Here is a 56995-nt window from a genome sequence, read left to right on the forward strand (position 1 = left end):
CGCTGACGTCTCCGTAGAACGTGGGTGTCAGCTTCGTCAGTGCTCCGGCGCTGTCCTTGGGCGAGACGTACTCATACGACACCTTGGGCTTGGAGATGTTGACGGTTTCGGAGTGCCAGGCGGTCCACGCGCCGTTGACGCCACCGGCGGTGGCGCGGGCTCGCCAGCGGATCTTCGATCCGTCGGTGAGTTTGGCTGGGGCGATGGTGAGGCTGGCGGTGCCGCCGCTGGCGACGGCCGACGGGGTGGTGCCGGTCCAGATGAGCCCGGTGCCCTGGGCCGGGTCGTGCTCCACCTCGATCGTCATGGTGGAGGAGCGGCCGTCGGGGTCGCTGACGTCTCCGTAGAACGTGGGTGTCAGCTTCGTCAGTGCTCCGGCGCTGTCCTTGGGCGAGACGTACTCATACGACACCTTGGGCTTGGAGATGTTGACGGTTTCGGAGTGCCAGGCGGTCCACGCGCCGTTCACACCACCGGCGGTGGCGCGGGCTCGCCAGCGGATCTTCCATCCGTCCGACAGCTTGCCCGAGGCGATCGCCAGACTCGCGGTGCTCCCGTTACTCACGCTCGGGGAGGCGCCAGACCAGATCAGCCCACTGCCCTGTCCCGTCGCCGCCGGATCGTGCTCCACCACGACCGTCATCGTCGACGACCGGCCCGAAGGGTCGCTGACGTCGCCGTAGAACGTGGGTGTCAGCTTCGAAAGAGCTCCGGCGCCGTCCTTCGGCGACACGTACTCGTACAACACCTTCGGCGAGTTCGGCGCAGGCGGGAGCTCGAGCGTCGTGAACGACCAGGTGTGCGTGGCCAGGACGTTGTCGGCCTCGTCCTTGGCTCCGCTCACCTCCACGGTGTACTTGACGAGTTCGGCCAGCGCCTGCGCGGGGGCGAAGGACAGCACCGTGGTGGACTCGGCCGTCGTGGTTCCGGCTACGGCGTTGCCCGCAGGATCCTTGACCACGATCTGCCCGCCGGACACGGGCTCGCTGAAGGTGGCCCTTATCGGGGCGTTCAGCGGGACGTCGACCGCGTTGGCGGCCGGGGCCGACCCGGTGACGGTCGGCGGCGTGACGTCCGGTTCGGCGGTCGTGAACGCCCAGGAGTGCGGCTCCATGACGTTCCCGGCCGGGTCCCTGCCACCGGTGACGGCGACGGTGTAGACGGTCTCGGCGGCCAGCGGACCGGCGAACGTCAGCGTCCACACCTTGCCCGCGGGATCGGCGGCGAGGTCGCCCACGACCTGCTGTCCGCCCGGGTCCGTGACCGTGATCTGAACGTCGGCGGCCGCTTCGGAGAGGGTCGCCTTGACCTTGGACCGCACGGGGACACCGGTCGCGTCTTTGGCGGGGCTGTTCTCGGCCACCGTCGGCGCCGTGCGGTCGACGACCGTGGCGAACGACCACACGTGCTGTGTCAGCTTGTTCCCGGACAGGTCCACGGCCTCGCTCACCGTGGCGGTGTAGGAGGCGTTCCACGCCAGCGGAGCGGCCGGGGTGAAGGTCCACACCTTGCCGTCGTCACCGCTCGTGACGCTTCCCGCTACGGCCACGCCCGCGCCGTCCTTGACGCCGATCCGCGCGTCGGCCAGGGACTCGCCGAACGTGACCCGCACCGCCGAGTCGAGCGCGACATCGGTGGCGTCGGCGGCGGGGCTGGTCTGAGTCACCTCGGGGGCGGTGCCGTCGGTCCGGAAGGACCAGGGATGGGTCGCCATCTCGTTGCCGGCCGCGTCCCGGGCGGCGCTCAGTTCCACGTCGTACTTCACCCCTGCCGCGAGCGGCGACGCCGGGGTGAACGTCCAGATCCTGGAGGCCGCGTCGGCGGCGAGGGTGCCCGGTACGGCGGCGCCGTTCTGATCCTTGACCAGGACCTGCGCGTCGTAGGCGGCCTCGTCGAAGGTGGCCGAGATCGTCGTGGAGACGGCCACGTCGGCCGCGTCCTTGCCGGGCGTGGTCGCGGTCACCTTGGGCGCGGTCTCGTCGGTGGAGAAGCCGAACGAATGGGGCTGCATGACGTTGCCCGCGGCATCCTTCGCGCCGCTCACCACGGCGGTGAATCGCGCCATGGGCCACCCCTGGGCGGGCCGGAAGACGAGGACGGTGCCCGCGACCTCCATGGACGCACTGCCCTCGATCGTCCGCCCGCGTGAATCCTTGACCTCGACCTGCGCGCTGGACACCGGCTCACTGAACGACACCCTCAGCTCGGTGCCGGTGTCGACGCCGCTCGCGTTGGCGGCCGGGAGCGTGCCGATGACGGTGGGCGGCGTGGTGTCGGGATCTGTGGGCGGAGGCGGGTCCACCGGCGCGGGGGTGGCCTCGATCGACTCCATCCACTCTTCTGTGGTCATGTCGTCCGGGATCTGGAGGGCCACCTTGGAGTCCTCCATGAAGAAGTCTCCGGCGGTCTCCCTGGCCTTGACCACGTCGTTCAGGGAGAGGAGCGGTGCCTGCTGCTGCTGGGAACTCCTGAAGTCATGCTGGGCGATATCCCTGAGCACGGGATTGTCCGTGTAGGGGATCATGAATCCCCGATAGCTCTTCGGCTTGGGGATGTACTCGACCATGAGCGCCGGCGGGTGCCGGTAGCCCGGGTAGGGGTCGCCGCTGTACTCGCTGGCGTAGTACTGGCGCCAGTTGATGGCCGCGGTCTCGCTGACGGCCCGGAGCACGAGGCCGTGGTTGGGGACCTTCTGTTCGATCCAGGCGCGGGCCATGGTGGTGACGCGGTGCCAGAGCTGGTCGTCCTTGGCACACCAGGTGCCGCTGGCGTCGTAGTTGTAGCCTGCGCGGTTCGCCCCTTCCGTGCTTGTGGCCGAGGGCTGGTTGCCCCAGCTCAGGTTGTCCGGCCCGCCGTCCAGAGACCAAGGGGAGGTGACGCGGGCGGCCAGAATGCCGGATCCGAGGGGGTCGCCGCACAGCTGGCCGTTGGGGCCGCCGGACTTGTAGTTCCACACGATCAGGTCGGCCTGGACGACGGTGGCGCCCTTCAGCTCCTCGGCCTCCGTGTTGAACTTCAGGTACACGCGGGCGATGTCCTGGCTCGTGGAGGTGGTGCCCGCGCGCAGCCACCCGGCGGCCGAGTTGTTGGTGTACGGGTCGTTCCTGCTGACCCAGGCGTCGTCGGGCTCTCCGCCGCCGAACCATTCCGAGGCGGCGGCGATCGTCACCGGGTAGGTCACCGCGGGGTCGGCCAGGAACTTCTCGTCCGGCGTGAACACCAGTTCCGAGGACTCCACGCGGGCGGCGACCGGGGACCTTTTGCCCTCGTCGGGAGAGGCTTCGACCTTGGCGTCCATCGCGGTCAGCACGATCGGCGCGGCCTGGGGGCTGCCCTTGGCGTCCTTCAGCTGGGCCAGTCCTTCGGCCGTCGTGCCGAACTTCGTGCCTTTGGGCAGCGTGAGCGGCAGCCGTACCGTGACCGGGGCGGTCGGCCTGTGGCGGAAGACCACCTGGGAGACGAAGCCGTTGGCCTGGGCCACCACCACCAGGTCCGCCCCCGGCGCGACGGCGTCGGGGTAGGTGATCGTGTCGCGGGAGATCTTCGGCTCGGGCAGTGCCCGGGTCACGCGCAGGCCGCTCTCGCCGCCCTTTCCCGTCGCGGACACCAGTTGCCTGGTCCCGCGCGCGCCGAAGGTCAGCGGGGTCTTGACCCGCGCGGCCTGCAGCTTGCCGTCGCGGGTCACGATGCTCGTGTCGATCGGCTCCCACGCCTGGGTGGCGGCGTTTCTCAGCTGGACCGGCTGAGTGAACAGCTCGGCCTGCAGTCGCCGGCCGTCAGTGGTCGCCCATACCTTCATCGTCTCGGTGGACCGGGAGGGGATTTCGACTCGTTGCCCCGTCTTTTTGGCCTTCTCGAAAGCCGAGGCCAGTGCCGGGTCGGCCGGCGATTTCGCCGCGGCGGGGGCGGGAGTGGGAGGCTGCGCGACAGCGGGTGCGCTTAAAAGCGACAAAGACAGCGTTGAAGCTGCGATCAGAGCAGCGCTACGGCGCGTCCGGGCGGATAAACCAGACGCCTTAGGTGACGTATTCACTTCATCCCTTCAAAGGCCGAGATGGCAAACAGGGAGATCGTCACATAATGCCGCGCCAGTAGTAAAGAAGCTTTTTGATAACGGAATTCGCCGGTTATTCGCCCGCGCAGATAAATGCCTTACTCAAGTTTAGGTAAGCCGCCTATATTTCTGCTACATGGACCAGCGCCGGGACAGCAGATCCGCCGCCGGAGGTGGTCCGGCGAGTGACGGGTGGCCGGGACGGAGTCCGTCGAGGGCGATCATGATCATGCGGTGGCGGGCGGCGCGGGCCTCGCCGAGTTCTTCTGTACGGCCCCGCCGGACCAGATGTTCGACGAGCGAGGCCTGCCCGAGCTGCTCGATCAGGAGGTCGACGTCGACGCTCGTCACGTCCGCCCGCAGAACCCCCGCCTCGTGCGCCCGCGCGACCAGCGCGTGCCACAGGCGTTCCGAACGCGTGAACGCCTCGGCCATCTCCTCGGACACGGGAACGGTGCCGGCCAGTGAGCCGAGCGAGCCCCCGCCGAACTCCAGCGCCGCGGACACGTAGTGCACGAGCCCGTCCCACGGATCGTCCATCCGCAGCCCCTCCTCCGCGGCCTCGATCCACTGCTCCAGGGCGAGGACGCACAGGCGCTGGAAGAACTCCTCCTTGGTGCGGTAGCGGCGGTAGACAGTGGCCATCCCGACCCCCGCCCGCGCGGCGATGGCCGCGACCGAGGCGCGTGAGCCCTCGGCTTTGAGCACCTGCTTGGCGGCGACGAGGAGCGCCTGGTCGTTGCGTTCGGCCTCCGCGTGCCGAGGTGCCTTGCGAGCCATGCTCACACCCTACCGTTTGCGGATAGCACCTCTCCGTTATAGCTTAACGGACAGGTGCTATCCGTTTTGAGGGAGTCTTCATGCTGACGATCATCATGCGCGAGTTCGGCGGCCCGGACGTGCTGCGGGTGGAGGAGAAGGACGACCCGGTGCCCGGCCCCGGCGAGGTCGTGGTGGGGGTCTCGTTCGCGAGCGTGACCTTCGTCGAGACGCAGGTCCGCTCCGGATCGGGCCCGTTCGGCAGGCCGCCGCTGCCCCGCACACCGGGCAACGGCGTCGGCGGGCGTGTCACCGCGATCGGCGACGGCGTCGACCCCGCGCTGCTCGGCGCCGTCGTGGTCACCACCACCGGCGGCACGGGCGGCTACGCCGAGTCGGCACTCGCCCGCGCCGCGGACGTCGTTGTGGTACCTGCCGGGGTCGACCTGCGCGACGCGGTGGCGCTGCTGGCCGACGGCCGTACCGCGCTGCTGCTGACCCGGGACGTGCCGCCGCGGGCGGGCGAGACCGTGCTGGTGGAGGCCGCCGCGGGCGGTGTGGGCAGCCTGCTCGTGCAGCTGGCCGTCGCCGCCGGGGCCCGCGTGATCGGCGCCGCGGGCGGCGCGCGCAAGGGCGAGCTCGTCGCCGAGCTCGGTGCGGAGTTCGTGGACTACACCCGCCCCGGCTGGGCCGGCGAACTGGGCCAGGTCGACACCGTCTTCGACGGCGTCGGCGGGACGATCGGGGCGGCGGCCGCGGGCCTCCTGCGCACCGGAGGACGCATCAGCGTGTACGGCATGGCCGCCGGCACCCCCACCGACCTGCCCGACGACGTGGTCGAGGCCCGCGCCATCCACGTCCACGGCCTGACCGGCGCGCCGAGCCCCGCCGAGAACCGGGCCCTCATCCGCCGCGCGCTCGACCTGGCCGCCGATGGGCGATGGCGGCCCGTGGTCGGGCAGGCGTACCCGCTCACCGAGGCCGGGGCCGCGCACGCCGCGATCGAGTCGCGAGCCACCCTCGGCAAGACGCTCCTGAAGGTCGGCGCGTGACGGTCCGCACTACCCCGGCGCGGGCCGGGACGCGCGAGTGGATCGCGCTGGCCGTGCTCGGCGTCCCCGCGGTCCTGGTCATGATGAACATGTCCGTGCTCTACCTGGCGCTGCCGACGCTCGCGGCCGATCTGGCTCCCGACGCGGCCGCGCAGCTGTGGATCATGGACATCTACGGATTCATGGTCGCGGGCTTCCTCATCGCCATGGGCACCCTCGGCGACCGGTACGGCCACCGCCGCCTCCTGCTCGCCGGCGCCGCCGTGTTCACCGCCGGTTCGATCATGGCGGCGTGGGCCGGTGACACCGGCGTGCTGATCGCCGCTCGCGCGATCCAGGGTGTGGGGGCCGCCGCGCTCGCGCCGAGTTCGCTGGCGGTGATACGCCGGTTGTTCGCCGACCCCGGGCAGCGGCGGTTCGCCATCACTGTGTGGATGCTCGCCTTCATGGCCGGCGGCGCCCTCGGTCCGCTGGTCGGCGGGACGCTCCTGCACTTCTTCTCCTGGGGATCGGTCTTTCTGGTCGCGGTTCCCGCCATGGTGGTGCTGGTCGCGGCGGCGCCGTACCTGCTGCCCGAGCATCGCGCGCCGGACGCCCGGCGGATCGACGCGGCCGGCGTGGTGCTGTCGTTCCTCATCCCGCTGTCCGTCGTGTACGGCGTCAAGCGGTTCGCGGCCGACGGCCTCACCGCCGCCGCGGCGGGAAGCCTCGCGGCCGGGGTGGTGCTGGGCGTCGTGTTCGTCCGCAGGCAGCGTCGGACGGCCACGCCGCTGTTCGATCTCTCGCTGTTTCGGGCGCCGGCGTTCGCCGTGTCCGTCGGGGGCATGGTTCTGGTCGGGATCGTGCTGTTCGGGACCAGCCTTCAGACCTCGCAGTACCTCCAGATGGTGCTGGGCTACTCGCCGTTGACGGCGGGCCTGTGGCAGCTCCCGACCGCCGTGTCGGGCACGGTCGTGGCGCTGTGGGTGTCCGGTCTCGCCGCCCGCGTGCGTCCCGCCCTGCTGATGAGCGCGGGCGCGGTCCTCGCCCTGGCGGGTCCGGTACTGCTCACGCAGGTGGACCGGGAGCCGTGGTTCCTCGTCGGCGGATCCGTGCTGCTGTTCGCCGGCCTCACGCCGTTCATGGCCTTGGGCACCGGCCTGGTGCTCGGCGCGGCGCCGCCCGAACGCGCCGGGGCCGCCTCGGCGATCTCCGAGACCGGTGCGGAACTGGGCGGGGCGCTCGGCATCGCCCTGCTCGGCAGCCTCGCCGCGGCCGTCTACGGCCGGCGGCTCGGCGACACCCTGCCTCCCGGGCTGCCACCCGGCGTGCCGGCCCGCGGCGACACCCTGGCCGAGACCCTGCACCACGCGGCCACACTCCCCCAGCCGCTCGCGGGCGCACTCGCGGAGAGCGCCAGGGACGCCTTCACCCACGGCATCCACGTGCACGCGCTCGCCCTCGCCCCGCTGCTCGTCCTCCTGGCGGCCGTGACACCGCTGGCCGGCCGCGCCTCGGCGGGGGTCAGGACAGTGCGGCGGTGACCCGCTGACGGAGCGCGGTCTCCTGGTCCCGGTCGGTACGCAGCGTCACGGTCAGGCCGGACCCGGCGGCGTCGGAGAAGACGGCCAGCAGGGTCGCGAACTGCCCGGGAGCCTCGGCGCCGAGCAGGTCCTCGGCGTGCTCCACGACCAGGCCGACCGCCCCCGCGTCACGCAGGCAGTCGGACAGCGCGTCCCAGTTGTGGCCGAAGTAGCCGGGAAGGCGCAGCACCCGCGCCACCTCCTCGAAGAAGGCGGCGCGGGTACGGCAGAGCCGCCCATCCAGCACGGCCGGCGCCGGATCGGCGCACACGGTCAGCCAGCGCGGCAGCGGAGGTGCGGTCATGGAAGTCCCTAGAGCCGGTAGAAGTCGGTGTAGTGGTTCGGCGAGAACCACGTCACGCCGGTGCCGCGGTTGACGACGATCCGGTACGCGTCACGCGCCGCGCCCCGCGTCCGGGAGTACACGTCGTACTCATGGTAGGTGGCGCCGCCGGGGAGCTGGCCTTCGCGGTTGTAGAAGCGTCCGCCGGCGAAGTTGTACCGGCCGTCCGGCCAGGAGTACCAGGTCCTGGTGGTGGGGTAGCCCTTGGACGCCCAGATCGACTTCGCCGCGCGCGCGTCGGCGCACCGCGACATGGTGCAGGAGTTGTAGACCGTGGCGTGGGCGGGCGCGATGCCGGCCACGCCGATGAGGGAGGCGAGGGTGGCGAGGATGACGGTGAGCCTCACCGGCCAGAAGGGTCCGGGGCGGGGCTGAGTGGGCACGAAGCCTCCTTGCGGGGGATGCGACGGACACTCCCATCGTCACCACTCGAATGAGTCCATAAGGGCTAAAGACCATCAACGGTTGGTGAACATTCGCGCCGCCGGTCAGCGGCGGCCGGCGTACAGGCTGGTGAGGGTCACGGCGGCGAGCACGGCGACGATGACCCCGAGCGAGACGAGCGTGGGGATCTCCGGCACCCCCGGCCAGATGCCGTGGGCCCAGTGCAGGATGAGTTTGATCCCGATGAAGGCCAGGATGAGGCTGAGCCCGTGGTTGAGGTGGCACAGCTTCGTGAGGGCGCCCCGCAGCACGAAGTAGAGGGCGCGCAGGCCCAGCAGGGCGAAGGCGTTGGTGGCGAAGACGAGGAACGGGTCCTCGGTCACGCCGTACACCGCCGGGACCGAGTCGACGGCGAAGACGATGTCGACCGCGAAGATCGCGACGACGGCCAGCGCCAGCGGGGTGAGGGCCCGCGTGCCGTCCTCGCGGACGATCAGCTTCGAGCCCCGGTAGTCGCGCCCGACCGGTACGAAGCGGCGCACCAGCCGGACGGCGAGCAGGGAGCAGACGTCGATCTCCCGCTCGCGTCCGGTCAGCGCGTCCTTCATGACCTTCGCGGCGGTGACCAGGAGGATCGCGCCGAACAGCAGGAACGCCCAGGTGCCGCTGCGCAGTGCCGCGGCGCCGAGCATGATGAACACCACACGCAGCAGCAGCGCGCCGATGATGCCGTAGAGCAGGACCCGCCTGGCCAGCTCCGCCGGGACCGCGAACGCCGTCAGCACCAGCATGAACACGAACAGGTTGTCGACCGACAGCGACTTCTCCACGACGTAACCGGTGAGGAACTCTACCGCCACGGTGGTGCCGAACGCGGACCACAGACCGGCGCAGAAGGCCAGGGGCAGCGCCAGGTAGAAGGCCGACCAGGCGAGGGCCTCGCGCATGCGCACCTCGTGCGGCCGCCTGGTCAGGACGAGGTCGATCGACAGCAGGAGCGCCAGGGCGGCGACGGTGGCCGACCACAGAGGCAGCGAGGCGATCGATGCGGACACGCGGCCTCCTCGAACGTGCTCGGCGTTCGAGGTCTCCTTCACCCGGCGGTGCGGGCGGCTGCCCGGGGACGATGCCAAGGTCCGTCTTGACCGGGTCGGCGCTTGAGAAGTACTCCCCTCGGGACTGCCAGGCTATCAAGCCGTTGACCTGGCGATACTCCCAGGCTGATAGTGGAAGGTGCACGGAGGGGGTGATCCGTATGTCGATCACCACGCTGCTGGAGGTTCTGTTCGGCATCCTGCTGGTGTTGTCGACGATCATCACCATCGGCGTGCTCTGGACACCGCCGCCACGCAAGCACAAACACCGCTGACTTATCGGGGGCGACCTCACATTTGATCGCGCTGTCCTGTCGGACAAGGAAGGACGCGATCAAAGGAGCCGACGACACGATGACCCCCGAGCCCGAGCCGATCATGGCCGAGCGGCGCCAGCTGATCAATCTCGCCTACCGGCTCCTCGGTTCCCTGGCCGACGCCGAGGACGTCGTCCAGGAGGCCTACGCCCGCTGGTACGCCATGTCCGGCCAGGAGCAGGACGCCATCACCGTCCCCGGCGCGTGGCTCACCAAGGTCGTCAGCCGCCTGTGCCTCAACGTGCTCTCCTCGGCGCGGGCCCGGCGCGAGACCTACGTGGGCGAATGGATCCCGGAGCCGCTGCCCGAGGCTTCGGAGCAGGTCAGCGGCATCGCCGCCGACCCGGCCGACCGCGTCACCCTCGACGAGTCGGTCAACATGGCCTTCTTGGTCGTGCTCGACGCGATGACCCCGGCCGAGCGGGTCGCGTTCATCCTGCACGACGTCTTCCGCTACCCCTTCGCCGAGGTGGCCGAGATCGTCGGCCGTACCCCGGCGGCCTGCCGTCAGCTGGCCTCCTCGGCCCGCCGCCGCATCCGCGCCGCGCGGGCTCCCGCGGCCCCGGCGACTCCGGCAACCCACCAGGCCCGCATCGTCAGGGACTTCAAGCGGGCTTGGGAGGACAAGAACATCGACGCCCTGGTCGGCCTTCTCGATCCCGGCGCCACGGCGACCGGCGACGGCGGCGGCGTGGTCTCGACCGTGCGGCGCCCGCTCGAGGGCGCCGAGCAGATCGTGCGCTGGCTGGTCCAGCTCGAAAGCAGGTCCCGCGACCTGACGATCGTGGAGCGCACGGTCAACGGCCGGCCCGGCCTGATCGCCCAGCGGAACGGGGTCACCGTGTCGGTGGTCGCGTTCGAGGTGGCCGACGACCGGATCACCCACATCTGGGCGGTACGTAACCCCGACAAACTCCGCCCCTGGCTTGAGGAAGGTCTCACCGAGATGACCCATGCGACGCAGTTGCCCCCGCACATGCGGCGGAACGGATTCGACCCGGTCAAGGAACTGTCCCAGGCGCGCGACGAGCAGGGGGTGATCCGGGTCGACATGCCGTTCGGCGGGCCCGCCGCCTATCTGGTGTGCCGTCACGAGGACGTCCGGCAGGTGCTGTCGGATCCGGCCCGGTTCAGCAGCGCGCTGACGCCGTTTCCGGGTGCGGATCAGGTGGCCGCCGAGGAACGTGTCAAGATGCGGGCCGGGCAGCTGATCGGGTTCGACCCGCCGGAGCACACGCGGTTGCGCCGGATGCTCACCCCGGAGTTCACGGTACGGCGGATGCGCAGGCTGGAGCCGCGGATCACCGAGATCGTCCAGACCGCGCTGGACGACGTGGAGCGGGCCGGCAAACCCGCCGATCTGGTGGCGCACTTCGCGTTGCCGGTGCCTTCGCTGGTGATCTGCGAGCTGCTGGGCGTGCCGTACGCCGACCGGGACTCCTTCCAGGAGCGTTCCGCACGCCTGCTGGATCTGTCGCTGCCGATGGATCAGCGTGTCGCCGCGCAGCGGGAGGACCGCGCCTACATGGGCGAGCTGGTGAAGCGCGCGCAGGCCGAACCGGGCGAGGACATGCTCGGCATGCTGGTACGCGAGCACGGCGACGAGCTCAGCACCGACGAGCTGGTCGGCATCGCGGGACTGCTGCTGCTGGCCGGGCACGAGACGACCGCGAACATGCTCGGCCTGGGCACCCTGGCCCTGCTGCGCGACCCTGACCAGCTCGCGCTGCTGCGCGAGGACCCGGCACGGGCCGAACCCGCCGTCGAGGAACTGCTGCGCTGGCTGTCCATCCTGCAGGCACTGCCCCCGCGCACCACCACGACGGACGTGGAGGTCGCCGGCCAGACCATCCCGGCGGGCTCGCTCGTGATCTGCTCGCTTCCCGCCGCCAACCGCGACCCGGCCTTCATCGACGATCCCGACACCCTCGACCTCACCCGGGGTGCCGCCGGCCACGTCGCCTTCGGTCACGGCGTGCACCACTGCCTCGGAGCACCGCTGGCGCGGATGGAGATGCGCATCGCCTTCCCGGCCCTGCTGCGGCGCTTTCCCGGCCTGGCGCTGGCGGAGCCGTACGAGGAAGGGGATTTCCGTGCCTTCAGCATCGTCTACGGCCTGAACTCGCTCCGCGTGACCTGGTGAGCCGGTCAGCCCGGACGCAGGGAGTAGGCGGTCACCGCCTCGGGCAGTTCGGCGACGCGTGACAGCGCGCCCGTGCTGATGTTCCAGCCCAGCAGCCGGTCACCGCTCTCGACGATCACGGTTTCGTGGCCGATCCAGCCGCGCACGGGACAGCCGTCCTTCCCGCAGGAGGGAAGCAGCAGTGTCCTGACCACCCGTCCGGACGCGATGTCGGCGACCACGACCACGTCGGCTCCCTGCGCCAGGCCGGGCCGCGCGGGCGCGGACCTGGCGACGAGGTCGTCACGCTGCCACCCGTGACTGCCCAGAACGCCCACCGGCATGCTGCCCTCGTTGGTGAGGTTCCGGACGTCCAGCCGCACCTCCCCGGATCCGCGCTCCTGAAGGACGGTCCAGCCGCCCTCCTCGGGCGAGACGATCCTGAGGTCGCGGTAGCCCGCCACACCCGTGAATCCCTTGTACGGCTGCCGCCGGACCTCCCCGGTGGTCGGGTCGAGCAGGTAGTTGGCCTTTTCCTGCTCGACGAGGAGCTGCTCGCCGCGCCAGAGCACGACCTCGTTGAACCCCGGCACCGGGTAGCGGTGGGCCCGGCCGATCACGAGGTCGACGACCACCACCGCGTCCTTCAGCGGGAAGGCCGCCCGCGTGCCCTCGGGGGCGAGCGCGTTGGGGTTCAGCCGCGTCGCGCCGCTGCCGGAAAGCGCGATCCGGCCACCGGCCTTCATCAGGTAGATACGCCCGTCGCCGAACTCGGCCAGCGCCAGGACGGGCCCGGGAGCCGCGTCCACGACGGGGATGCCGGCCCACCTCTCCGGCAGCCCGGCCGCCGCCGCGGGCAGCCCCGCCTGCTCGCGGACCGCGGGCGCCCGGTCCATCGGGACCGACGACGAGGCCGAGGGCGTGGCGGTCACGGCGGGGGTCTCCGTGGTGCCGCGCTCGACCCGCTGCGGAAACGCGGTGACCCCCACCGCGACGAGCGCGGCCACCGCGAGCACGGCGATCACCGTCCACCGCCGGCGGCCGCGGCCGTCGGTGCGCCGCCGCCAGAGTTCGCCCGCGTGCGACGACCCCTCCGGCAGGGTCTCGGCGAGGTCCTGGAAGAGCTCCCGCAGTCTCTGGTCCGTCATATCAGCACCTCTTCCAGCTCGGGAGCGACCTCGCGCAGCCGTTTCAGGGCCGCGTGCGTCTGGCTCTTCACCGTCCCGGACGAGACTCCGAGGACCGCGGCGACCTCCCCGACGGGCAGGTCCTCGTAGAAGCGCAGCACCAGCACCGCCCGCTGCTTCACCGGCAGCCTGGCCAGGGCGCGGGCGAACACCACCTTCAGATCCGACGCTCCCGAGGGATCGGGGTCGGCGTGGTCGGGCGGGTCCCCGTAGGCGAACTCCCGCCGCCTGCGCCACCTGGAGGCCACATCCCTGTACAAGGTGGTACGCACATAGCTGACCGGGTCGGTGTGCACCTTCGGCCAGCGGCGCGCCAGCTTGATCAGGGCATCCTGGAGCACGTCCTCGGCCAGATGCCGGTCACCGCTGATGAGGATGGCCGCACGCAGCAGCCGCGGGTACCAGGCGGCGACGAAGGCCTCGAACGCCTCGGAATCCGTCATATAGAAAAGACGGCTGAGAGGGGGTGAACGGTTGGGTCTTCCATGAAATCCGCTGTTTTCCAGGAGTTTGACAGCGGTGCAGGTCAGCCGTTGAGCGCGCTGGAGAGGGTCACCACCGCGCTGACGATGAGAGCCAGCAGCACCACCTTGCGGAAGCGATCCGGGTCAATGCGACTAAAGATCGCATTTCCGATGAAATACCCCAACTGCACAACCGGCAGACCTACCAGGCCGATCCAGATCGACTGCTGGTTCACCTGCCCGGCCACGGCGAATCCGACCAGGCTGAGCACGCTGGTTCCCGCGAACACCACCGCGAGGGTGGCGCGGAACTTGGCGGGGTCGTAGCCCATGCCCTGGAAGGCGGCGACCATTGGCGGGCCGTTGGTGCCGGTCGAGGTGGACAGGGCGCCGGAGATCAGGCCGACTCCCACCAGGACGGGGATGTTCCCCTTCACCTTCACCCGCCGCCACACCATCAGGGTGCAGCCCAGGACGCCGATCCCGATCAGCACGGTGAGCACCTGCTCAGAGGTGATTCCGTACACCCAGAGGCCGAGCGGCATGCCGAGCACGATCCCGGCCATGGCGATCATGGCCACCCGCCACTCGGCGTGCTCACGCTGGCGCACGGCGACCGTGACGGTCATGGCCAAGGCGGAGGCCGTCGTGGCGACCACGGCGGTATGGGGGTCGACCGTGAGGGCCAGCAACGGGGTGGCGACGAGCGCGTAACCGAAACCGGTCACCGCGTGCACCGTAGAAGCGATAAGGATGATCACGGCGGCGGCAATCAGCGTCGACACCTGTCACACTTTGCCACAGATCTACGTTAATGAACCAGTGGTGGAGGAAAACTGGCCGCTGTTGCGATAAATGGAGACCGCCCGGGATCGGCGCTAAGCTTTGGCAAATAGCTGGTAAGGCGTGTCCTCACACTTCGTCAATTGGTGGCAATAGGAGCGAATGACGTGGGCGGTCAGGAGTCTGCGAACTACATCGTCAGCCCGGCACTCGACGGCGGCCCGGCCGTCATCTTCGTCCCCGGCCTGGGTGGCCGGACGAAGTTCGTGGACCAGTGGAACGGACCGGGGCGGTCACCCGTCATCCGCCGGGCCAACTGGAGCGAGCCGATGAGCGTGCCCTCCGTCGACGAGCGGGGCGCGGCACTCGCCTCCCTCATCACGGCGTCCGGCGCCACGGACGTGGTGCTGGTGGGCCACAGCATGGGCGGGCTGGTCTGCCTGGAGGCGGCCAAGCACCTGGAACGGCAGCTTCGCGGCACCGTCATCATGTGCCAGTACCCGCCGCACCGCACGCCCCTCTCGCCGCTGGCCGAACTGCCCGACCGGGCGCTGGCCGAGGAGATCGAGGCGCCGCGGCACATCATGGACACGGCGGCGCTGCCGGAGTACGCCCGCCTGTGGCGATCCGAGTACCACCTGCTCAACCGTTATCTGGAGGCGGATCCGCGCCCGATGCTCCACACGCCGATCATCGCGGTCGGCGCCACCGGCGACGCGAGCTCCTGGGACACCGGGTGTCTCAGCGACTGGAACCAGTACACGACCGACGAGGTGTCGGTCCAGATGGTCGAGGGCGGCCACCAGATGGTCGAGCGGCTGGATCCCGAGACGATTCGCGCCTGGGTCGGAAAGGTTCGCTGACCTCACTCGGTCAGCCGCCGCAGCTCGGTGACCAGTTCCGCCACCGTCGGGTGGTCGAAGATCGCCGCGATGCCGACGTCCACGCTGAACGCCCGGCGGATCTCCTCCACCAGCTCCACCGCGGTGAAGGAGTCGCCGCCCAGCTCGAAGAAGTCGTCGTCGGGGCCGACCGAGTCCACGCCGAACGCGGCGCACCACATCTCCGTCAGCCGGACCTCCAGCGGCTCCTCCTCCGACGGCGCCCGGCCCTGGTCACGCCCGGGTGAGCTCCGCCGCTCGACGTCCCGGTCCCGCGGCCCGGCCACGGCGTTCCGCAGGACCGCGTCCTGTCCCGACACGGTGATCGCCACCTGCCGGTGGCCGGGTCCGCGCAGGATGCGCAGCAGCATGCCGACCCCGGTCGCGGGCGTGATCCCGTCGTCGGCGCCGCGCTGCTCACGCGAGGCCACCATGGACTCGTCGACGCGGCGCATGGTGAAACCCCTGACCTCGACCGCGACCTCACCGGCCGCCGTCAGCACGTCGATGTCGGCCACGATCGTGTCGGAACCGCTCGGGCGGCGGCGGATGTGGCTGTACGCACGGGCCGGGATCGGCCGGTGCACCACGATCGACTGGTAGGCGAACGGCGCGTGCGGCGGCTCATGGTCGGGATCGCGGGCCAGCGACACGGCCGCGTCCAGGAGGGTGGGGTGCAGCGCGTGCTCGTCGAGCTCATGGCCGAACGCCTCGGGGAAGGTGAGAACGGCCAGCTTCGTGCCGACGTCCGCCCCGGAGGTCCAGATCTCCTCCCCCGGCCAGTGCGGGCCGATGGTGAACAGCCGGTTCTCGGCGTCGTTGACGGGGACCCGCCGATCGGGCAGCGCCGCGCGCAGGCCGTCCAGGTCCACCTCACCGGCGCCGGCGTCCACCAGCCCGATCTCCCCCGTCGTGTGGACGCGGTAGTCGTCGGAGGACAGCGGCGCGGTCCGGACGGTGAACCGCCAGGAGTCCTCGTGCGCCTCGAACCCGACCTCCAGGGAGACGGGCTCCGGGGTGGTGATCGGCTGCCGGAAGACCATGTGGCGCAGTTGCGCGGCCCGCCCGGCCGGCTGGCCGATCGCCTCGCGGAAGGCGCGCAGCACGAAGTCCACCTGGGCGGTGCCGGGCAGCACCGGGACGCCGTCCATGCGGTGTTCGTCCAGGATCGGATAGTCCTCGGCCGACAGCGGGGCCGACCACCGCACCTCCGTCGCCGGCGCCGCACGCGCGATCTGGCGGGCGGCCATGCCGACGTCGGACCACGACGGCCAGTTGATGGTCGTCGAGACGACCCCGGCCAAGGGCTGGCGGCGTACCGCCGCGTCGAGGAAGGCGTTCGCCGCGGCGTAGTCGGCGCTGCCCACCAGACCCCGGAGCGCCGCTCGGCTGGAGAAGGCCACGAAGAAGTCCAGGCCGGCCCGGCCCCGCAGCACCTCGACCAGAGCGAGCGTTCCGTGGACCTTGGGCGCGAGTGTCGCCGCCATCTGCGCCCGCGTCCGGAACTGGATCATGCCGTCCCCCGCCACGCCCGCGAGGTGGAACACCCCGTTGACGGTCCCGAAGGAGTCGAGCACGCGCCGCAGCGCGGCCGCGTCGCTCACGTCGCAGGCCTCGACGCGGCACTCGGCGCCCAGTGCCCGGATCCCGGCGAGCGCGGCCTCGTGCCCGCCCGTCGCCGTGCGGCCGAGCAGCAGCAACCGCGGCCGGCCACCGGTCTCGGCCAGGCCGCGCGCCACGGCCAGGCCGAGGCCGCCGAGCCCGCCGGTGATGACGTAGGCGCCCCCGGGCCGCAGGTCGACCGGGCCTGGGCCGTCGGGGACGAGGTCGCGCTCGCCGGGGATCCAGCGCCGGTCCCCGCGCAGGGCGACGATCTCCGATCGCCGCGGGCCGCGCAGCTCCGCCAGCAGCCGAGTGACGCTCACGCCGTCCTGGACGTCGACGAGCTTGCAGGTGGCGCGCGGGTTCTCGAGCATGTAGCTCCGCAGGAGCCCGAGCAGCATGGCCCGCACCGGATGCACGTTCTCGCCGCCCGTCACGTCGGCGGAGTGCCCGGCGAGGACCACGACGTCGCGGGCGCGCTTGTCGGGGGCCCGCCGCGCCGCCTCCTGCAGAAGCTCGACGAGGCGGTGGAATCCGGTGTCGAGCTGGGCGTCGATACCGCTCAGATCGGGTTCGGCCAGGGGGCCGAGGTGTGTCGCGTCGATGATGATCTCCGGATACCGATGCTCATCCCGCAGCTCGTCCAGCAGCCGGGCCACGTCTTCTGGCGCGGTGCCGTACGGCACCCGCGGCACGTCGCCGAGCACGGCGAGCAGGTCGCCGGCTCGTCGCGCGTCGGCGGGCAGGAACACCAGCGAGGGACCGGGCAGATCAGCGTCGGCAGGCCCGGCCGGTGCGGCCTCCACCCACGTGGGCAGCCGGAACACGGCCTGCCGTTCCGTCTCCTCGACGACGGGGACGTCGTTCGCGGACGCCCGCCGCTCGATCCAGAACCGCTCACGCTGGTACGGATAGCCCGGCAGCGGCACGCGCGCACGCGGCCCCGTCGACCAGTTCACCTGCGCGCCCAGGGTCCACATCCGGGCCAGGGCGTGCAGGAACGAGCCGCGTTCCGTGGCGCCCTTCGACGGCCCGCTCGGGAGCGTCGGGATCGCCAGGTGCCGCTTGGCGCGTACCTGGGGATGCGCTCGGGCCAGGGTGGTGAGCGTCCGACCCGGGCCCACCTCCACCAGCACCCGGTCACCGTCCGCCAGCACGGCCTCCAGCGCCTGCCCGAACAGGGCGGGCCCGGTGGGCTGCCGGATCCAGAAGTCCACGTTCCGCGCCTCGGCCGGGCCGCCGGTGGAGGCGGAGTAGATCTTCCAGCGGGGTCTGCGCGGCGCGATGCCGTCGAAGGCCAGGCGCAAACGTTCGGCGGAGCCGCTCGCACGGGCGCTGACCAGCCGCACCGCTTCCGCGAGTGTGAACACCTCGGCCAGCGCGGCGGCCGCGAACTCCCCGACGCCCTGGCCGAGCAGCGCGTCGGGCTCGACGCCCAGCGCCAGCCACAGCCGCCCCAGCGCGTACTCGACGCTGAACGGCGACGTGTCCCGCTGCCCCTGGGCCGCGAAAAGGGCGGAGCACTCGTCGAACGCCGCGCGGAACACCGGCTCGGTGCGATGGAGCTCGGCCGCCATGCGTTCGTGCCGCGCCTCTTCTCCCGGGAACAGGAACACGGTGCCGCGCTCCGCCCGCTCCTCCGGCGTCACGATCCGCCGCGCGGGGTCGAGGACGGCGGCGGCCGCGTCGGACACGCTCTCCACCACCACGGCTCCCCGGACCGGGTACGGCGTGCGCCCCTTCTGCAGGGTGAACGCGACCTCGGAGAGCGGGTCCGCGCAGTCCTTGAAGAACCGGGCGAGCTGCTGCGGATACGCCTCGGCCGCGGCCGGGGTCCGTCCCGACCAGACGATCAGCTGCACCGGCTCCGGAGCCGGTTCGGTCGCGCGGGCCGGCGCCTCTTCGAGGATCGCGTGCGCGTTCGTGCCGCCGATGCCGAAGGAGCTGACCCCGGCCAGGCGCCGTTGGCCGTCCGATCGCGGCCACGGCCGCAGCTTGTCGTTGACGACGAACGGCGAGTTCTCGAGGCCGAGCAGCGGGTTCACGTTCTCGACGTTGATGCTCGCCGGGATCTGCTCGTGGCTCAGCGACAGCGCCGTCTTGATCAGCGAGGCGACGCCAGACGCGTGACCCAGGTGGCCCACGTTGCCCTTGATCGATCCGATCGGGCACGCGGGTCCCGACGGGGACCGGCCGCGGAACGCCGTCTTCAGCGCCGAGATCTCGATGGCGTCGCCCAGGCGGGTCGCGGTGGCGTGCGCCTCCAGGTAACCGATGTCCTCGGGGCCCACGTCGGCGGCCTCCATGGCCGTGAGTACGACCTCCGCCTGCCGTTCTGCGCTGGGCGCGGTGAAGCCGACCTTGTTCGCGCCGTCGTTGTTGACCGCCACGGCGCGGATCACCGCGGAGATCCGGTCCCCGTCGGCCAGGGCGTCGGCGAGCCGCTTGAGCACCACGACGCCGACGCCGCTGGCGAAGATCGTGCCGGTGGCCGCCGCGTCGAAGGGGCGGCAGTGGCCGTCGCGGCTCAGCGGGCCGTCCTGGGCCCACCAGTACCCGTGACCGACCGGGAACTCGACGTCCGCGCCACCGGCCAGCGCGACGTCGCACTCCTGGAGGCGCAGCGCGTTCACGGCCAGATGCACGGCCACGAGCGAGCTCGAACACGCGGTCTGCACGGTCATGCTCGGCCCGTGCAGGTTCAGCTTGTACGAGACCAGCGTCGAGGCGCTGTCGGGGTTGTTCCACATGCCGGCCGCCATGCCGGTGGCGCTCCGCAGAACTTCCAGGCTCCCGAGCACCCGGCCGATGGCATAGCGGTTCGCGGCGACCGAGGAGAACACGCCCGTTCTGCCCAGCTTCGCGGGGTCGTAGCCCGCGTTCTCGACGGCGGTGTGCGCCGTCTCCAGATACAGCCGTAGCTGAGGGTCGCAGGTCTCGGCCTCCCGCCGGGTCAGGCCGAAGAACCCGGCGTCGAACAGGTCGACGCCCGCCGGTTCCGCCACCGCCCTGACGTAGGCCGCGTCCTCCAGCGCCTCGCTCGGCACGCCGTTCGAGCGGAGCTCGGCTTCGGCGGGGAAGCGCACGGCCTCTTCGCCGGCGACGAGGTTCTCCCAGAGCTGCCGGGTGTCGAGCGCCGCCGGGAACCGGCCGGCCATTCCGATGATCGCGATCGGCTCAACGAGATTGCCCATGACCATCCGCCCTCCGAAGATAGCCGGCGAAGCTGTTCAGGCTCGGATACTGGAAGACCAGCAGGGGAGAGATCTCCGTCCCGAGCCGGACCGAGACCTCCGACACGAAACGCATGAGCGACATCGACGTGAACCCGGCCTCGAAGAAGCCGCCGTCAGGGTCGATCTCGCCACCGTCGAGAGCCGACCGCGCGCTCTCGCGCAGAACCTCCATCAGCGTCACCGCCGGGCCGTCGTCGCCTTGGTCGTCGTCCGGCCACGCGTCCCGCACCTCGATGCTGGACGGCATGACCGCGGGGTCCAGGTGGTCGCGCAGCACCGCGCGAACCTCGTCCTCCGTCGTGGTGCCGCCCACGACGGTCAGGCGCACGGACCCGACTCCCCCGCTGTCCTCGACGAACGTCGCCACCGACTCGACGACGCCGGCGACCTTGGCGGCCGCGCCCTCGATCTCGTCCAGCTCCACCCGGGCGCCGTTGACCTGGACCTGCCGGTCCGCCCGCCGGACGAAGCACATCGAGCCGTCCGGCAGCAGCCTGACGATGTCACCGGTGTCGTACCAGCCTCGCCCGTCCTGGCCGGGAGACAGCAAGGGCGTTCCGTCGGTGTAGCCGAGCGCGCAGGCGGCGGCTTCCACGTGCAGCCGCCCTTCGCCGCCGGCCGCGTCGGCGGGGACGATCCTGGTGACGGCATGGCCGAGGGGGCGTCCGATGGGAACCGGGTCCTCGCTCACGGCCCCCTCGCCGGGCGGCACCTGGTGCATGCACAGCACCTGCGGGGTCTCCGACGCGCCGTAGCAGTTGGCGATGGTGGCGTAAGGGGCGAACCTGGCCGTCGCCCGCAGCGTCGCGGCCGTGAGCCGTGCCCCCGCCGAGCAGACCAGCCGCAGGCTGTCGACGGGCGGCGACGAGCCCGCCATGAGCCGCAGGAGCACCGGTGACCCTTGGAGCACGGTGATGGCGTGCTCCGCCAGCCAGGCCGCCATCAGCCGGGGGTCGGCGGCCGTGCGAGGGCCGGGAATGAACAGCGTCGCTCCGGTGGCCCAGGGCGCGACCAGCTCCCGCAGGCTCGGGTCGTGGCCCGGCCTGCTGAGGAAGGCGACCCGATCGGATCCGTCCATGGGCAGTTCCTTGAAGAACGCCGTACTGGCCGCCTCGAAGGCGGTTCGCCCGACGAGGATCCCTTTGGGGCCGCCCGTCGTGCCGGAGGTGAAGAGGATGTGACTGGTCTCCTCCGGCTCCTCGTCCGCGGTGGTGTCCAGAAGGTCCAGGGCGCCCGACGGTGCGAAGGCCGCCGCGGCGCGGGTGGCCGTCAGCGCGCCGCGTACCCGCTCGGGACCCCAGTCCCCCAGGATCGCCGGTACGGCTCCCGCGCCCCAGACCCCCGCGAGCCGCGCGACGAACTCCGGGCTCCGCTCCGCCGGCACGCCCACCACGCGGCGCTTCAGAGGATGACTCCCGACCTGGTTGCCGACGTCCGCGCCGAGTGCGGCGACGTCGCCGAAGGTGAAGGCACGGCCCTCGTGGACCAGGGCGACGGCGCCCGGGTCGCGAGGCCGTCCGAGAAGCCCCCGTTCGTGGCCTCGGCTCACGCTGATCTCCCTCGTTGTCACGTCACAACAGCTCGTCCCACACCGCGGGAAAGTACGTGGGGTGAGCGCTGCGTAACTTGCGCCAGTGCGTCGTGCGTTCCTCCGCCTGCGCGGCGCCGATCCGCCGGTCCCGGCCGTCGGCCGCCGCCCACGCCAGGTGCACCAGCGGGAGCACGGCCGAACCGCGCCTGGCCTTGCCCAGCTCAGCTCCCGCGCCGGTGACGACCCTCGACAGCCCGGCCGCGTAGGCGTGCTTGATGGGTTCGTAGATCGCCGCGTTGAAGTACACGAACGGGTCGGGCGCCCCGTCGTCGAGGCGCCCGAAGTCGGTCACGTACAGCCGGTCATGCCAGCGGCACATGACCCCGGCGCCGACGACCCGGCCTCCCACCCGGCACAGCAGTGCCGTCGCCGCGGCGTCGCCCAGCGCGGAGGCGTAGGCCGACAGGCGCCGCGTGACCACGTCCACGCTGTACGCGATCCCGTGCTTGGCCCGCACGTTCACGATCATCGGCGCCACGGCCGCGATGGCCTCCCGAAGGGGCACGGTCTCGGTCGAACACTCCTTGGCGAAGACCCCCGCCTCCCTGCGCGCGCTGGTGCGGGTGTTGCGCGGCAGCGTCGCCAGGTAGTCGTCGAAGCTCGCTCCGGGCAGCTCCAGCTCGGTCTGCGCGACGCTCGCCAATCGGTGGTGATCTCCGTCGCCGATCACCGGGGCGAGGTCTCTCCACGCGGCGGCGTCGAGAAACAGGAAGAACGTGTACGGGAGCCCCCGCTCTACCGCGACGGCGCGGGCTGCGTCCCGGAGCGCGCGCAGGACGGCGGTCCTGGTCGAGCGCGGCAGGGCGCGGTCCACGATGAGCCGCGTGCTGAACCCCGCGCAGGAGCCGGCCAGCAGTCCCAGCCGGCCGCCGCGCGAGCCCGCGGCGAGGAGGTCGCGGAAGTGGAGTTCGGGCCAGCTCAGGTAGTCGCCGCGGCTGGGGAGCGAGTCGTAGAGGGGCAGGGCGCCGAGGATGCGAGGGTCCCCGGGCCGCCGGGCGATCAGGTAGGTGACGGGTGCGTCACCGGACTGCTCCAGGGCCCGCAGCCAGGCGTGGCTCTGGAACATGTCCCGCGGGTCGGCGACGTCACTCCACACGCGATCGGAAAGGTCGCCTAACGAGGCGACGCGCTGGACCGTCACATTATCAAGCGCGTCGGGTGGTTTATCCGGAATTTCCTGATTTATCATCGGTTATCTGGTCTGTGATGGAGCCATTCCAGCAAGCCGGGCTCCGCGAGTTCGGCCACCCGGCGGTCGTAGTGCGCCCGGTCCCCGGCGGTGAGGAACTGCTCCCATTCACCCGACTTACCGCTGCGGAAAAAGCGTTCGCGATCACGGATGTAGCCCAGTTGCTCGTCGGGCGCGAGTTCGGTCGCGCGATCGCGCATCTGCCGGAACGTGGCCGCCTCGACCAGTTCGGGCCACCTGCTCTCGGGGACGTCGATGCCGAGCCGTTCCGCGAGCCGCCGCATCTGCCCGGCGAGGTCGGCGGACAGGTCGGCGTAGTGCAGCAGGATGACGTTCGCTTCCTCGCGGCGAACCCAGGCGCGGCTCTGCGTCCAGATCAGCGCACGCAGCGAGTCGAGGTTGGCGAACGGCGAGTCGTCGTTGTCCACCCAGCGTAAGGTGTACGACCGCTCGTCCAGCAGGTCGCGCTCGTCATAGGCGTCCACCGGGGCCTCCGACCCGCCGGGACCGGGGTGGGCGGCCTGGTTGATCAGGCGGCGGATCACGTCGCGCTTGAGGTTCTTGCCGTGGCTGCGCAGGGATATGGCGACATCGCGGGGGTCGCGTCCCACGGTGATGTAGGTGACCTGCGGATCGGTCGGGATTCCGTCGAGCGGGATGTGGGTCTTGATGAAACGGCGGTGCCGCTGCGCGGCCAGGCGATCCCAGACGTCCTGCTTCGGACGCACGAGCATGTCGATCCACGGGGAGAGGCTGGACAGGGGCGCGGGCAGCCGGGGCGTCTGGAAGATCAGGAGTGCGCAGATCATCTGCGTCCAGGTGGTGCCGCACTTCGCCGGCGAATTGATGACAATGTCGCCGGGCCGGAATTCGAACCCCTCCCACCGGGAGCTGTCCTCCATCGGCGTGAGGTAACGAGCCAGATGCGTCGTCATCGACGTGATTTTAATCATCGATTGGCAATTAAGGAAGGGATGAAATTGCCCGAACTCTTTCCGTATAGGAAAAGCGTTTGACCTTATTTCTGATCTGATGGGAAGGGAATTAGTAAACGCTGGTATAACTCCATCTGGAAATACCAGGTCAGAGGCCGGGTCATGCGGGTTGGTGAGGGTGCGCGCGCACGTGCGCGCGCTCGCCCTGCAGGCCGAACAGGATGAGCAGCTCGACCGCTCCCCCGTCGGCGCTGCCCAGCCAGTGCGGCAGGGACGTGTCGAACTCGGCCGCCTCACCGGCCGGCAGCGTCAGGTCGCGCTCCCCGAGCACCAGCCGCAACCGGCCGCTGAGCACGTACAGCCATTCGAAGCCGTCGTGGGTCTGCGGGGTCGGTGCGAGCGGCTCCGGCACCGCCGGGATGATCATCTTGAACGCGTGCACCCCTCCCGGCCGCCTGGACAACGGGATGAAGATCATCCCGAAGCGTTTCACCGGCTTCAGGTGGATGCGGGGGTCGCCCGTGCGCGGGGCGCCGACCAGGTCGTCCAGCGGCACGTCGTAGGTACGCGCCAGCGGCAGCAACAACTCCAGCGTCGCCCGGCGCTGCCCGCTTTCCAGCCGGGACAGGGTGCTCTCCGACACCCCGGTCGTCACCGCGAGGTCGGCGAGGGTGAGGCCGCGTTCCCGCCGCAGCGTACGCAACCGGGACCCCACACCGTCGAGCACGTCATCCGTTTCTCGGTCCACGGGGGCCATCTTGCCAGAACCGCAAGTTTCCTTGCCGAACCATGGCAAGCCCGGTGACCCTGGGCGCGTCACGACGGAAGGAACCTCGATGAGCACCACCGATGCGGCCACGTTCTGGGATGGCGTCTACACCGCCCGCCCGGCCGCCACCGACCCCCGGCCGAACCACCGTCTCGCCGAGACGGTCGCGGACCTGCCGCCCGGCGCCGCGCTGGACCTCGGCTGCGGCGCCGGCGGCGACGCGCTGTGGCTGGCCCGCCGCGGCTGGCACGTCACCGCCGCCGACATCTCGGCCGTGGCGGTCGAACGGCTCGCCCGCCTGGCCCGTTCACGCGGCCTGGGCGACCGGATCGCCGCCGAGTGGCATGACCTGCGTGAATCCTTCCCGCGGGGCGGGTACGACCTGATCTGCGCCCACTACCTGCACACCCCGTTCGACCTGGACGGGGCGCACGTGCTGCGGGAGGCCGCGCACGCGCTGCGCGTGGACGGGCGTCTGCTGGTCGTCGACCACGGCTCAAGCGCGCCGTGGTCCTGGAATCAGGATCCCGGCGCCCGGTTTCCCGCCCCGCTGGAGGTCGCCGCGGGGATCGATCTGGACCCGGCGACGTGGACGGTCGAACGGGCCGACGCGCCCCGCCGGGTCGCGACCGGTCCCGGCGGGCGTAGCGCCGAGGTGACCGACCACGTCCTGCTCATCCGCCGCACGGCACCGTAAGGAGATCACGATGACCCGTAGAGACACGCCGCCGCCCCGCACCGGGGGCGGCGAGACCGAGGTTCTGCGCGGCTTCCTCGACTACCTCAGGACCTCGATCGCCGCGAAGGTCGACGGCGCCCCGGAACCCCAGGTCAGAACGGCGGGAGTGCCGTCGGGCACCAACCTGCTCGGCCTGCTCAACCACCTCACCTTCGTCGAACGCGCGACGTTCCTGGGAGACAAGGTCACCAACTGGCCGTCGACCTTCCGGGCCGCGCCGGCCGACAGCGTCGCCGACGTCGTCACCCGCTACCGGGAGACGGTCGAGCGCGCGAACGAGGTTCTCGACCGGAACAGCGACCCGGGCAGCGTCCGCTGGGCGCTCGTCCACATGATCGAGGAGACCGGCCGCCACGCCGGCCACGCGGACATCCTCCGCGAACTGATCGACGGCGCGACCGGCCGCTGACCCCACCCCTTCATCCAGGACAGGAACACATGATCTCCGCACCACGGCCACGCCGTCTTCTGCGCACGGCGGCCTCCGTCACGCTCGCCGTACTGCTCACCTTCGGAGCGGGCGCCTGCGCCACCCCGGCGGCGGGACCCGCTCCCGCTCCCACGTCGGTTCCCGCCCACACCGTCGCCACGCGGAACGACCCCCGGTTCACGAGCACCTTCCGGCACGAGTTCGCCGACGTGGACGGCGTCCGGATGCACTACGTGGCCGGCGGCAGCGGCCCGCCGGTCGTCCTGCTGCACGGCTGGCCGCAGACCTGGTACGGCTGGTGGCCGATCATGCCCGAGCTCGCCAAGCACCACACCGTCTACGCCGTGGACCTGCCCGGGCTGGGTGACAGCACCGGCTCCCCGACCGGCTATGACAAGGCCACCCTCGCGCGCTACGTCCACACCCTGATGGCCGAGCGCCTGGGTGTGCGGTACGCCCGTGTGATCGGGCACGACCTCGGGGCCGCCGTGGCGTTCCAGTACGCCGCGCAGTTCCCGTCCGACACCGCCCGCCTCGGCTACCTCGACCTGCCGCTGCCCGGCCCCGGCGTCGACGCGCGCACCTACCGCTCGCTGAGCTGGCACATCGCCTTCCACTCCCAGCCGAAGGTCCCCGAGACGGTGGTGGGCGACGACGTCCGCGACTACCTGGCCCTGTTCTACCCCCAGGTCTCCTTCGGCGGAACCGCGTTCGGCGGCACCTCGACGCGATCCCCGTTCACCGACGCCGAGATCGACGAGTACGCCAGGACCTACAGTCGCCCCGCCGCCCTGTCCGGCGGCTTCGACCTCTACCGCAGCCTCGACAAGGACGTCAGCGACGCCAAGGCGGCGAAGCCGGTCCGCGTCCCGGCCCTGGTCATGAGCGCCCAGGGCCAGATCAAGGCGATCAGGGCCACGGTGGCCCCGCGCATGACCAACATCGTGCGGGCGGTGGACGTGCCGAAGGCCGGGCACTGGCTCGTCGAGGAGAACCCTCGGTTCGTCACCGAGGAACTGCTGCGCTTCCTCGCCTGACCACCGGTTACCGCCAGCCTTCCCGCCCGCGCTCCAGCCCGTCGAGGATCAGGCCGAGGCCGACGTCGAACTCCTCCTGGTAGGCGTAGCCGCCCTTGAGGCCGCGCTCGGCGAGCATCTCGGCGAGGTGCGGGAACTCCTCGTGCGGCAACTGCTCCATGATCGAACCCGCCACGTCCTCCAGCCCCTCCGGCGAGGTGAACGGCAGGCTGAGCTCCTGGAGGGTGAATCCGTAGATGTAGCTGTCCAGCACCGAGATCGCGTGCGAGGAGCCGGCGATCGAGAAGCCGCCCGAGCGCAGGCAGCCGATGACCGCGTCGTGGTGGCGCAGAGTGGCGTCGCCGGGGTTGGTGCGGGAGTCCATCAGGCGGATCGCCCACGGGTGGCGGGTGAGGGCCTCGCGCATCGAGGCCGACCTGCGGCGCATCGCCGCCTGCCAGCCGATGCCCGCGGGCGGCAGTTCGATCTCGCCGAAGACCAGGTCGATCATGCCGTCGAGGATCAGGTCCTTGTTGCGGAAGTGGTGGTAGAGCGACATGGCCTCGATGCCGAGGCGGTCGCCGAGCCTGCGCATGCTCGGCACGCCGGTGCCCGCCTCGTCGGCCAGCGCGACCGCCGTACGGATCACCACTTCTTTGGTGAGCGTGTTGCGCCGGGGCGCAGGCGTGCCGGCTGTCTCGGTGTCCACGACGTTCTCCTGCCTGTTCTGCTGGGACGGCTTGACAACCTTACACTGCAAGGTTCTACCCTTACACCGTAAGTGCAGGCGTGGTGGAGCAGAGGAGCGGGCCGTGGAACCGATCGGTTCGGGCAAGAAGGTGTGCGTCGTCGGCGCGTCGGGCAAGCTGGGGCGCTACATGGTGCGGCACGCGCTGGACCGGGGCTACGAGGTCGTGGGCGTCTGCCGGGAGCGGAGCGTGACCAAGCTCGCCGACTTCGAGGGACGCATCACCGTGATCCCCGGAGCCACCAACGCCCCCGCGGTCATCGCGCGGGCGGTGCGGGGCTGCGACGCCGTCCTCACGGTGCTGGTGCCCTGGGGCAGAAAACGCTATGCCTCCGGTACGGCCCAGGCCGTACTCGACCACGCGGGCAAGGACGCCCGCCTGGTCTTCTCCTGCGGCTGGCACATCACCCGCGACGGAAAGGACGTCTACCCCCGCGGCTTCAAGCTGTACGCCGCCGTGTTCGGCCGGCTCGCGAAGCTCGCCGGGGTGGTCGACGTCGACGACCAGGTGGAGGCGTGCCGGAGGATCTTCGCCAGCGACACCCGCTGGACGGTCGTGCGCGGCAGCGATCTGGAGGAGGGCGACAGCCAGGGCCTGCCGGTGTGGAGCCGGCACGTGGGCGATCCGATCCTCGCGAGCAACCTGACCCGTCGCGTGGACTACGCCCGTTTCATGGTCGAGGCGGTGGAGGACGACGACCTCGTCCACGAGGCCCCGGCCATCGTGGGCCGGCTGACCCCCTCGGCCCTCGCGCACGCCGGCGATCCGGCATGAGCGCCGTCATCCCTTGGGGAGGGCCGCCCAGACGGTGCGTTCGGTGCGGACCGTGAGGTCGTCGCGGCGCAGGATGCTGTGCGGGCCGCCGGTGTCGAGCAGCCGGTCGAGCGCGGCGAGATCGTCGGGCGCGAGTACGCCGGCGACGCTTCCACGGAGGCGGCGCAGGCTGCCGAGGGCGTAGCGGCCGACCGCCTCATCGCCGGAGCCGTCGATGTTCACGGTGAGTGTGCGTTCGCCCTCGATGACGAATCCGGCTGCGGTCAGCTTCGGCCCCCAGTCGGCGCCGCGGTGCGGCACGTGCTCGGCGTGGAAGCGGGCGCCGGCCGCGTGGCAGCGTTCTTCCAGGCCGGGGCGGTCTTCCGGGGCGTACTCGGGCAGGAATCGGGGGAAGCCGGCCAGCTCGACGACGGCGAACAGCCCGCCGGGCGCGAGGATGTCACGGACCTCGCGCAGCACGCGGCCGGGGTCGGCCATGTGATGCAGGGAGGCGGAGGCCCACACGAGATCGGGCGTGCCCAGATCCGGCCAGCCGGTGTCGAGGTCGGCCTGGATGGTCGTCACCTCTCGCGTACCCGCCTTCTCGCGCAGGCGGTGCAGGTGTTCGGGCGAGGAGTCGACGGCGAGGACGTGCGCCTCCGGGAAGCGGGTGAGGAGGGCGAAGGTTCCGGCGCCCGTTCCGCTGCCGAGGTCCACGATCCGGCGCGGGGGCGTGTCGATCGGCAGCCATGCGGTGATGGCGGCGAGGTGGTCGGCGAGGACTTCGGCGTCGAGGTCGAGGATCTCCGCCTGGTCGTGGTGAGAGGCGTCATGTGGGTGCATATCCCCACGTTAGAGCGGGCATGCGGATACGGCACGACGTCTTGCCGGATCCGCAAGACGATGGGCGTGCGGCCTGCCGGAGGCGCAAGGCCGCCGGATAAAGCGTTGGCGGCGCCGTCAGCGGGCCGACTAGCGTTGCGTCGTTCACACGCCTGGTGGGCGTGCCGTAAATCACCTGATGGGAGACGCCGGATGACCTCTCAGTTCGCCGCGCTCTGCTTCGACGCGAACGATCCACTCCGTCTCGCCCGCTTCTGGGGCGAGCTCCTGGGCCGGGAGGTGGCCGAGGACCCCCGCGACGGCGTGGTGCTGCTGCCGGGCGCCGGCACCGAGTTCCCCATCCGGTTCCTTCCGAGCCCGGCCGACAAGCTGGGCCCGAACCAGATGCACTTCGACCTGACGAGCGAGTCCCCCGAGGGCCAGGAGCGGACCGTGGCGCGGGCGCTCGAACTGGGCGCCGAGCACATCGACGTCGGGCAGCTGCCGGAAGAGGGGCACGTGGTGCTGGCCGACCCCGAGGGCAACGAGTTCTGCGTCATCGAGGCGGGCAACAAGTTCCTGGCCGACACCGGGTTCATCGGCGCGCTGTCCTCCGACGGCACGCAGGCGGTCGGGTACTTCTGGAGCCAGGCGCTGGCCTGGCCGCTGGTCTGGGACCAGGACGAGGAGACCGCGATCCAGTCGCCGCACGGCGGCTCGAAGATCACGTGGGGCGGACCGCCCGTGGCGCCCAAGCTCGGGAAGAACAGGCTGTACTACGACCTGACCGCCTCCGGCCAGGAGGAGATCGACCGTCTCGTCTCCCTCGGCGCGACCGTGACCGGTCAGGGCGAGGGCGGCCGGGTGGAGATGACCGACCCCGACGGCAACGAATTTCTGGTCCTGAACTCCCGATAACGGCCGGCGGGAATCTCTCAGGTCGCTCAACCGTTCGAAGATTGCTGGTGATCCTCGCTTGGCAGGGCCGCCCGCGCACTGATCCAAGCGCACAGAGGAAGACGACATGACCACGACCACCGGCTGGCGGCGCAACGTCGCCCTTTTCCTGACCGGGCAGACGGTTTCGCTGTTCGGCTCGATGATCGTGCAGTACGTGGTCATGTGGTGGGTGACCCTGCAGACCCAGTCCGGGCTGGCGGTCGCCCTCTACGCGGTGGCCGCGTTCCTGCCGCAGGGCGTGGTGTCGATCTTCGGCGGGGTGCTCGCCGACCGGATGAACCGCCGCGTGCTCGTGATGATCGCCGACGGCGGCATCGCCGCGGCGACGCTGGTGCTGGCGATACTCATGGCCAACGGCGTGACCGACCTGTGGATCGTCCTGCTGGCCGTCGCGGTGCGCTCGGTGGGGGCCGGAGTGCAGACCCCCGCGGTGCAGGCGATGATCCCGCAGATCGTGCCCAGTGAGCACCTGATGCGCGTCAACGGGATCTTCCAGACGATCCACTCGGCGATGGCGCTGCTCGCTCCGGCGGCCGCCGGAGCGATCTTCGCCGCGTTCGGCGTCGTCCCGGTCTTCTTCCTGGACGTGGTCACCGCGGTCATCGGCATCGGGCTGCTCGCGCTGGTCGCCGTCCCGACGCTGGAGCGCGTGGCCGAGTCGACCGCCTCCTACCGGCAGGACCTGGTCGAGGGCATGCGCTACATCAAGAGCCAGCCGGTCGTGCGCTGGCTGCTCGTCGTGTACGCGACGATCTTCCTGCTCACGGTGGCGCCCACGTTCATGACGCCGCTGATGGTGGCGCGCACCTTCGGCCGCGACGAGTGGATGCTGGCCGTCCTGGAGGTCGCCTTCAGCGTGGGCATGCTGCTCGGCGGCGTCCTGATCTCCACGGTGCTGGCCAAGCGCAGCCCGGTGGGGCTGATCCTCACGGCCGTCTACGGTTTCGGGCTCGCGACCGTCGCGCTCGGGCTGAGCACCAACCTCTGGGTCTTCTACGGGTTCATGTTCCTGATCGGGCTGCTGGTGCCGCCGTTCTCGACCCCGTTCATGACCTTGATCCAGGAGACCGTCGAACCCGGCATGCAGGGGCGCGTGTTCAGCTACGTCACGATCGTGATGGCCCTGGCCACGCCCATCGGCACCGTCGTGTTCGGGCCGCTGGCCGACGTGGTCAGCGTGCAGGTCCTGCTGATCGCCGCGGGCGTGGCGGCCGTCATCGCGATCGCCTTCGCCGCCCGGCTGCCGTCCGGCCGGGCCACCATGGCCGCCGCACGCAAGCTGGCCGAACCGGTCCCGGAGTCCGTAACCTGATCGTTCATGGAGCCCGGACGCCTTCTGGAGCGGTTGATCGCCCTTGACTCCGTCAATCCGGACCTGGTGCCCGGCGGGGCGGGCGAGAGCGCCGTCGCCGGGTTCTGCGGGGAGTGGCTGGCCGCCCGCGGCTTCGAGGTCCACCGGCTGGAAGAGCGTCCGGGCCGCCCCTCGCTGGTCGCCGTCGCCCGGGGCTCCGGCGGCGGCCGCTCGCTCATGCTCAACGGCCACCTCGACACCGTGGGTACGGCCGGCTACGACGGCGACCCCCTCGGCCCGCGTACCCACGACGGCAAGATGTTCGGCCGCGGCGCGTTCGACATGAAGAGCGGCATCGCGGCCATGATGATCGCCGCCACCCGCGCCCGCGACGCCGGGCCGCGTGGCGACGTCATACTCGCCTGCGTCGCCGACGAGGAGCACGCCAGCTTCGGCACCGAGGAGGTGCTGAGGTCCTTCACCGCCGACGCGGCGATCGTCACCGAGCCGAGCCACCTGGAAGTCACCCTGGCCCACAAGGGCTTCGCCTGGTTCGACGTGGTGATCGAGGGCCGCGCGGCGCACGGCTCCCGGCCCGACCTCGGCATCGACGCCATCGCCAAGGCCGGCCACTTCCTGGTCGCGCTGGAGGACCTGGGAGCGCGGCTCGCGCGGAGCCCGGCCCATCCGCTGCTCGGCGCCGGAACCGTCCACGCCTCCGTCATCCGCGGCGGCCGCGAGCCCTCCACCTACCCGGGCGAATGCCGCGTCACGGTGGAGCGCCGCACCGTCCCCGGCGAGGACCCGCGGGCGGAACTGACCGCCCTGCTGGACGACCTCGCCGCCACCGTCCCCGGCTTCCGCTACCGCCTGGAGCCCGGCCTGCGCCGCGAGCCGTTCGAGGCGGACCCGGAGGCGGAGGTGGTCCGCGCCGTGACCCGCCACGCGCGGGCCGTCCTGGGCCACCCGCCCACGGTCCGCGCCGAACCCTTCTGGACCGACGCCTCCCTCCTGGACCGCGCCGGCATCCCCTGCCTGCTGTTCGGCGTCGACGGCGGGGGCGCGCACGCGGACGTCGAGTGGGTGGACCTCGCCTCCCTGAACCACCTCACCGACGTCCTCACCCGCGTCATCACCGACTTCTGCGCCTGAGGGCGCCCGCGCGCCGTTCGCCCGGCCTCGCGCGAGTACGGCCATGCAGTCGTTCCTGCCCAGCCACCGGATCGCCGCGGCGGCCAGATGACAGGTCTACGGCGTGATGACCTGCCACCTGGTGAAGTGCTTGCCGCCGGGGTGGTACGCGGTCGACTTGGCGCCGCTGTACACCCAATCACCCAGGACCGTGTTGCAGTTGAATCCGGAGCTGCACCACGTACCCGAGACACGGAACCGGCCGTAGACGCCGACGTCGCAGGCGGCACTGACCATGGTGTTGGTGGTCACGACGTCCTTGCACAGGGATGCGCCGGCGCTGCTGGCGCCGGCGCCGGATCCGAGACCGGCAGTGGTGAGGGCGGTGGCGAGGGCCACGACGGCGACGGCCTTGGGCAGAGTACGGCGGACTTGCATGAGCGTCTCCTTCGACCTGTCAGGACCTGCGACGGGAACCGTTGCGGCCATCCCGTCCATGGCCCGAGGTTGCCGGGCCACGCTCACCGTTGCCTCACCGCGCGCTCACCGGCCACCGGCGCACGCCCGCGGCATCGATCCATCCCTCGGCTACTGGCCGGGCATCGGGGCGTCCAGGTAGGTCAGCACGACGTCACGGACCACGTCGGTGTGGCCAAGCCCGTTGAAGTGGGTCGTGCCGGGGAAGACCGCCAGCTGTGAAGCGGGCACACCGGCGAAGTCGCCGTTGACGTCGCCGCCGCGCAGCCGGAGGAACTCCACGGCGTGATCGAGCTTGACCGCGTCGCAGTCGCCCACGGTGATCAGGGTGGGCGCGGCGATGGCGCGGATGTCGTCATCCGGCCAGCCGGCGAAGCCGGGGTCGAAGGAGCCGAGCTTGTCGAGCAGGCTCTGCAGCCGCTCCGGGTGCGGTGACTTGGCGAGGTAGTCCTGCTCCATGGGGGTGCCGGCGATCATGTCGACGGTCATCTCGCCCACGGCGTCGGTGTTCTCCGAACGGTCACCGCGAGGGTGGAAGGACACCGACGAGACGACCGCCTTGCGGACCAGCTCGGGACTGCGGATCGCCAGATGCAGCGCGACGGCGCCACCGACGCTGAAGCCGAACATGTCCGCCCGCGCCACGTTCAGGTGCTTCAGCAGGCCGGCCACGTCGGAGGCCAGGCCGGCCACGGTCAGCGGCCGGTCGACGTCGTTGGTGCGTCCATGCCCCTGGAAGTCGGCGGCGATGACCTGGCGGGTCGCGGCCAGGCCCGGAATCAGCGCGCCGAACTGCAGGTCGATGTTGAACAGACCGCCGTGCAGCAGGAGCAGCGGCGTCCCGCCGGAGCCGTGGATCTCGTAGTACATCTGCATGCCGTTCACCGGCGCGTACCCGGTCATGATGTCCTCTCTTCGGGGAAAAGTGACTACCCACCGTACGGCAGCACGCGAGAAAACCAGATGACCCGGGCCCTGCGCCCCCCTAACCTCCCCGCATGGGACATGATGAACGCGGTGTGACACCTCAGAGCGAGGACTTCTCTGCCTGGTACAACGAACTGGTGGCCAAGGCCCAGCTCGTCGACCGGGGGCCGGCGAAGGGCACCATGGTCATCCGACCGTACGGCTACCGCCTGTGGGAACTCCTCCAAGGAGAGCTCGACCAGCGGATCAAGGACACCGGCCACGAGAACGCGTACTTCCCGCTGCTGATCCCGGAGAGCTACCTGCAGCGCGAGGCGCAGCACGTCGAGGGCTTCGCGCCCGAGCTCGCGGTCGTCACGCACGCGGGCGGCAAGGAGCTGGAAGAGCCGCTGGTCGTCCGGCCCACCTCAGAGACGATCATCGGCGAGATGATGGCCAAGTGGGTCTCCTCCCACCGCGACCTGCCCTTGCTGCTCAACCAGTGGGCGAACGTCGTGCGCTGGGAGCTGCGGCCCCGGATGTTCCTGCGCACGACGGAGTTCCTCTGGCAGGAGGGCCACACCGCGCACGCCGACGAGGCCGGCGCGATGGGCGAGACGATGCTCGCCCTCGGCCTGTACACCGAGGTCTGCCGCGACATCGCGGCGCTGCCCGTGGTGCCCGGTGAGAAGACCGCCGGGGAGCGGTTCGCGGGCGCGGAGCGCACGTTCACCGTCGAGGGCATGATGCGCGACGGCAAGGCGCTTCAGGCCGGCACCTCCCACTACATGGGGACGAACTTCGCCAAGGCCTTCGAGATCCGGTACACCTCGCAGGCCGGGCGGCTCGAGTGGTGCCACACCACGTCCTGGGGCATGACCACGCGGATGATCGGCGCCGTCGTCATGACCCACGGCGACGACAAGGGGCTGGTCCTGCCGCCTCGGCTCGCGCCGTACCAGGTCGTGATCGTCCCGATCGGCCGGGGCGAGGAGGCGCCCGCCGCCGCCCGCGATCTCGCGGACCGGCTCAAAGCGGCCGGCGTCCGCACGCACGTCGACGACCGTGACCATCTCTCACCCGGCTACCGGTTCAACGACTGGGAGCTTCGCGGCGTCCCGGTCCGGCTCGAACTCGGTGCGCGTGAGCTGGAGTCCGGCACCGTGGTCATGGCCATGCGGCTGGGCGAGGAGGGCAAGCGGACGATCCCGCTCGACTCCGTCGCCGCGATCATGCCCGGCGTGCTCGCGGACTTCCAGGCCTTCCTCCTGCGCCGGGCCACCGGCTTCCGCGAGGCCCGCACCCGCGCCGCCGGCACCTGGGAGGCGTTCGCCGACGCCGTCACCACGGGCTGGGCCTCGGCCCTGCACTGCGGCCGCGCCGTCTGCGAGGACGACATCAAGGCCGAGAGCGCCGCCACGCCGCGGTGCGTCCCGCTCGACGCACCGCCCGAGAGCGGCGCCTGCGTCCGCTGCGGACAGCCCGCCGCGTACGGCAAGCGCGTGCTGTTCGGCCGCTCCTACTGACCTCACGCGGATACTGACCTCACGCGGATACCGACCCGCACGCGGACCGGTTCCGGCCTTCGGCCAGAAGATGATCCCGTACGGCGGCCGCCATCACCTCGCACCACCACGGCCGGGGAGCGCCCCAGCCGGTACGACGGGCTGCGCGTCCTCTGACAGACTTCTGGCCATGGCCAAGGGGACCGAGGCGGGCGGCGCCGGGGGGCGGGTGCGGGTCGGCGTGCTCGGCCCGCTGGTGCTGGAGACCGCCTCCGGACCGACGCCGGTCGGGGGCGCCCGGCTGCGGGTGCTGCTGGCCCGGCTGGCGCTGGAGGCCGGGCATGCCGTACGGCCCGCCGCGCTGGTCGAGGAGCTGTGGGACGAGGCGGCGCCGGAGGCTCCCCTGCACGCGCTGCAAACGCTGGTGTCGCGGCTGCGGCGCCTGCTCGGCGACCCGGGGCTGCTGACCTCGGGCCCGGACGGCTACCGGCTGGCCGTCGAACCGGACGCGGTCGACGCGCTCCGGTTCGAACGGCTGGCCCGCGAGGCGCGGCGTTCGCCCGCCGAGGCCGCCGCCGTCTTGCGCGAGGCCCTGGGCCTGTGGCGCGGCCCCGCCCTGGCCGACGTGCGCGCGGCGCCGTTCGCCGCCGCCGAGGCCGAACGGCTGGAGCGCGCCAGGCTGGCCGCCCTGGAGGACCGGATCGAAGCCGACCTGACGCGGGGTGCCGACGCCGACCTGGTCGCCGAGCTCGACGCGCTGAGCGCCGCGCACCCGGTGCGCGAACGCCTGCACGCCCAGCTGATCCGCGCCCTGGCGCTGAGCGGCCGCGGCGGCGAGGCGCTGGCCGCCTACGAGCGCATCCGCGGCCTGCTCGCGCAGAGCTTCGGCAGCGATCCCGGCCCGCACCTGCGCGAGGCCCACCTGGCGGTGTTGCGCGGCGAACGCCGCCGGCCGCCCGGCAACCTGGACCTCCCGCTGACCAGCTTCGTCGGCCGCGACGACGACGTCCGCCGCGTGGCCGCGCTGCTCGACCGGGTCCGGCTGGTCACGCTGACCGGTCCGGGAGGGTCGGGCAAGACACGGCTGGCCACGACCGTCGGCAGGCGGCTCACGCCGGCCGGCGGAGTGTGGTTCGTCCCCCTGGCCCCGATCGGCCCCGACGACGTGCCCCGGGCGGTGCTCGACCGGCTGCGAGCCCGCGAACAGCCCGGCCCGGCGCGGCCCGCCGCCCCGCAGGAGATCATGGACCGCCTGGCCGGCAACCTCGCCGGCGACGACGTGGTGCTGGTCCTGGACAACTGCGAGCACGTGATCGAGGCCGCCGCCGCGCTCACCGCCACGCTGCTCGGCCGGTGCCCGGGACTGCGGGTGGTGGCCACCAGCCGGGAACCCCTGCGGATCGACGGCGAGAGCCTGCACCCGGTGCTCCCGCTGGAGCTGCCCGAACCGGGCTCGACGGCGGCGCGGGCGCGCTCCTGCGCGGCGGTCCGGCTGTTTCACGACCGGGCCGCCGCGGTACGCCCCGGCTTCGCCCTGGAAGGCGGCGCGCTGACGGCCGCGGTCGAGATCTGCCGCCGCCTGGACGGCCTGCCGCTGGCGATCGAGCTGGCCGCGGCCCGGCTGCGCGCCCTGCCGGTCGAGGCGGTCGCCGCCCGGCTCGACGACCGCTTCCGGCTGCTGAACGGCGGCAGCCGTACGGCGTTGCCGCGCCATCAGACCCTGAGCGCGGCGGTGGCCTGGAGCTGGGACCTGCTGGACGGCGACGAGCGGACCCTGCTGGAACGGCTGGCGGTCGTGCCCGCCACCTTCACCGAGGACGCGGCAGCGGCGATCGGCGGGATGGACGACGCCGGCGAGTTGCTCACGGCGCTGGTCGACAAGTCGCTGCTGCACCCGGCCGAGTCCGCCGACCCGCTGGAGCCGCGCTACCGCATGCTGGAGACCATCCGGGAGTACGGGCTCCAGCGGCAGGAGCGGGCCGACGCCGTACGCGAGCGGCACGCCAGGTTCTTCCTCCGGCTGGCCGAGACCGCCGACCCGCACCTGCGCACCGCCGGCCAGCCGCGCTGGCTGGCCCGCCTGGACGCGGAGCGGGACAACCTGGCGGCCGCGATCCGGTGGGCGGCCGAGTCCGGCGAGGCCGATCTCGCGGTACGGCTCGGCGTCGCGCTGAGCTGGTTCTGGTTCCTGCGCGATCACCCGCCGGAGTCGCTGGACCTGCTCGGCCGGGTGCTCGACGCCCGCGGCGCGAGCGATCCGCGGGCCCGCGCGCTGGTGGTCGCCGCGCATGCTCTTGCCACCACCGAGACCATCAGCGGCCCGGACGAGGGCGAGGCGGCCTTCGCCCGGATCAGGACGGCGCTGGAGCAGGCCGCGCCCGGCGACCACCCCGTTCTGGAGATGGCCGGGCTGGCGCTGGCCATCGGCTCGCGGGCGAGCCTGCCGGGCCCCTCGGGCGAGCGGACGGATCTCTGGAGCCGGTCGCTGACGTTGCTGGTCCGCGGCGTGCTGACCATGAACGGCGGGCACGCCGCCGAGGCGGCACGGCTGCTGTCGGCGGCGCTGGCCGGGTTCGAGGAGGTCGGCGAGCGGTGGGGCCTGGCGACCACGCTGAGCACCCTGAACACGGCGCTGCGCCGCGGCGGCGACCCGGCCGCCGCGCTGGGGATGGCCGAGCGGGCAGGCCGCTACTTCCAGGAACTCGGCATGGCCGAGCACACGATGGAGAGTGAGGTGGCCGCCGCGACGCACCTGGCCGACGCCGGTGACGTGGAGGGCGGGCGGCGGCAGCTCGCGTACCTGCTGGGGAGGGTCGAGCGGACCGGGTCGGCGGAGTCGCGGGCGCAGGTCCGCCTGGGGCTGGCCCGGCTGGAGTGGCGGGCCGGGCGGCTCGACGCGGCTCGTGAGCACGCCGGCGCGGGGCTGGCGCAGGCGGCTCCCGGCCGCTCGACGCCGCACCTGGCCGCGCTGCTGCTGGGCGTGCTCGCGCACGTGGACGCGGCGGAGGGTCACCCCGAGCGGGCGGTACGCCGGCTCGACCACCCGGCGGTGCACGTGACGCTGACGTGGAACACCCCGGTCGCCGCCGCCATCGCGCTCGCCCTGGCGGCGATCGAGGCGTCCCGCCCGCTCGCGGCACAGCTTGATCACCGCCGCCCGGCAGGGCAGCGGTTCGCGGCACAGCTTGATCATCGTGAGCGGGCGGGACGGCTGCTCGGAGCGGCCGTCGTGCTGCGCGGCTGGGAGGAGCCCGGCGACGCCGACGTGCGGGCGATCACGGAGCGGGTGACGGAGGCTCTGGGGGCCGCCGGGTTCGCGGCCGCCCATGCAGCGGGTGCGGCGATGTCGCGGGCGGAGGCCGAGTGCCTGGTGTCGGCGATCATCACCGCGCCCGCGCCGGTCACCTAGTCTGCGGCTTGCCGAACATCGTGCAGGTCACGGCACTCTGCAGCGACTGGGCGGCCTTGGCGATCTTCGGGTCCGACTCGAACTCGGCCCAGTACTCCGTCGCGATGACCACGCTCGCCGTGCGGCCGCCGGTGCGGTCGGTGAGGGTGGTGGTCAGGTAGCCGGGGATGCCGCCGTCGTGACCCCAGAACGTGCCGCACGGGGTGGTGCCCGTCTGGACGCCCAGGCCGTAGCCGGGCCCGTCCGGCCGGGAGGGGTCCACCGGCACCGTGGCCCGCATCTGGGCCAGCTGGGCGGCGGGCAGCAGCTTGCCGGACATCAGCGCGGTGTAGAACCGGGCCCAGTCCTGGCCGGTGGACACCACCGCGCCGGCCGCCGCGCCCCACCCGGGGTTGTGGCCGGAGACGTTCACGTGACCGTTGCGGCGCGGCCCGGCGAGGTTCCTGAACGCGGCCGGGACACTCGGCGGCATGTGGGCGGCGTCGCGCTCGTAGCCGCGGGCGTAGGAGCCGCGCCAGGTGCCGTCGGCCGGGTAGTAGGTGTGCTCGAGTCCGAGCGGGCGGGCGATCCGGTCGCGGACCAGCCCGGCCAGGCTCTTGCCGGTGACGCGTTCCAGGACGGCGCCGACGGCCGCGTACCCGGTGTTGCTGTAGGACCACTTCGTGCCAGGCGCGAACAGCGGCGGGTGCTTCACCCCCACCGCGAGCAGCTTGTCCGAGGTCCATCGCCGCCGGTCCTTGCCGAGCATCGCCGGGCGCAGGGCGGCGTCCTGGGTGTAGTCGAACAGGCCGCTGGTGTGGTTCAGCAGCATGCGCAGCGTGATCGCCTTGCCGTTGGGCACCTGGCCGGGCAGCCACTTGTCCACCGGGTCGGTCAGGGCGAGCTTGCCCTCGGCGACCAGTTGCAGCGCGAGGGTGGCCGTCATGGCCTTGGTGTTGGACCCCATCCGGAACTCGTCGTCCGCCTTGAGCAGGTGATCGCGCCGGGTCCAGGCGGCCTGCTCGGCGATCTCGACGGGCCGGCCGCGGCCGTCGTCGACCCGCACGATCACACCGGGCGCGCCGGCCTCCACCAGTGCGCGCGCCAGCCGCTGCAACTGCGCGCGCTGCGCCTCGTCACTCGTGTACGGCGTGGCCGCGGCGGCGGCCGGGACCACCGCCGCCAGACCCACGACCAGCGCGGACGCCACGACAGAAAGGACACGCTGCGACATTGACCGGTACCTCCGGGTGATAGGTGAAACGAACGACTCCACCCTCCAGCCCTCCACTCACAAACCACACACAGCACGCTTTCAGCCACGAACACGCGCGATAGGCTGACCGCCCCCGAGCGGAGAGGGAGCCGTATGCGGGTGACGGCCGCGATCGTCCTGCTGATCGCCTGCCTGTCGGGCGGCGGGCCGTCCAGGCCGGTGTGGGAGCTGACCCTCACCCAGCGGGCCGCCGTCCAGTCGATGGCGGCGACCGCGTCCGGCCAGGCGTGGCTGATCGGCAAGGACGGCGCGCTCCAGCGCTGGGACGGCCGGGCCTGGGCCCCGGCGGGCACACCACCGCGCTTCTGGAGCGCATACGGCAGCCTGGTCACCTCGCCCGCCGGTGACGACCTGTGGCTGTTCGGCGGGGAGCAGCCGCTGCAGTGGCAGGGCCGGTGGGTGAGCAGGCCCTTCCCGCGCGGGGAGTTCGCCGCCGGGCCGCAGGCGGTGGCCGCTCGCGACCGGGTCTGGGTGGGCGAGCAGGGCGGGCCCGAGGACTGCGTCTGCGTCGGCATCCGCTACTGGGACGGCACGCAGTGGCGCGACGTCGCCACCGGCGGCCAGGCCTTCGACACCCAGTTCACCAAGGTGGCGCCGCCCTGGCTGGTCAACCACGAAGGGATGCTGCGGTGGGAGAACGGGCGGCGGCAGCAGGTCGCGCCGCCGGTCGCCTCGTTCGGGTGCCGCTCGTGGGAGGGTTACACGATCGAGCGCCTGACCTCCGGCCTTGGCGGGGCGTGGGCGGTGGCCCAGGTCGCCGAGCCGGTGGCGTCCCGGTGCCTGGGTCACCACGCTGAGCTGCGGGTGCTGCTGCGCTGGGACGGCGCCGCCTGGCGGCGGGTCGAGCTGCCCCTGGACGGGACCGGGGTGGCGGGGCTGGCCGTGGACGCGAGCGGCGGGGTGTGGCTGGCGGCCAATCCGGGCGGCCGGCCGTACGTGCTGCGCTGGGAGAAGGGCCGGTGGCGCAGGACGGTTCTGCCGCGCGGGACCGGCATCGCCCGGATCGCCCCCGAACCCGGCACGGGCCGCCTGTGGGTGCAGGCACAGGACGGCCCGGAGACGCTGATCTACCGCCTCAGCTGACCTGCGGGGAAGGAACACCTTCCGAGGCGGAGGGGAAGACCGGTCATGAAGGTCGCGGTCTGGAACGCCACCAGGATCGCCCCGACGATGTACGGCCCGCCCACCACCCTGAGGCTGCCGATGCTGCAGGAGACGTTCCTGGGGGTGTGGCGTTCGGCGGGTCGTTTCCGCGGCGAGAACGCGGCCGGATGGTTGTGGACGATCGCGATCCGGCGGCTCATCTCGGCGCTGCGCGGCAGCGGCGGGCGCTGGATCGGCTCGGGCATCGAGCCGGACGACGCCTCGCCGGTCGCCTCGGCCGAGGACATGGTGCTGCTCAACGTGGAGCACGGCGACCTCGGCACCGCCCTGACCAGGCTCTCGCCCGAACTGCGGGCGGTCATCGAGGCCACCGTCCTGGACGGTCTGACCACCAAGGAGGCCGCCGGTCTCCTGGGCATCGCCGAAGGCACGGTCAAGACCCGCGCGATGCGGGCCAGGGCCCGGTTGCGCGAGGAGCTGTCATGAGCTGGCACATCCCCGATGACCTGCGCGAACGCTATCTCGCCGGGGCGCTGGAGCCGGCTCTGGCCATGTCCGTGGACGCGCATCTGGGGCGGTGCGCGCCCTGCCGGGCGGCGGTGCCGTACGAGCAGGACTGGCTTGAGGGGTCCTGGGCGCGGTTGGAGGCCGAGCTGGTCACGGCGCGGCCGCGGCCGGCGGAGCGGGTGCTGCGGCACGGCGGCGTGCCCGACCATCTGGCCAGGCTGCTGTCGGCGACGCCGACGATGAGCCGGGCGTGGCTGGTCGCGGTGGTGGCGGTGCTGGGGTTCGCGGTGCTGGCGGCGCGCGAGCAGGCCGGGCTGCTGCCGGTGTTCCTGATCCTCGCGCCGGTGCTGCCGTTGGCGGGCATCGCGCTCGCCTATGGGCCGCGCGTCGATCCGGCCCATGAGCTGGTGGCGGCGACGCCGATGTGGGGGCCAAGGCTGCTGCTGGCGCGGGCCACGGCGGTGCTGGCGGTCTCGGTGGTGCTGGCCGGGCTGGCCTCGCCGCTGCTGCCGGCGCCGCCCGGGTTGAGCGCCGCGTGGCTGCTGCCCGCGCTGGCCGCCGCCGCGGGCTGCCTGGCCCTGTCCAACCGGCTGCCCGTGCCGATCGCCGCCCTCGCCGTCGGCGGGGTGTGGCTGGCCATCGTCGGCGCGGGCGGCCTGCTCGGCGGATGGATCGCCGTCTTCGGTCCCGCCCCGCAGATCGGGTACGGCGCCGCCGTCCTCCTGTTGACCTACCGCCTCTACCGAGTGAGCACCCGATGATCCGGATCAACGGCCTGACCAAGACCTACGGCGCCCGGCGCGCGCTGGACGACCTGCACCTGACGCTCGGCACCGGGGTGACCGGCCTGCTCGGCCCCAACGGCGCCGGCAAGACCACCCTGCTGCGCTGCCTGGCCACCACCCTGGCCCCCGACGCCGGCACGGTCGAGGCCTTCGGCCTGGACCCCGCCGAGCGCGCCCAGCGCACCGCCCTTCGGCGCAGGCTCGGCTACCTGCCGCAAAACCCCGGAGCCTACCCGCACTTCACCGCCTTCGACCTCGTGGACTATGTGGCGATACTCAAGGAGCTGACCGACCGCGCGCACCGCCACGCCGAGGTACGCCGGGTGCTGGCCGAGGTGGACCTCACCGACCAGGCCAGAACGAAGGTCCGCAAGCTGTCGGGCGGCATGCGCCAGCGGCTCGCGCTGGCCCAGGCGCTGCTGGGCGAGCCGGACCTGCTCATCCTGGACGAGCCGACCGTGGGCCTGGACCCGGAGCAGCGGATGACGTTCCGGGCGCTGGTCTCGCGGCTGGGCGAGAGCCGTACCGTGGTGCTGTCCACGCACCAGACCGAGGACGTCGCCGCGTTGTGCGAGCGGGTGGTCGTCATGCGGGAGGGGCGGGCGGTCTTCGACGGCACGCCCGGCCGGCTGGCGGCGGTCGCCGAGGGCCGCGTGTGGCTGTCGCCGTCGCCGCCCGACGGGGCGCGGCTGTTCTGGAAGACGGCCGATGGCCGCTACCGCACGCTCGGCGCGCCCCCGCCGGCCGCGGACGCGGCGCCGCCCGGCGTCGAGGACGGCTACCTCATGCTGCTCGGGGAGGCGGCGTGACGCGCGGGCTGCTGCTGTTGGAGGCGCGCCGGCTGATCAGGCACCCGCTGGTGTGGGGGACGAGCGTGCTGGTGGTGGCGCTGCAGACGTTCCTGAGCCGGGACGGCCAGCCCGACCTCACGATGGATCCGGTCAACGCCACGGGCGTGTTCACCTGTCTGGGCGCGGCGGTGCTGGTCGTGGCGAGCCTGGCCGCCTCGCGCGAGGGCCGGCACGGCATGCCCGAGAGCCTGGCCGGGCTGCCCGGCCGGGCCGAGCACCGCACGCGCGCCCTGCTGCTGGCCGTCCCGCTGGTCGCGGGGTCGGCGGCCGCGCTGGCGATGAGCGGCTACCTGGCGATCCGGCTGCTGAGCGGTCCTGCCGGGGGCCGGCTGGACGTGGCCGAGCCGCTGACGGCGGTGGCCGCCACGGTCCTGGCCGCCACCGTGGGGGTGGCGGTCGGCCGCTGGGCGCGGTGGCTGATCGCTGGGCCGATCGTGGTGGCCGTGCTCGGCTTCCTCATCTTCACCAACCCCTCCAACGGCCCGGCGGGCTGGCTGCTGCCGGTGATGCAGGTCCACCGCGCGGACTGGCCCGACCGCCCGTCGTTGCTCCACCTGGTGTACGTGCTCGCCGTCGCGGCCTTGTTCGCCGCGCTCGCGCTGCTCCGGCATCGGGTACGGCCGGCGCCCGCCGCGGCCGCGGTGCTGGCCCTGGCCGTCGCGGTGCCTGCGGGGGCCGCCGCGGCGTCCACCCCGGCACCGGCGCAGTTCCCCACGAACGTGGAACTGACCGTGGGCCACGTCGACTCCCGCGTCCGCGAGCGCTACTTCGGCCCCGACGCCTACCGCTGCACGCCGCGCCGGGGGCTGACCTACTGCGCCTTCCCCGGCTACGCGTCCTGGATTCCGCTGTGGGAGCGGGCGGTCGGCCCGGTGATGGCGGCGCTGCCCGCCGCGCGCCGCGCCCAGGCGCCCGCGGTCCGGCAGGTGAGCCCCACCTGGCACTTCGCCACGCAGCACGCCGCGATCGGGGCGCCGATGAGCTGGGGCCACCCCGACCAGCGCAGGCTGCTGGCCGAGGACGCCGCGTTCTGGGCGACCGGGCTGAACGACGCGGCCGGCCGCAACCACGACCTCGGCTCGAGCAGGCTGTGCGACGTGCGGGGCCAGGCCCGCACGGTGGTGGCGCACTGGCTCATCGGCCAGGTCGCCCCGCCCGAGGCCCGCAGGGAGCTGTACGTCGACCTCAATGTGGGACGGCGGTCCGGCCTGGACTGGGGGCCTGCCGAGACCGGCTACGCCACGCTGCTGCTCGCCGTCCCCGGCGCCCGGGAGAAGGTCGTGGCCCATTGGGACACGCTGATGAAGCCCACCACCACGATCGACCAGGCCCTGCCGCTGCTCGGGCTGGAACGCAGGTTCACCGCGCCGATGGGAGCGACACCGTGCTTGTAACCGCCCACTCCGAGGCCGCCACGTGCACGGCCTCCCCGCCGTCTCGCCTGCGGGTGGCGCTGCTGCTGGTGCGTCCCCTCGCCCGCGCGATCGACTGGGCGCCGCTGGCCGTGGTCGCCGTCTTCACCGCCGCGCTGGTGAGCCTGGTGGGCTTGGGTCAGGTGCTGCCCGGCGGGGACGCGCTCGTGCTCATGCGCGTCTGCGGCACGCTGCTCGGCGCCGCGGCGGCGTTCGGGCTGGTCGACGCCATGTCCGCCGATCTCGGGGCGGCCGCGGTCCCCCGCTGGGTGCCTCAGGCGCTGCGCTGCCTGCTGCCGGGCGGCGTGGCGATCGCGATCTGGCTGGCCGCCTTCGCCTATGTCCTGACCCGCCTGCCGGACGACGCGCTGTTCCCGGTCGGCGACCTGCTCGTCGAGATGGGCGTCTGCCTCGGCATCGCGCTGGCGGCCGCGGCGAGCGCGGTGCGGTTCGCGCCGGGGCGGCAGGCGGCCATGGCGGCGGTCGTGGTGCAGATGGCGCTGGTGCTGGGGACCATCCTGCTGCCCGAGCAGGTCCGGCTCTGGCCGCCGACGTGCGGGTTCGGGTACTGGGACCAGGCGCACCTGTTCTGGCTGGCGATGCTGCCGCTGCCGTACCTGTGGCTGATCTTCGCCGGGCGTGACCTGCGGCGCTGACACGCCGCTTCAGTGCCCTCGCGCGGCCCGTGCCACCTCGATCGGATGGGTGAGCTGCGGGTAGTGACCGGCGCCGGCGATCTCGGTCACCGGATGCCCGGCCGTCACGGTGAGCGGGTCGGCCGAGCCCGTCACGATCTGGACCGGGACGCCCGCCCGTTTCAGCAGGGCCCGGGACTGCTCGCGCTCGGCGACGGCGGTGCGCAGGGCCGCGACCACGCGGCGCGCGACCCCGGGGCGGCGCAGGTCCGCCGTGGCGCTCGCCACCTCCGGCCCCTCGGGAACCCCGAGCATCCCGGCCAGCCGGGCGGCCGGCATACGACGCAGCGTCGCTACGGCCAGGCCAGAACGGGTGATCCGGGCGCCGGGCGCCTGAAGGAAGGCCGGGGCGAGCAGGACGAGAGCGCCGACGCGCTCCGGATGCCCGGCGGCGAAGCGCAGCGCGGGCCCGCAGGCCAGCGAGTGCGCGACCAGCACGGGACGGGTCCCCACCGGGCCCATCAGGTCCTCCATCCAGGCGTCCGTGGACGCCGCGGGCGCCGAGCGGCCCAGGCCGGGCAGGTCCGGCGCCAGGACCGGCCCGTCGAGGTGCGCGAGGAGCGGCGCCCAGAGGTCGGCGTTCATCGGCAACCCGTGCAGCAGGACGTACGCGGGCCGGTGGCGTTCCCCGATGATCCAGGTGCGGCTGCCCGCGACGTCGTGGAACCCGTACGGGCTCAGCGCGGGCGTCGCGGCGCCGAAGCGCGTGCCCACCAGGTCGTCGGCCCACGCGCGCAGCACGTCTTCGACCGGCGGTGTCCGCAGGCCCGCGCGTGCGGCGAACGCCTGGGCCGAGGCGGTCGGATAGCGCTCGGCCGACAGGAACGACAGCGTCTCGGGGTCGGCCCCGGTCAGCGCGCGCGGCAGGCGCCGCAGCAGCCCGGCCGGGATGGACCGGCGGGGCGCCCGCACCCCGAGGTGGGCGGCGATCAGGCCGATCAGCTCGGGCAGGTGCGGGGTGTCGTCGTCGAGCACCCAGTAGTGCTCGCCCGCGGGCCCGGCCGGGACCTCCGCCAGGAACCGCGCGAAGTAGCCGGCCGCCACGACCGGGACGAACGTGGCGGGGCCGCCGGGCAGCGCGGGCAGCCTGCCGTTCCACAGGTCCCGCACGAGGGTGGCCGGGCCGATGTACTGGCCGGGCCCGATCACGGCGCTGGGGTTGGCGATGGTCAGCGGCACCCCGAGCCGCGCGGCCCCGGCCCGCACCGCGAGGTCGCCCTCGATCTTCGAGGCCTCGTACGCGCCGAGCGCCGCGTAGTCCGGCGGCCCGCTCGCCGCGCTCACCCGGTACCCGCTGACGTGCACGAGACGGCGCAGATCCGGCAGCGTGGCGGCCCAGTCGAGCACGTTGAGCGCCCCGGCCACATTGGCCGCCCGAGCCGCCTGCCGGGTGAGGCCGAAGGCGTAGCGCCCGGCGGTGTTGTAGACGTCGCGCGCGCCGGGCAGCCCGGCGAGGGGGCGCGTGATGTCGGCGGTGACGACGCTCAGCCCGCCGGTGACGACGCCCCGGGCCTCCAGCCACGCGGTGAGGGTGTCCTCGCGGACGGCCGCCGCCACCCGCTGCCCCCGTGCCAGCAGTTCGGCGACCAGGTGGCGGCCGATGAAGCCGCTCGCGCCGAAGACGATCGCGTCCACAGAACTCCTTGAATAGATCGATCTACATATTTTTTCGTCAGAAAAGAGCCCGCCGGTCGCGCGGCGGGCGAGGTCAGCGCAGCAGCACGGCGATCTGGCGGGAGACGCGGTTCAGCGGCTCCCGGTCGCGATGCGTCCTGGCCAGCAGGAGCGCGCCCTCGACGAGCGCGAGGACGGTGAGCGCGAGGTCGTCGGCGTCCGGACGGCCCTGCAGCCGGGCGCGCAGGGCGGCCTCCCACGAGCGGTAGACCTGCGAGCACACCTGCTGCAGCGGGTCGCTGGTGGCGGCCGTCTCCAGCGCGACGGTGGCCACCGGGCAGCCTTTGCTCCAGCCCGACTCCTCCAGCCGGTCGCCCAGGTGGCGCAGCATGCCCTCGGCGAACTCGGCCACTGTGGGGGAAGTCGCGGCCAGGTGGTCCATGGCCTCGCCGATGTGCCGGCCGGCCCGCCGTACCGACTCGCCGACCAGCTGGTCCTTGCCGCCGGGGAAGTGGAAGTAGAGCGAGCCGCGGGGCGCGCCGCTGAGCGCGATGACCTGGTTGAGCCCGGCGCCGCAGTATCCGGCGGCCTCGACCAGGTCTTGTGTCGCGTCCAGCAGGCGCTCGCGCGTCTCTGCCCCCTTGTGTCCCATATCGGCAAACTAGACCGGTCTACATATTTCGTCAATTCAGCCGGTGAACTCCTTGCCCCAGTCGTAGGTGAGCCAGCGCTCGGGGCGTACCCGGACGGTCTGCATCGAGCGGATGTATCCCTCGGCCGAGGTGAAGAACCGCTCCCCCGCCTCGGGCCCCAGATACCGGATCGACCAGCTGCGGTACTCCTGCAGGTCGACCGGCTCGTAGCCGAGCACCGGCCCCTCGATCGTGACGTACTTGTACGGCATCTCCTCCTGCTGCACCGTGAACGTCACCCGACCGGCGGCCCGGATCTAGGCCATCTTGCGGCTGTCCGGGCTGGTGGCGAAGGTGAGTTCGCCGCCGGGCTCGTAGCCGTACCAGATGGGCACCGCCATCGGGCCGGCGCCATCGGCGTCGGCCACGCTCAGCACCCCGATGTGCGTACCGGCCAGGAAGCTCTCCCGCTCGTCCGTCGTCATGCGCGTCGACATCATCGGCTCCTCATCGTTGGTGGATCGACACCGTCATCCTTCTGGGCGCCGCGCACGATCGGCTGCGGACTCGCTGGGGGTATGCCGTCGGCGGAACCACCGCCTCAGCCGCGCGGGTGCAAGAGCAGCGCCTCGTCGCCGGGACGGCAGATCAGCTGGAGGCCGACGGGCAGGCCGGCCACCGTACCCGCCGGGAGCGACAGGGCCGGCAGGCCCAGCACGTTCCATGGGCTGGTCAGGGCCAGCAGGGTGGCGCGCACGGCGGCGGGCCTGCCGTCGATCGCGGTTTCGCGCTGCCCGATGAGCGGGGCGGTGATGGGCACGGTCGGCAGGGCCAGCACGTCATGGCGCTCGAACAGCGCCTCGGCGGCGACGGCCAGGCCCGCGCGCGCGTCCATGGCCCGGACGTAGCGCCAGCCGGGCACCTGCCTGGCGGCGTGCAGGCGCTGGAGGGTCTCGGGTTCGTACAGCTCCGGCGCGGCGACCAGGCGGTCGGCGTGCACGGCGGCCGCCTCGCCGCTGTGCATGGCGGCGTAGGTCTCGCGTAGGGCGTGGGCCAGGCCTTCTGGCCAGCCGATCTCCGGCGGGGAGCCGGCCGCCGCGCGGGCGAGCCGTACCACCTGCGGGTCGAGCGCGGACAGCTCGGCGGGGTCGAGCCAGGCCACGCGCGGGGCCCTGGCCCGGCTGTCATCCGCCCTTCCGGTCTCCTCTGCCTGGGGGCCGTCGCCGCTCAGGCAGCGGTAGGCGAGCAGGCACTCGCGCGCCGAGCCGGCCAGGACGCCGACGTGATCGAAAGAGCGGGCCAGCGGGAAGACGCCGTCGGCGGAGATCGCGCCGTAGGCGGGCTTGAACCCCGCCACCCCGCACAACGCGGCCGGGATGCGGACCGATCCGCCGGTGTCGGTGCCGAGCGCGAGCGGCACCAGGCCCGCCGCCACCGCGGCCGCGCTGCCGGCGCTGGAGCCGCCGGTCATCCGCTCCGGGTCCCGGGGGTTGCGCACCGGGCCGGTGGCCGACAGGTCGCCCGTGGGGCCGTAGGCGAACTCGTGGGTCGTGGTCGTGCCGACGATGACCGCCCCGGCCGCGCGCAGCCGCCGCACGCAGGCGGCGTCGGCGGGCGCGAGGTGGGCGGCGAAGTGCCGCGATCCCATGGTGAGCGGCAGCCCGGCGACGCCGATGAGGTCCTTCACCGCGACGGGCACGCCGTGCAGCGGCCCGCGGCCGGTTCCGGCGGCCCGTTCGTCGTCGGCCCGCCGCGCCGCGGCGCGGGCGCCCGCGGCGTCGACGGCGACGAAGGCGTTGAGCGTGGCGCCGGGCCCGGCGATCGCGTCCAGGGCCAGCTCGGTGAGCTCGGCCGACGTGGTGCGCGCCTGGCGCAGGTCCTGGGCGAGGCCGTCGAGGGTACGGCCGGCGAAGGGGCCGGTCATGGAGACCTTTCCGCAGCAGGGGGATCTTCGTGCAGATCCCCCTGAATACCACCCGGCCCGAGGCGGGCGCGAGCCCCGGCCCGAGGCGGGGTCAGAAGTAGCCGGGCCGGGCGACGCGGCCGCGGAAGGCCCACCACAGGAAGGCCTGGTAACCGAGGATGACCGGGACGATCACGACGCCGAAGCCGGTCAGGATCCGCAGCGTCGCGCCGTCGGCCGCCGACTCGGCCAGCGTCAGGCCGGCGCCCGGCGTGACGGAGGAGACCAGCAGGTACGGGTAGTTGGCCAGGCCCGTGGCCACGACGGGGAGTGCGGCGGCGGCCGCGGTGGCGGCGAAGGCGAGGCCGGGCCGGGCGGCGGCAAGGGCGGCGCGGACGCCCGCCAGCAGGGCCGGAAGGGCGAAGGCCGCCGCGATGGCGGGCGCCGCGTTGGCCGGCCGGACGCCGAGCGCGGCCCCGGCCGCGGCCGTCGTCACCGCCGCGATCATCGCCCACGCCGCCGCCCGCCGTGCGAAGGCGGCGCCGCGGGCGGCCACCCTCCCGTCGGCGCGCAGAGCGAGGAAGGCGCCGCCGTGCGCGGCGAAGACCAGGACGGTGCTCAGGCCGCACAGCAGCACGAACGGGTGCAGGACCTCACCGGCCGACAGGGTGAAGCTGTGGCCGCCGCGCAGCGGGACGCCGGTCAGCAGCAGCCCGATCAGCATGCCGAGCGCCATCGCGGGGACGAGCCCGCCGGCGGTGAGCAGGACGTCCCAGACGCGCCTGCCGAAAGCACTGGCGGACCGGCCGCGTAGCTGGAGCGCGCTCTTGCCGGCGGCCAGGCCGAGCAGCAGTGCCACGATCAGCGGGTAGGCGCCCGACAGCAGGGTCCCTTCGAGGATGGGGAAGGCGCCGAACAGCACGCCCGCGGCCCCGATCAGCCAGACCTCGTTGCCGAAGAAGAACGGGCCGAGGGCGGCGAGCGTCTGACGGCGGGCGCTCTCGTCGCGCCCGCCTTCGTCGCGGGCGGTGAAGGGCAGCGCGAGCTGTACGCCGTAGTCGTAACCGCCCAGGACGAAGTATCCGGTGAGCAGGAAGCCCAGGATCGCCAGCCAGAGAATGTCCATGGAGCCGTTCCTCTCAGAAGGTGGGGCGCGCCTGGGCCGGCTGCCCGAGGTGGGCGGCGTCGGGGCCGCGGCGGGCGTAGCGGATGATCAGCGTCCAGTCGGCCACGGCGAGCGCGCCCAGCACGAGCGCGAAGCCGAGCAGCGAGGTGAGCATCGCGCCGTGGCCGACGCCCGGCGACAGGGCCTGGGCGGTGGTGAGCTCGCCGTAGACGACCCACGGCTGGCGGCCGGTCTCGCGCAGGACCCAGCCGCCCACCGAGGCCAGGAACGGCAGCGGGATCGCGAGGATCAGCACCCGGTGCAGCGGGCGGGTCAGGCGCCCGCCGTAGCGCAGGGCGGCGCCCATGAGCAGCGCGACGGCGGCGTGGATGGGCAGCCGGTGGGGGCCCGCCTCGCCGAAGGCGAGGCCGCCGGCGAACTCCCCCGCGGGCAGCGCCGCCAGCACAGTGATGACGACGGCGGCGGCCGGGCGCCGGGTCAGGCGCTCCCGGAAGACGATCATGACGGCGAACAGCGCGACCAGGCCCAGGACGTAGCCGAGCCAGAGCATCGCGTACTGCCCCCACACGGCCCAGTGCGGCGGAATGTAGTCGCCGGGGCCGTGGGCGGCCCGCAGGGCGCTCTGCAGGTGCTCCACGCCCGCGCCGCCGGACAGCAGGCCGAGTTTCATCGGCTGCGTCGCGGCCAGCAGGGGGTACTGCAGGGCGCCCACGACGTAGACGGCCAGGCTCGCCACGGCCGCGACCAGGACGCCCGAGCGCAGCGGGCGGCGGAACTCCTCCCGGCCGCGCAGCAGGTGATGTGCGCTGATGCCGGCGACGAAGACGCCGCCGGTCAGCAGCGCCGCCGCCATGACGTGGCCGAGCGCCACCAGGGCGCTGGGGTTGGTCAGCAGGGCGCCGAAGTCGGTGAGGTAGGCCACGCCGTCGCGGATGACGTAACCGGTGGGGGCCTGCATGAAGCCGTTGGCGACCAGCACCCAGTACGCCGAGGCGTAGGCGGTCAGCGTCACCAGCCAGATCAGGCCCGCGTGCGGCCAGGGCCGCAGCCGCCCCCACCCGAAGATCCACATGCCGAGGAAGGTGGACTCGGCGAAGAAGGCGATGAGCGTCTCCAGGGCCAGCGGGGCGCCGAAGACGTTGCCGGCGAACTTGCTCAGCCCGCTCCAGTTCAGGCCGAACTGGAACTCCATCACCAGCCCGGTCGCGATGCCCAGCGCGTAGTTGATCACATACAGCCCGCCCCAGAACCGGGTCATGCGCTCGCGGGCGGCCTTGGTGTCGGGGTCGCGGGCGCGCACCGCCGCGGTGTGCATGACCGCGACCAGCGGGACGAGGCCGAGCGTGAGGATGACGAACAGCCAGTGCACGCCGGTGGTGAGGGCGAACTGGAGACGGGCCAGATCCAAGAGGTCCACGCCGCCGACCGTAGGCAACCTCGACATATGCTGTCCAAGACCGAAATATCCATCAGTTCATAGCTTTAGAGGCATAATGGATTTGCTGCCGCTGCGTTACTTCCAGGCCGTGGCCCGGCACGAGCACATCAGCCGGGCCGCCGAGGAGCTGCGGGTGGCCCAGCCGTCGCTCAGCCGGACCATCGCGCGTCTCGAAGCCGACCTCGGGGTGCCGCTGTTCGACCGGCAGGGGCGCCGGGTGCGGCTCAACCGGTTCGGCGCGGCGTTCCTGCGGCGGGTGGATCGGGCGCTGGGCGAGCTGGAGGACGGGCGGCGCGAGCTCGCCGACGCCGCCGGCCTGACCCGGGGCAGCGTGTCGGTGGCCTCCGAGACGCTGATCATGCTCGTCGAGCCGGTCAAGAGCTTCATCGCCGCGCATCCCGGTGTCGGCGTGCGCCTGCTTCAGTCGGGCGCCGACACGATGGCGCTCCGGCTGCGCGAGGGCGAGGTCGACCTCTGCCTGACCTCGCAGCCGCTGGAGGGGGCCGGGTTCGGCGAGCGGGTGTTTCCCGCCGAGGACGTGCTGCTCGCGGTGTCGCCGGCCCACCGGCTGGCCGGGCGTACCCACGCCACGATGGCCGATCTGCGCGGCGAGCGCATCGCGACCACGCCCCCGGGCCACTGGCAGCGCACGATGATCGAGCGGCTGTTCGCGGCGGCGGGCATGGAGCCGGTGTACGCGTGCGAGGCCAACGAGGCCTACGCCGTCGTCGAGTTGGTCAGCGCCGGGCTGGCCATCGGCTTCGTCCCGGCCTGGTCGGCCGCCCACCCGGCGGGCCCGCCGATCGTCCTGCTCCGCCTGGACGCGCCCGGCTGCGAGCGCGTCCAGCGGCTCATCTGGCGGGAGCGGGCCTACCTGTCGGCCGCGGCCCGCCTGTTTCGCGAGCACCTGCTGGCCGCCCTCCTGCCCGAGGGCTAGCGGCCCAGCGGCACGCGTTCCTCGTGGGTGCTCGCGCCGTGGAAGCCGCCGTCGGCCGAGCGGGTGATGATCCCGGTCTCCACGCCGTGCGCGACCAGGCGGCGATCGCCCTGCTGCAGGGCCAGGCAGATCCAGCGCGTGAGGACGAAGGCCAGGATCGGGCCGGCGACGACGGCGACCTGGAAGCCGATCGTCACGGCTTCGAGCGACAGGTGGAACCGGTGGGCGAGCTGGTCGTTGGACGCGGCCGCCCACAGCAGGCCGTAGAAGGTGACGCCGGCGGCGGCCAGCGCGGTGCGCACGGCGGCCTCGCGGGGGCGCTGCAGGATGTCGTGCCGGGCCCTGGCCCTCTTGATGCGGGCGCTGGTCTTGGGGCGGCCTTCGGCGTCGCGCCGGGTACGGCGTTCGGCCAGGCGGCGCTCCAGCAGCGGGTAGCCGGCCAGGACGGTGAAGAAGAGGCCGGGCACGGCCAGGGTGGGCAGCAGGACCGCGAGGCTGAGGGTGTAGCCGAAGACGGTGGCCTCCCAGGCGGGCATGAGCCGCAGGGCGCCGTCGAGGAAGCCCATGTACCAGTCGGGCACCGATCCGGCCGAGACGTGGGTGGGGTTGGCGGGGCCGTACAGCCAGATGGGGGCGACCTGGAAGGCCAGCCCGAGCACGAGCAGCACGCCGACGGTCGTCAGCGCCATGATCGGGCGGGCGCGGCGGCGGCCGGGGGCCGCGTCGGCGAAGCGGGTGTGGCCGTTACGGCGCAGCAGCCGGGCGCGCACGGCCAGCAACGCGATCATGAGGGCGGGGATCACCAGGACGTGCGCCCAGTACAGGACGGTGATGACGTTCTCGCCGGGGAACTCGGCGCCGAACAGCAGGTACATGCCGTAGGAGCCGACGACGGGGATCGACTGCAGCACCGACTTGATCAGCCACAGGCTGCCGCCCGAGAGCATGTCGTCGGGCAGGATGTGCCCGGTCTCGCCGGCCGCCATGGCCAGCGGCAGCAACGTCACCCAGATCAGCCACTGCGCGGTACGCGGGTGGCGGAAGGCGCCGGTGACGAACATGCGCAGCAGCTGCAGCGCGACGGCGGCGGCGAACACCAGCGCCGCCCAGTGGTGCACCTGGCGCATCAGCAGGCCGCCGCGCACCTCCAGGCTCAGGTGCATCGTGGAGTCGAACGCCTTGCTGACCGGGATGCCGCTGAGCGGGGTGTAGACGCCGTCGTACAGCACGCGGGAGGTGCTGGGGTCGAAGAACACCATGAGGAACAATCCCGTGACCAGCAGCACGACGAACGACCAGATGGCGATCTCGGCGAACATGAAGGTCCAGTGGGAGAACTGGAAGGTACGGCCTTTGGCCGGCAGCAGGCGCATGGGAGCCCCCTCGTCTCGTCTCATCACCATGACGAAACAGGGCGGGCGGACGTGACGCCCCCCGCGGGTGATACGCATCACGTGCCGCGTGGCCGCGCCCTCAGGTCAGGCGGCGGGTCAGGTGCACGGTCACCTCGTCGCCGAGCCCCTTGCCGATGATCTTCCGGAAGGGGGCGCGCAGCGGCATCATGTGGCTGCCGCCGCCGATCGGCAGCAGGGTCGCCTCGTAGGCGTGGCCGTCCACGGTGCCGGCCACCTTGACGGCCTTGCCGGTGCCGAACAGGCCGGCCGATCCGGGCATCCGCACGCAGGGCCAGCCGCTGTTGGAGTCGGCGACGACCGGCGCGGTGAAGGTGGTGTCGATGGGCTCAGCCATGCTGGGTTCCTCCGTCGTGGGTCAGGGTAGGCACGCCGGCTCCCGTCAGCTCCTGCGCCCGGGTGGGGCGCCCGGAGACGGCCAGCAGCAAGGCCAGGGCGCTGCCGCGCACCTGCGGGCCGTCGCCGGCGACGAGGTCGGCGTCGGTGGCGATCAGGCGCAGGCCGTCGGCCCGCTGGCGGCCGCCGCCCTGCCCGACGCCGGTGCGCAGCTGGTAGCGCAGTGCGGCGGCGACGGGCCCGGGCGGGTAGGCGCGGGTCAGGCCGAGCGGGCGGCGGATGTCCTCCGCGTGGACGAACGCCTCCACCAGCCGGGTGGCCTTCGGCGCCGGGGCGCCGGTGGTGCGGCCGCTGACCGCGCGGAAGGCGGCGAGCGTCTCGCGCGGGTCGGCGGCGCGCTCGCGGGCCAGGCCCGCCTGGTTGTAGCGGTCGAAGTCGAAGCGAGCCGCGGCGAAGCGCAGCAGGAAGGAGGCCGGGGTGGTCCTGGCGTCGTCGACGAGGTGGGCCAGGACGTCGTGGACGTCCCAGCCGGGGCACAGGGACGGCGTGGCCCACCGCTCGGCGGGCACGTCCTCCAGGTCCCGGATCAGCGCACGGCGTTCGGCGTGGACCGCGGGCCAGATCTCGTTCACGTCTCCCCCTCCTCAGTAACTGAACTGAACTGTACAGGACAGATACTCCTGTACTCAAGGGTTCAGTTAGAGGTAGGATGCGGGACGTGGGCACAGACAGCACCAGGACGGCGGCGCCGACGGGCAAACGCGCCGAACGCAACCGGCAGGCCATCGTGGCCGCCGCGCGCGAGATGTTCACCCGCGACGGCTTCGAGGCCGGCATGGACCTGATCGCCGCCCGGGCCGGCGTGTCCAAGGTGACCGTCTACAACCACTTCGGCAGCAAGCAAGAGCTGTTCACCGAGGTCATCGGCCTGGCGATGGGTGAGGCGCACGCCACGATGGCCCAGGTCAGAACCCAGCTGGCCGGCACCGGCGACGTGCGCGCGTCACTGCTGCACACCGCCCGCGCCCTGGTGGCCGCCGCCACCGACCCGTCCAGGCTGGCGCTGCGCAACCTCGTCACCGGTGAGCTGCGCCGCTTTCCCGAACTCGCCCGCGCCTACCGGGAGCACGGCCCGTCCCGTTCGGGCCACGAGCTGGGCGCGCTGTTCGGCGACCTGTGCGCGCGCGGCCAGCTCGACATCGACGACATCGAGCTGGCCGTGCTGCAGTTCTTCAGCCTGACCGTCTACCCCCACCTGATCACCGCCTCCATCGGCGCCGCCCTGCCGCCGGAGCTGGCCGACCGGCTGATCACCGACGGCGTGGAGACCTTCCTGCGCCGCTACGGGAGCTCTCAGGCGCCCACGTAGGCGGCCAGGTGCTCGCCGGTCAGAGTGGAGCGGGCGGCGACCAGCTCGGCCGGGCTGCCCTCGAAGACGATCCGGCCGCCGTCGTGCCCGGCGCCGGGGCCGAGGTCGATGATCCAGTCGGCGTGCGCCATGACCGCCTGGTGGTGCTCGATGACGATCACCGACTTGCCCGAGTCGACCAGGCGGTCCAGCAGGGCGAGCATCTGCTCCACGTCGGCCAGGTGCAGGCCCGTGGTCGGCTCGTCGAGCAGGTAGACGCCGCCCTTGTCGGCCATGTGCGTGGCCAGCTTCAGCCGCTGCCGCTCCCCGCCCGACAGCGTGTTGAGCGGCTGGCCGAGGCTGAGGTAGCCGAGCCCGACGTCGGCCAGGCGGCCCAGGATGGCGTACGCCGCCGGGGTGCTCGCCTCTCCCGCGCCGAAGAACTCCAGGGCCTCGGTCACCGGCATCGCCAGCACCTGGCTGATGTCGCGGCCACCGAAGCGGTACTCCAGCACCGACGCCTGGAAACGCTTGCCCTCGCACTCCTCGCACGGGGTGTCGACGCCGGCCATCATGCCCAGGTCGACGTAGATGACGCCGGAGCCGTTGCAGGTGGGGCAGGCGCCTTCGGAGTTGGCGCTGAACAGGGCCGGCTTGACGCCGTTGGCCTTGGCGAACGCCTTGCGGATCGGCTCCAGCAGCCCGGTGTAGGTGGCCGGGTTGCTGCGGCGCGAGCCGCGTACCGGGGCCTGGTCGACCGAGACGACGCCCGCCGAGGCCGGGATGGAGCCGTGCAGCAGCGAGCTCTTGCCCGAGCCCGCCACGCCCGTCACGACGCACAGCACGCCGAGCGGGATGTCGACGTCGACGTCCTGCAGGTTGTGGCGGGTGGCGCCGCGGATCTCCAGCGTGCCCTTGGGCGTGCGGGTGGAGTCCTTCAGCCGGGCGCGGTCGTCCAGGTGGCGGCCGGTGATCGTGCCGGCCGCGCGCAGGCCCTCGACGGTGCCCTCGTAGCAGATGGTGCCGCCGGCGGTACCGGCGCCGGGGCCGAGGTCGACGACGTGGTCGGCGATCGCGATCGCCTCCGGCTTGTGCTCCACGACCAGCACCGTGTTGCCCTTGTCGCGC

Annotated in this window: 50 protein-coding genes (1 of these 50 only partly in view); 21 read left to right on the forward strand and 29 right to left on the reverse strand. The window is 72.4% G+C overall.

The features are described from left to right. Together ACIBI5_RS24445 and ACIBI5_RS24450 are read right to left on the reverse strand one after the other, a co-directional pair. On the reverse strand, positions 1-3799 hold a 3799-nt coding region (locus tag ACIBI5_RS24445), incomplete at its 3' end, for an Ig-like domain-containing protein (RefSeq protein ID WP_397250377.1). A 387-nt stretch (positions 3800-4186) separates the two neighbouring features. After that, a complete protein-coding gene (locus tag ACIBI5_RS24450) occupies positions 4187-4834 on the reverse strand; it encodes a TetR/AcrR family transcriptional regulator (protein WP_397250379.1) in 648 nt (215 codons plus the stop codon). A gap of 80 nt (positions 4835-4914) precedes the next feature. On the opposite strand from ACIBI5_RS24450, the gene ACIBI5_RS24455 reads away from it, so the two are divergent. Beyond that, positions 4915-5865: a zinc-binding dehydrogenase gene (locus ACIBI5_RS24455; RefSeq protein ID WP_397250381.1), complete on the forward strand. Its 951-nt coding sequence runs from the start codon at positions 4915-4917 to the stop codon at positions 5863-5865. Further along, on the forward strand, positions 5862-7388 hold the full coding sequence (locus ACIBI5_RS24460; RefSeq protein WP_397250383.1) for an MFS transporter: 1527 nt from the start codon (positions 5862-5864) through the stop codon (positions 7386-7388). The genes ACIBI5_RS24455 and ACIBI5_RS24460 overlap by 4 nt, the downstream gene beginning before the upstream one ends. Here the strand turns inward: ACIBI5_RS24460 and ACIBI5_RS24465 are convergent. The 3 genes from ACIBI5_RS24465 to ACIBI5_RS24475 form a co-directional block, all read right to left on the reverse strand. After that, positions 7369-7731: a barstar family protein gene (locus ACIBI5_RS24465; RefSeq protein WP_397250385.1), complete on the reverse strand. Its 363-nt coding sequence runs from the start codon at positions 7729-7731 to the stop codon at positions 7369-7371. The genes ACIBI5_RS24460 and ACIBI5_RS24465 overlap by 20 nt on opposite strands. A gap of 8 nt (positions 7732-7739) precedes the next feature. Continuing rightward, positions 7740-8153, reverse strand: coding sequence for a ribonuclease domain-containing protein (locus ACIBI5_RS24470; RefSeq protein WP_397250387.1), 414 nt, complete (start codon positions 8151-8153; stop codon positions 7740-7742). 105 nt (positions 8154-8258) lie between these two features. Then, positions 8259-9209 carry a TerC/Alx family metal homeostasis membrane protein gene (locus ACIBI5_RS24475; protein ID WP_397250389.1) on the reverse strand — a complete coding sequence of 317 codons (951 nt, stop codon included), beginning with the start codon at positions 9207-9209 and terminating at the stop codon, positions 8259-8261. A gap of 393 nt (positions 9210-9602) precedes the next feature. On the opposite strand from ACIBI5_RS24475, the gene sigJ reads away from it, so the two are divergent. Further along, the gene (gene sigJ, locus ACIBI5_RS24480) at positions 9603-11708 is read left to right on the forward strand and encodes an RNA polymerase sigma factor SigJ (RefSeq protein WP_397250391.1); all 2106 of its coding nucleotides are present in this window, start codon (positions 9603-9605) and stop codon (positions 11706-11708) included. Between the two features lie 5 nt (positions 11709-11713). Here sigJ and ACIBI5_RS24485 read toward each other — a convergent pair whose 3' ends face one another. From ACIBI5_RS24485 to ACIBI5_RS24495, 3 genes are all read right to left on the reverse strand, one after another. Then, a complete protein-coding gene (locus tag ACIBI5_RS24485; protein WP_397250393.1) occupies positions 11714-12835 on the reverse strand; it encodes a hypothetical protein in 1122 nt (373 codons plus the stop codon). Further along, complete coding sequence (locus tag ACIBI5_RS24490; protein WP_397250395.1) at positions 12832-13317, reverse strand: SigE family RNA polymerase sigma factor; 486 nt, start codon at positions 13315-13317, stop codon at positions 12832-12834. Before ACIBI5_RS24490 ends, ACIBI5_RS24485 begins: the two co-directional genes overlap by 4 nt. Before the next feature lie 83 nt (positions 13318-13400). Continuing rightward, on the reverse strand, positions 13401-14123 hold the full coding sequence (locus ACIBI5_RS24495) for a sulfite exporter TauE/SafE family protein (protein WP_397250397.1): 723 nt from the start codon (positions 14121-14123) through the stop codon (positions 13401-13403). Positions 14124-14288: 165 nt separating this feature from the next. On the opposite strand from ACIBI5_RS24495, the gene ACIBI5_RS24500 reads away from it, so the two are divergent. Continuing rightward, positions 14289-14984 (forward strand): thioesterase II family protein, encoded by a 696-nt coding sequence (locus tag ACIBI5_RS24500; RefSeq protein WP_397250399.1) that lies wholly within the window; start codon positions 14289-14291, stop codon positions 14982-14984. A gap of 2 nt (positions 14985-14986) precedes the next feature. Here ACIBI5_RS24500 and ACIBI5_RS24505 read toward each other — a convergent pair whose 3' ends face one another. The 5 genes from ACIBI5_RS24505 to ACIBI5_RS24525 form a co-directional block, all read right to left on the reverse strand. Beyond that, a complete protein-coding gene (locus tag ACIBI5_RS24505) occupies positions 14987-19798 on the reverse strand; it encodes an SDR family NAD(P)-dependent oxidoreductase (protein WP_397250401.1) in 4812 nt (1603 codons plus the stop codon). Continuing rightward, positions 19782-21389, reverse strand: a complete 1608-nt coding sequence (locus tag ACIBI5_RS24510) for a non-ribosomal peptide synthetase (protein ID WP_397250403.1) — start codon at positions 21387-21389, stop codon at positions 19782-19784. Before ACIBI5_RS24510 ends, ACIBI5_RS24505 begins: the two co-directional genes overlap by 17 nt. A gap of 22 nt (positions 21390-21411) precedes the next feature. After that, positions 21412-22572, reverse strand: a complete 1161-nt coding sequence (locus ACIBI5_RS24515) for a peptidogalycan biosysnthesis protein (protein ID WP_397250405.1) — start codon at positions 22570-22572, stop codon at positions 21412-21414. A gap of 44 nt (positions 22573-22616) precedes the next feature. Continuing rightward, a complete protein-coding gene (locus tag ACIBI5_RS24520) occupies positions 22617-23555 on the reverse strand; it encodes a sulfotransferase domain-containing protein (RefSeq protein ID WP_397250407.1) in 939 nt (312 codons plus the stop codon). Positions 23556-23715: 160 nt separating this feature from the next. Then, complete coding sequence (locus ACIBI5_RS24525; RefSeq protein ID WP_397250409.1) at positions 23716-24303, reverse strand: helix-turn-helix domain-containing protein; 588 nt, start codon at positions 24301-24303, stop codon at positions 23716-23718. Between the two features lie 88 nt (positions 24304-24391). Between ACIBI5_RS24525 and ACIBI5_RS24530 the strand changes: the two genes are divergently transcribed. Genes ACIBI5_RS24530 through ACIBI5_RS24540 form a run of 3 tightly spaced genes read left to right on the forward strand, consistent with a single transcriptional unit; the run spans position 24392 to position 26530 of the window. Then, positions 24392-25021: a class I SAM-dependent methyltransferase gene (locus ACIBI5_RS24530; RefSeq protein WP_397250411.1), complete on the forward strand. Its 630-nt coding sequence runs from the start codon at positions 24392-24394 to the stop codon at positions 25019-25021. Positions 25022-25031: 10 nt separating this feature from the next. Then, entirely contained in the window at positions 25032-25472 is a 441-nt protein-coding gene (locus tag ACIBI5_RS24535) for a DinB family protein (protein WP_397250413.1), read from the forward strand. Positions 25473-25501: 29 nt separating this feature from the next. Beyond that, the gene (locus ACIBI5_RS24540) at positions 25502-26530 is read left to right on the forward strand and encodes an alpha/beta fold hydrolase (protein WP_397250415.1); all 1029 of its coding nucleotides are present in this window, start codon (positions 25502-25504) and stop codon (positions 26528-26530) included. A gap of 7 nt (positions 26531-26537) precedes the next feature. On the opposite strand, the gene ACIBI5_RS24545 is transcribed toward ACIBI5_RS24540, so the two are convergent. Further along, on the reverse strand, positions 26538-27218 hold the full coding sequence (locus ACIBI5_RS24545; RefSeq protein ID WP_397250417.1) for a TetR/AcrR family transcriptional regulator: 681 nt from the start codon (positions 27216-27218) through the stop codon (positions 26538-26540). 103 nt (positions 27219-27321) lie between these two features. On the opposite strand from ACIBI5_RS24545, the gene ACIBI5_RS24550 reads away from it, so the two are divergent. After that, a complete protein-coding gene (locus ACIBI5_RS24550) occupies positions 27322-28032 on the forward strand; it encodes an NAD(P)-dependent oxidoreductase (protein WP_397250419.1) in 711 nt (236 codons plus the stop codon). A gap of 6 nt (positions 28033-28038) precedes the next feature. On the opposite strand, the gene ACIBI5_RS24555 is transcribed toward ACIBI5_RS24550, so the two are convergent. Further along, a complete protein-coding gene (locus ACIBI5_RS24555; RefSeq protein WP_397250421.1) occupies positions 28039-28854 on the reverse strand; it encodes a class I SAM-dependent methyltransferase in 816 nt (271 codons plus the stop codon). Between the two features lie 192 nt (positions 28855-29046). Between ACIBI5_RS24555 and ACIBI5_RS24560 the strand changes: the two genes are divergently transcribed. The 3 genes from ACIBI5_RS24560 (at position 29047) to ACIBI5_RS24570 (ending at position 32236) form a co-directional block, all read left to right on the forward strand. Beyond that, positions 29047-29751 (forward strand): VOC family protein, encoded by a 705-nt coding sequence (locus tag ACIBI5_RS24560; RefSeq protein WP_397250423.1) that lies wholly within the window; start codon positions 29047-29049, stop codon positions 29749-29751. 106 nt (positions 29752-29857) lie between these two features. Further along, the gene (locus ACIBI5_RS24565; RefSeq protein ID WP_397250425.1) at positions 29858-31105 is read left to right on the forward strand and encodes an MFS transporter; all 1248 of its coding nucleotides are present in this window, start codon (positions 29858-29860) and stop codon (positions 31103-31105) included. Between the two features lie 6 nt (positions 31106-31111). Further along, positions 31112-32236 (forward strand): ArgE/DapE family deacylase, encoded by a 1125-nt coding sequence (locus ACIBI5_RS24570; RefSeq protein ID WP_397250427.1) that lies wholly within the window; start codon positions 31112-31114, stop codon positions 32234-32236. 96 nt (positions 32237-32332) lie between these two features. Here the strand turns inward: ACIBI5_RS24570 and ACIBI5_RS24575 are convergent, their stop codons facing one another. Together ACIBI5_RS24575 and ACIBI5_RS24580 are read right to left on the reverse strand one after the other, a co-directional pair. Further along, positions 32333-32653 (reverse strand): hypothetical protein, encoded by a 321-nt coding sequence (locus ACIBI5_RS24575; protein ID WP_397250429.1) that lies wholly within the window; start codon positions 32651-32653, stop codon positions 32333-32335. Positions 32654-32803: 150 nt separating this feature from the next. Beyond that, complete coding sequence (locus tag ACIBI5_RS24580; RefSeq protein ID WP_397250431.1) at positions 32804-33595, reverse strand: alpha/beta fold hydrolase; 792 nt, start codon at positions 33593-33595, stop codon at positions 32804-32806. Positions 33596-33690: 95 nt separating this feature from the next. Between ACIBI5_RS24580 and proS the strand changes: the two genes are divergently transcribed. Both proS and ACIBI5_RS24590 read left to right on the forward strand, forming a co-directional pair. Beyond that, on the forward strand, positions 33691-35124 hold the full coding sequence (proS, locus tag ACIBI5_RS24585) for a proline--tRNA ligase (RefSeq protein WP_397250433.1): 1434 nt from the start codon (positions 33691-33693) through the stop codon (positions 35122-35124). A gap of 169 nt (positions 35125-35293) precedes the next feature. After that, positions 35294-38512 (forward strand): BTAD domain-containing putative transcriptional regulator, encoded by a 3219-nt coding sequence (locus tag ACIBI5_RS24590; RefSeq protein WP_397250435.1) that lies wholly within the window; start codon positions 35294-35296, stop codon positions 38510-38512. Here ACIBI5_RS24590 and ACIBI5_RS24595 read toward each other — a convergent pair. After that, complete coding sequence (locus ACIBI5_RS24595; RefSeq protein ID WP_397250437.1) at positions 38505-39725, reverse strand: serine hydrolase domain-containing protein; 1221 nt, start codon at positions 39723-39725, stop codon at positions 38505-38507. The two genes, ACIBI5_RS24590 and ACIBI5_RS24595, sit on opposite strands and share 8 nt — an antisense overlap. A 135-nt stretch (positions 39726-39860) precedes the next feature. Between ACIBI5_RS24595 and ACIBI5_RS24600 the strand changes: the two genes are divergently transcribed. The 6 genes from ACIBI5_RS24600 to ACIBI5_RS24625 all read left to right on the forward strand — a co-directional run bounded on the left by ACIBI5_RS24600 (position 39861) and on the right by ACIBI5_RS24625 (position 45082). Next, positions 39861-40850 carry a hypothetical protein gene (locus tag ACIBI5_RS24600; protein WP_397250439.1) on the forward strand — a complete coding sequence of 330 codons (990 nt, stop codon included), beginning with the start codon at positions 39861-39863 and terminating at the stop codon, positions 40848-40850. 87 nt (positions 40851-40937) lie between these two features. After that, entirely contained in the window at positions 40938-41357 is a 420-nt protein-coding gene (locus tag ACIBI5_RS24605) for an RNA polymerase sigma factor (protein ID WP_397251308.1), read from the forward strand. Beyond that, the gene (locus ACIBI5_RS24610) at positions 41354-42139 is read left to right on the forward strand and encodes a zf-HC2 domain-containing protein (protein ID WP_397250443.1); all 786 of its coding nucleotides are present in this window, start codon (positions 41354-41356) and stop codon (positions 42137-42139) included. The genes ACIBI5_RS24605 and ACIBI5_RS24610 overlap by 4 nt, the downstream gene beginning before the upstream one ends. Then, the gene (locus tag ACIBI5_RS24615) at positions 42136-42972 is read left to right on the forward strand and encodes an ABC transporter ATP-binding protein (RefSeq protein ID WP_397250445.1); all 837 of its coding nucleotides are present in this window, start codon (positions 42136-42138) and stop codon (positions 42970-42972) included. Before ACIBI5_RS24610 ends, ACIBI5_RS24615 begins: the two co-directional genes overlap by 4 nt. Continuing rightward, entirely contained in the window at positions 42969-44408 is a 1440-nt protein-coding gene (locus ACIBI5_RS24620) for a hypothetical protein (RefSeq protein WP_397250447.1), read from the forward strand. Before ACIBI5_RS24615 ends, ACIBI5_RS24620 begins: the two co-directional genes overlap by 4 nt. Beyond that, positions 44399-45082, forward strand: a complete 684-nt coding sequence (locus ACIBI5_RS24625; RefSeq protein WP_397250449.1) for a hypothetical protein — start codon at positions 44399-44401, stop codon at positions 45080-45082. The genes ACIBI5_RS24620 and ACIBI5_RS24625 overlap by 10 nt, the downstream gene beginning before the upstream one ends. Positions 45083-45091: 9 nt before the next feature. Here the strand turns inward: ACIBI5_RS24625 and ACIBI5_RS24630 are convergent, their stop codons facing one another. The 7 genes from ACIBI5_RS24630 to ACIBI5_RS24660 form a co-directional block, all read right to left on the reverse strand. Beyond that, a complete protein-coding gene (locus ACIBI5_RS24630; protein ID WP_397250451.1) occupies positions 45092-46756 on the reverse strand; it encodes an alpha/beta fold hydrolase in 1665 nt (554 codons plus the stop codon). 73 nt (positions 46757-46829) lie between these two features. After that, positions 46830-47387 carry a TetR/AcrR family transcriptional regulator gene (locus tag ACIBI5_RS24635; protein WP_397250453.1) on the reverse strand — a complete coding sequence of 186 codons (558 nt, stop codon included), beginning with the start codon at positions 47385-47387 and terminating at the stop codon, positions 46830-46832. Between the two features lie 36 nt (positions 47388-47423). Continuing rightward, complete coding sequence (locus ACIBI5_RS24640; protein WP_397250455.1) at positions 47424-47666, reverse strand: hypothetical protein; 243 nt, start codon at positions 47664-47666, stop codon at positions 47424-47426. 18 nt (positions 47667-47684) lie between these two features. Next, positions 47685-47867, reverse strand: a complete 183-nt coding sequence (locus tag ACIBI5_RS24645; RefSeq protein WP_397250457.1) for a pyridoxamine 5'-phosphate oxidase family protein — start codon at positions 47865-47867, stop codon at positions 47685-47687. Between the two features lie 101 nt (positions 47868-47968). Then, positions 47969-49291, reverse strand: a complete 1323-nt coding sequence (locus tag ACIBI5_RS24650; RefSeq protein WP_397250459.1) for an amidase — start codon at positions 49289-49291, stop codon at positions 47969-47971. 91 nt (positions 49292-49382) lie between these two features. After that, positions 49383-50396: a cytochrome d ubiquinol oxidase subunit II gene (gene cydB, locus ACIBI5_RS24655; protein ID WP_397250461.1), complete on the reverse strand. Its 1014-nt coding sequence runs from the start codon at positions 50394-50396 to the stop codon at positions 49383-49385. A gap of 13 nt (positions 50397-50409) precedes the next feature. Beyond that, positions 50410-51813 (reverse strand): cytochrome ubiquinol oxidase subunit I, encoded by a 1404-nt coding sequence (locus tag ACIBI5_RS24660; RefSeq protein ID WP_397250463.1) that lies wholly within the window; start codon positions 51811-51813, stop codon positions 50410-50412. 76 nt (positions 51814-51889) lie between these two features. Here ACIBI5_RS24660 and ACIBI5_RS24665 point away from each other — a divergent pair, with 76 nt between their 5' ends. Next, the gene (locus tag ACIBI5_RS24665) at positions 51890-52771 is read left to right on the forward strand and encodes a LysR family transcriptional regulator (protein WP_397250465.1); all 882 of its coding nucleotides are present in this window, start codon (positions 51890-51892) and stop codon (positions 52769-52771) included. On the opposite strand, the gene ACIBI5_RS24670 is transcribed toward ACIBI5_RS24665, so the two are convergent. The 3 genes from ACIBI5_RS24670 to ACIBI5_RS24680 form a co-directional block, all read right to left on the reverse strand. Continuing rightward, entirely contained in the window at positions 52768-54168 is a 1401-nt protein-coding gene (locus ACIBI5_RS24670) for a cytochrome bc complex cytochrome b subunit (RefSeq protein WP_397250467.1), read from the reverse strand. The two genes, ACIBI5_RS24665 and ACIBI5_RS24670, sit on opposite strands and share 4 nt — an antisense overlap. A 76-nt stretch (positions 54169-54244) precedes the next feature. After that, a complete protein-coding gene (locus ACIBI5_RS24675) occupies positions 54245-54520 on the reverse strand; it encodes a DUF1905 domain-containing protein (protein ID WP_397250469.1) in 276 nt (91 codons plus the stop codon). Beyond that, positions 54513-55151, reverse strand: a complete 639-nt coding sequence (locus ACIBI5_RS24680) for a maleylpyruvate isomerase family mycothiol-dependent enzyme (RefSeq protein WP_397250471.1) — start codon at positions 55149-55151, stop codon at positions 54513-54515. Before ACIBI5_RS24680 ends, ACIBI5_RS24675 begins: the two co-directional genes overlap by 8 nt. Positions 55152-55237: 86 nt before the next feature. Between ACIBI5_RS24680 and ACIBI5_RS24685 the strand changes: the two genes are divergently transcribed. Beyond that, positions 55238-55888: a TetR/AcrR family transcriptional regulator gene (locus tag ACIBI5_RS24685; protein WP_397250473.1), complete on the forward strand. Its 651-nt coding sequence runs from the start codon at positions 55238-55240 to the stop codon at positions 55886-55888. On the opposite strand, the gene ACIBI5_RS24690 is transcribed toward ACIBI5_RS24685, so the two are convergent. Next, positions 55873-56995: the final stretch of an ATP-binding cassette domain-containing protein gene (locus ACIBI5_RS24690; protein WP_397250476.1), read on the reverse strand. The gene runs 1235 nt beyond the window's last position; 1123 of the gene's 2358 nt are visible here — the last part of the coding sequence; the start codon falls outside the window, past its right edge; the stop codon is at positions 55873-55875. The genes ACIBI5_RS24685 and ACIBI5_RS24690 overlap by 16 nt on opposite strands.

Origin of the sequence: Nonomuraea sp. NPDC050540 (assembly GCF_044457485.1) — a bacterium.
Lineage (GTDB): Bacteria > Actinomycetota > Actinomycetes > Streptosporangiales > Streptosporangiaceae > Nonomuraea.

Coding starts and splice junctions, on each gene's coding strand:
- ACIBI5_RS24450 (WP_397250379.1), bottom strand. CDS start 4,834: ATGGCTCGCAAGGCACCTCGGCACGCGGAGGCCGAACGCAACGACCAG.
- ACIBI5_RS24455 (WP_397250381.1), top strand. CDS start 4,915: ATGCTGACGATCATCATGCGCGAGTTCGGCGGCCCGGACGTGCTGCGG.
- ACIBI5_RS24465 (WP_397250385.1), bottom strand. CDS start 7,731: ATGACCGCACCTCCGCTGCCGCGCTGGCTGACCGTGTGCGCCGATCCG.
- sigJ (WP_397250391.1), top strand. CDS start 9,603: ATGACCCCCGAGCCCGAGCCGATCATGGCCGAGCGGCGCCAGCTGATC.
- ACIBI5_RS24485 (WP_397250393.1), bottom strand. CDS start 12,835: ATGACGGACCAGAGACTGCGGGAGCTCTTCCAGGACCTCGCCGAGACC.
- ACIBI5_RS24490 (WP_397250395.1), bottom strand. CDS start 13,317: ATGACGGATTCCGAGGCGTTCGAGGCCTTCGTCGCCGCCTGGTACCCG.
- ACIBI5_RS24505 (WP_397250401.1), bottom strand. CDS start 19,798: ATGGGCAATCTCGTTGAGCCGATCGCGATCATCGGAATGGCCGGCCGG.
- ACIBI5_RS24520 (WP_397250407.1), bottom strand. CDS start 23,555: ATGACGACGCATCTGGCTCGTTACCTCACGCCGATGGAGGACAGCTCC.
- ACIBI5_RS24530 (WP_397250411.1), top strand. CDS start 24,392: ATGAGCACCACCGATGCGGCCACGTTCTGGGATGGCGTCTACACCGCC.
- ACIBI5_RS24535 (WP_397250413.1), top strand. CDS start 25,032: ATGACCCGTAGAGACACGCCGCCGCCCCGCACCGGGGGCGGCGAGACC.
- ACIBI5_RS24540 (WP_397250415.1), top strand. CDS start 25,502: ATGATCTCCGCACCACGGCCACGCCGTCTTCTGCGCACGGCGGCCTCC.
- ACIBI5_RS24555 (WP_397250421.1), bottom strand. CDS start 28,854: ATGCACCCACATGACGCCTCTCACCACGACCAGGCGGAGATCCTCGAC.
- ACIBI5_RS24560 (WP_397250423.1), top strand. CDS start 29,047: ATGACCTCTCAGTTCGCCGCGCTCTGCTTCGACGCGAACGATCCACTC.
- ACIBI5_RS24565 (WP_397250425.1), top strand. CDS start 29,858: ATGACCACGACCACCGGCTGGCGGCGCAACGTCGCCCTTTTCCTGACC.
- ACIBI5_RS24570 (WP_397250427.1), top strand. CDS start 31,112: ATGGAGCCCGGACGCCTTCTGGAGCGGTTGATCGCCCTTGACTCCGTC.
- ACIBI5_RS24575 (WP_397250429.1), bottom strand. CDS start 32,653: ATGCAAGTCCGCCGTACTCTGCCCAAGGCCGTCGCCGTCGTGGCCCTC.
- ACIBI5_RS24580 (WP_397250431.1), bottom strand. CDS start 33,595: ATGACCGGGTACGCGCCGGTGAACGGCATGCAGATGTACTACGAGATC.
- proS (WP_397250433.1), top strand. CDS start 33,691: ATGGGACATGATGAACGCGGTGTGACACCTCAGAGCGAGGACTTCTCT.
- ACIBI5_RS24590 (WP_397250435.1), top strand. CDS start 35,294: ATGGCCAAGGGGACCGAGGCGGGCGGCGCCGGGGGGCGGGTGCGGGTC.
- ACIBI5_RS24595 (WP_397250437.1), bottom strand. CDS start 39,725: ATGTCGCAGCGTGTCCTTTCTGTCGTGGCGTCCGCGCTGGTCGTGGGT.
- ACIBI5_RS24600 (WP_397250439.1), top strand. CDS start 39,861: ATGCGGGTGACGGCCGCGATCGTCCTGCTGATCGCCTGCCTGTCGGGC.
- ACIBI5_RS24605 (WP_397251308.1), top strand. CDS start 40,938: ATGTACGGCCCGCCCACCACCCTGAGGCTGCCGATGCTGCAGGAGACG.
- ACIBI5_RS24610 (WP_397250443.1), top strand. CDS start 41,354: ATGAGCTGGCACATCCCCGATGACCTGCGCGAACGCTATCTCGCCGGG.
- ACIBI5_RS24615 (WP_397250445.1), top strand. CDS start 42,136: ATGATCCGGATCAACGGCCTGACCAAGACCTACGGCGCCCGGCGCGCG.
- ACIBI5_RS24635 (WP_397250453.1), bottom strand. CDS start 47,387: ATGGGACACAAGGGGGCAGAGACGCGCGAGCGCCTGCTGGACGCGACA.
- ACIBI5_RS24645 (WP_397250457.1), bottom strand. CDS start 47,867: ATGATGTCGACGCGCATGACGACGGACGAGCGGGAGAGCTTCCTGGCC.
- ACIBI5_RS24650 (WP_397250459.1), bottom strand. CDS start 49,291: ATGACCGGCCCCTTCGCCGGCCGTACCCTCGACGGCCTCGCCCAGGAC.
- cydB (WP_397250461.1), bottom strand. CDS start 50,396: ATGGACATTCTCTGGCTGGCGATCCTGGGCTTCCTGCTCACCGGATAC.
- ACIBI5_RS24665 (WP_397250465.1), top strand. CDS start 51,890: ATGGATTTGCTGCCGCTGCGTTACTTCCAGGCCGTGGCCCGGCACGAG.
- ACIBI5_RS24670 (WP_397250467.1), bottom strand. CDS start 54,168: ATGAGACGAGACGAGGGGGCTCCCATGCGCCTGCTGCCGGCCAAAGGC.
- ACIBI5_RS24675 (WP_397250469.1), bottom strand. CDS start 54,520: ATGGCTGAGCCCATCGACACCACCTTCACCGCGCCGGTCGTCGCCGAC.